At 38.2% G+C, this 57,671-nt stretch carries 48 protein-coding genes and 1 pseudogene (1 of these 49 running past the window's edge); 25 read left to right on the top strand and 24 right to left on the bottom strand.

The genetic code is table 11. The features are described 5' to 3' along the window. Positions 1 to 145: the beginning of a hypothetical protein gene (locus tag HXN26_RS02465; RefSeq protein ID WP_273158453.1), read on the bottom strand. Its footprint begins 404 nt before the window's first position; the window shows 145 of its 549 coding nt (coding positions 1-145); its start codon is at positions 143 to 145; the stop codon falls past the left edge of the window. Between the two features lie 569 nt (positions 146 to 714). Here HXN26_RS02465 and HXN26_RS02460 point away from each other — a divergent pair. The 4 genes from HXN26_RS02460 to HXN26_RS02445 all read left to right on the top strand — a co-directional run bounded on the left by HXN26_RS02460 (position 715) and on the right by HXN26_RS02445 (position 6,426). Beyond that, positions 715 to 2,643, top strand: a complete 1,929-nt coding sequence (locus tag HXN26_RS02460; protein ID WP_273158452.1) for an Omp28-related outer membrane protein — start codon at positions 715 to 717, stop codon at positions 2,641 to 2,643. 837 nt (positions 2,644 to 3,480) lie between these two features. Continuing rightward, positions 3,481 to 3,849 (top strand): BlaI/MecI/CopY family transcriptional regulator, encoded by a 369-nt coding sequence (locus HXN26_RS02455; protein ID WP_273158451.1) that lies wholly within the window; start codon positions 3,481 to 3,483, stop codon positions 3,847 to 3,849. A gap of 80 nt (positions 3,850 to 3,929) precedes the next feature. Beyond that, the gene (locus HXN26_RS02450; RefSeq protein WP_273158450.1) at positions 3,930 to 5,372 is read left to right on the top strand and encodes a M56 family metallopeptidase; all 1,443 of its coding nucleotides are present in this window, start codon (positions 3,930 to 3,932) and stop codon (positions 5,370 to 5,372) included. 112 nt (positions 5,373 to 5,484) lie between these two features. Then, complete coding sequence (locus HXN26_RS02445) at positions 5,485 to 6,426, top strand: tetratricopeptide repeat protein (protein ID WP_273158449.1); 942 nt, start codon at positions 5,485 to 5,487, stop codon at positions 6,424 to 6,426. Positions 6,427 to 6,575: 149 nt separating this feature from the next. Here HXN26_RS02445 and cdaA read toward each other — a convergent pair whose 3' ends face one another. From cdaA to HXN26_RS02430, 3 genes are read right to left on the bottom strand one after another with little or no spacing between them, the layout of a single operon-like run. Beyond that, complete coding sequence (gene cdaA, locus HXN26_RS02440) at positions 6,576 to 7,352, bottom strand: diadenylate cyclase CdaA (protein WP_273158448.1); 777 nt, start codon at positions 7,350 to 7,352, stop codon at positions 6,576 to 6,578. Positions 7,353 to 7,392: 40 nt separating this feature from the next. Further along, positions 7,393 to 8,238: a dihydropteroate synthase gene (gene folP / locus HXN26_RS02435; protein ID WP_273158447.1), complete on the bottom strand. Its 846-nt coding sequence runs from the start codon at positions 8,236 to 8,238 to the stop codon at positions 7,393 to 7,395. Between the two features lie 52 nt (positions 8,239 to 8,290). After that, positions 8,291 to 10,000, bottom strand: a complete 1,710-nt coding sequence (locus tag HXN26_RS02430; protein WP_273158446.1) for a Na/Pi cotransporter family protein — start codon at positions 9,998 to 10,000, stop codon at positions 8,291 to 8,293. 93 nt (positions 10,001 to 10,093) lie between these two features. On the opposite strand from HXN26_RS02430, the gene HXN26_RS02425 reads away from it, so the two are divergent. The 9 genes and pseudogenes from HXN26_RS02425 to HXN26_RS02385 all read left to right on the top strand — a co-directional run bounded on the left by HXN26_RS02425 (position 10,094) and on the right by HXN26_RS02385 (position 20,094). Further along, the gene (locus HXN26_RS02425; protein ID WP_273158445.1) at positions 10,094 to 11,755 is read left to right on the top strand and encodes a nucleoside kinase; all 1,662 of its coding nucleotides are present in this window, start codon (positions 10,094 to 10,096) and stop codon (positions 11,753 to 11,755) included. A 461-nt stretch (positions 11,756 to 12,216) separates the two neighbouring features. Beyond that, positions 12,217 to 12,687: a T9SS type A sorting domain-containing protein gene (locus HXN26_RS02420; protein WP_273158444.1), complete on the top strand. Its 471-nt coding sequence runs from the start codon at positions 12,217 to 12,219 to the stop codon at positions 12,685 to 12,687. After that, positions 12,684 to 14,114 carry a hypothetical protein gene (locus tag HXN26_RS02415; RefSeq protein ID WP_273158443.1) on the top strand — a complete coding sequence of 477 codons (1,431 nt, stop codon included), beginning with the start codon at positions 12,684 to 12,686 and terminating at the stop codon, positions 14,112 to 14,114. The genes HXN26_RS02420 and HXN26_RS02415 overlap by 4 nt, the downstream gene beginning before the upstream one ends. A 739-nt stretch (positions 14,115 to 14,853) precedes the next feature. Next, positions 14,854 to 15,336, top strand: coding sequence for a T9SS type A sorting domain-containing protein (locus HXN26_RS02410; protein WP_273158442.1), 483 nt, complete (start codon positions 14,854 to 14,856; stop codon positions 15,334 to 15,336). Continuing rightward, positions 15,333 to 16,634 carry a fibronectin type III domain-containing protein gene (locus HXN26_RS02405; protein ID WP_273158441.1) on the top strand — a complete coding sequence of 434 codons (1,302 nt, stop codon included), beginning with the start codon at positions 15,333 to 15,335 and terminating at the stop codon, positions 16,632 to 16,634. The genes HXN26_RS02410 and HXN26_RS02405 overlap by 4 nt, the downstream gene beginning before the upstream one ends. Before the next feature lie 163 nt (positions 16,635 to 16,797). After that, the gene (locus HXN26_RS02400) at positions 16,798 to 18,360 is read left to right on the top strand and encodes a hypothetical protein (protein ID WP_273158440.1); all 1,563 of its coding nucleotides are present in this window, start codon (positions 16,798 to 16,800) and stop codon (positions 18,358 to 18,360) included. Positions 18,361 to 18,654: 294 nt separating this feature from the next. Further along, a pseudogene (locus tag HXN26_RS02395) lies at positions 18,655 to 18,963 on the top strand (transposase); the annotation flags it as partial. 254 nt (positions 18,964 to 19,217) lie between these two features. Further along, positions 19,218 to 19,397 carry a hypothetical protein gene (locus HXN26_RS02390; RefSeq protein ID WP_273158439.1) on the top strand — a complete coding sequence of 60 codons (180 nt, stop codon included), beginning with the start codon at positions 19,218 to 19,220 and terminating at the stop codon, positions 19,395 to 19,397. A gap of 235 nt (positions 19,398 to 19,632) precedes the next feature. Next, positions 19,633 to 20,094 (top strand): hypothetical protein, encoded by a 462-nt coding sequence (locus HXN26_RS02385; protein WP_273158438.1) that lies wholly within the window; start codon positions 19,633 to 19,635, stop codon positions 20,092 to 20,094. Positions 20,095 to 20,956: 862 nt separating this feature from the next. Here the strand turns inward: HXN26_RS02385 and HXN26_RS02380 are convergent. The 3 genes from HXN26_RS02380 to dgt are packed head-to-tail and all read right to left on the bottom strand — an operon-like array spanning position 20,957 to position 26,660. After that, positions 20,957 to 24,316 (bottom strand): DEAD/DEAH box helicase, encoded by a 3,360-nt coding sequence (locus tag HXN26_RS02380; RefSeq protein ID WP_273158437.1) that lies wholly within the window; start codon positions 24,314 to 24,316, stop codon positions 20,957 to 20,959. After that, the gene (locus HXN26_RS02375; protein WP_273158436.1) at positions 24,313 to 25,308 is read right to left on the bottom strand and encodes a YqiA/YcfP family alpha/beta fold hydrolase; all 996 of its coding nucleotides are present in this window, start codon (positions 25,306 to 25,308) and stop codon (positions 24,313 to 24,315) included. The genes HXN26_RS02380 and HXN26_RS02375 overlap by 4 nt, the downstream gene beginning before the upstream one ends. A gap of 14 nt (positions 25,309 to 25,322) precedes the next feature. Beyond that, positions 25,323 to 26,660, bottom strand: a complete 1,338-nt coding sequence (dgt, locus tag HXN26_RS02370) for a dGTP triphosphohydrolase (protein WP_025000394.1) — start codon at positions 26,658 to 26,660, stop codon at positions 25,323 to 25,325. Positions 26,661 to 26,788: 128 nt separating this feature from the next. On the opposite strand from dgt, the gene dut reads away from it, so the two are divergent. Genes dut through HXN26_RS02350 form a run of 4 tightly spaced genes read left to right on the top strand, consistent with a single transcriptional unit; the run spans position 26,789 to position 31,890 of the window. After that, positions 26,789 to 27,226 carry a dUTP diphosphatase gene (gene dut / locus HXN26_RS02365; RefSeq protein ID WP_025000393.1) on the top strand — a complete coding sequence of 146 codons (438 nt, stop codon included), beginning with the start codon at positions 26,789 to 26,791 and terminating at the stop codon, positions 27,224 to 27,226. Between the two features lie 33 nt (positions 27,227 to 27,259). Next, positions 27,260 to 28,987: a tetratricopeptide repeat protein gene (locus HXN26_RS02360; RefSeq protein ID WP_420541265.1), complete on the top strand. Its 1,728-nt coding sequence runs from the start codon at positions 27,260 to 27,262 to the stop codon at positions 28,985 to 28,987. Then, entirely contained in the window at positions 28,984 to 29,883 is a 900-nt protein-coding gene (gene lolB1, locus HXN26_RS02355) for a lipoprotein insertase outer membrane protein LolB1 (protein ID WP_273158435.1), read from the top strand. The genes HXN26_RS02360 and lolB1 overlap by 4 nt, the downstream gene beginning before the upstream one ends. After that, positions 29,884 to 31,890, top strand: a complete 2,007-nt coding sequence (locus tag HXN26_RS02350; protein WP_273158434.1) for a peptidoglycan DD-metalloendopeptidase family protein — start codon at positions 29,884 to 29,886, stop codon at positions 31,888 to 31,890. It begins immediately after the preceding gene. Between the two features lie 439 nt (positions 31,891 to 32,329). Here the strand turns inward: HXN26_RS02350 and HXN26_RS02345 are convergent, their stop codons facing one another. From HXN26_RS02345 to prmC, 11 genes are all read right to left on the bottom strand, one after another. Beyond that, complete coding sequence (locus tag HXN26_RS02345; protein ID WP_273158433.1) at positions 32,330 to 33,082, bottom strand: SIMPL domain-containing protein; 753 nt, start codon at positions 33,080 to 33,082, stop codon at positions 32,330 to 32,332. Between the two features lie 37 nt (positions 33,083 to 33,119). Next, complete coding sequence (locus HXN26_RS02340; RefSeq protein WP_273158432.1) at positions 33,120 to 33,821, bottom strand: DUF4919 domain-containing protein; 702 nt, start codon at positions 33,819 to 33,821, stop codon at positions 33,120 to 33,122. A 355-nt stretch (positions 33,822 to 34,176) separates the two neighbouring features. Beyond that, on the bottom strand, positions 34,177 to 35,475 hold the full coding sequence (gene tyrS / locus HXN26_RS02335) for a tyrosine--tRNA ligase (protein ID WP_273158431.1): 1,299 nt from the start codon (positions 35,473 to 35,475) through the stop codon (positions 34,177 to 34,179). A gap of 71 nt (positions 35,476 to 35,546) precedes the next feature. Next, positions 35,547 to 35,795 (bottom strand): membrane protein insertion efficiency factor YidD, encoded by a 249-nt coding sequence (gene yidD, locus HXN26_RS02330; RefSeq protein ID WP_084472162.1) that lies wholly within the window; start codon positions 35,793 to 35,795, stop codon positions 35,547 to 35,549. Next, positions 35,792 to 36,235 (bottom strand): ribonuclease P protein component, encoded by a 444-nt coding sequence (locus HXN26_RS02325; protein ID WP_273158430.1) that lies wholly within the window; start codon positions 36,233 to 36,235, stop codon positions 35,792 to 35,794. The genes yidD and HXN26_RS02325 overlap by 4 nt, the downstream gene beginning before the upstream one ends. Positions 36,236 to 36,296: 61 nt before the next feature. Then, a complete protein-coding gene (locus HXN26_RS02320) occupies positions 36,297 to 37,046 on the bottom strand; it encodes a uroporphyrinogen-III synthase (protein ID WP_273158429.1) in 750 nt (249 codons plus the stop codon). 6 nt (positions 37,047 to 37,052) lie between these two features. Then, on the bottom strand, positions 37,053 to 38,009 hold the full coding sequence (locus HXN26_RS02315) for a DUF4271 domain-containing protein (protein ID WP_273158428.1): 957 nt from the start codon (positions 38,007 to 38,009) through the stop codon (positions 37,053 to 37,055). A gap of 6 nt (positions 38,010 to 38,015) precedes the next feature. Next, positions 38,016 to 39,308, bottom strand: a complete 1,293-nt coding sequence (metK, locus tag HXN26_RS02310) for a methionine adenosyltransferase (RefSeq protein WP_273158427.1) — start codon at positions 39,306 to 39,308, stop codon at positions 38,016 to 38,018. A 116-nt stretch (positions 39,309 to 39,424) separates the two neighbouring features. Next, a complete protein-coding gene (locus tag HXN26_RS02305; protein ID WP_025000385.1) occupies positions 39,425 to 40,129 on the bottom strand; it encodes a ComF family protein in 705 nt (234 codons plus the stop codon). Beyond that, a complete protein-coding gene (locus tag HXN26_RS02300; protein ID WP_273158426.1) occupies positions 40,116 to 40,619 on the bottom strand; it encodes a regulatory protein RecX in 504 nt (167 codons plus the stop codon). Before HXN26_RS02300 ends, HXN26_RS02305 begins: the two co-directional genes overlap by 14 nt. Then, the gene (gene prmC, locus HXN26_RS02295) at positions 40,616 to 41,479 is read right to left on the bottom strand and encodes a peptide chain release factor N(5)-glutamine methyltransferase (protein ID WP_273158425.1); all 864 of its coding nucleotides are present in this window, start codon (positions 41,477 to 41,479) and stop codon (positions 40,616 to 40,618) included. The genes HXN26_RS02300 and prmC overlap by 4 nt, the downstream gene beginning before the upstream one ends. A gap of 26 nt (positions 41,480 to 41,505) precedes the next feature. Here prmC and ribD point away from each other — a divergent pair, with 26 nt between their 5' ends. Beyond that, positions 41,506 to 42,507 (top strand): bifunctional diaminohydroxyphosphoribosylaminopyrimidine deaminase/5-amino-6-(5-phosphoribosylamino)uracil reductase RibD, encoded by a 1,002-nt coding sequence (gene ribD / locus HXN26_RS02290; protein ID WP_273158424.1) that lies wholly within the window; start codon positions 41,506 to 41,508, stop codon positions 42,505 to 42,507. Between the two features lie 103 nt (positions 42,508 to 42,610). On the opposite strand, the gene HXN26_RS02285 is transcribed toward ribD, so the two are convergent. Together HXN26_RS02285 and HXN26_RS02280 are read right to left on the bottom strand one after the other, a co-directional pair. Next, positions 42,611 to 43,954 (bottom strand): adenylyltransferase/cytidyltransferase family protein, encoded by a 1,344-nt coding sequence (locus HXN26_RS02285; RefSeq protein WP_273158423.1) that lies wholly within the window; start codon positions 43,952 to 43,954, stop codon positions 42,611 to 42,613. Between the two features lie 6 nt (positions 43,955 to 43,960). Then, entirely contained in the window at positions 43,961 to 45,040 is a 1,080-nt protein-coding gene (locus tag HXN26_RS02280; protein WP_273158422.1) for a pyridoxal-phosphate-dependent aminotransferase family protein, read from the bottom strand. A gap of 94 nt (positions 45,041 to 45,134) precedes the next feature. On the opposite strand from HXN26_RS02280, the gene HXN26_RS02275 reads away from it, so the two are divergent. The 5 genes from HXN26_RS02275 (at position 45,135) to HXN26_RS02255 (ending at position 50,233) form a co-directional block, all read left to right on the top strand. Next, positions 45,135 to 46,184: a CDP-glycerol glycerophosphotransferase family protein gene (locus tag HXN26_RS02275; protein WP_273158421.1), complete on the top strand. Its 1,050-nt coding sequence runs from the start codon at positions 45,135 to 45,137 to the stop codon at positions 46,182 to 46,184. Positions 46,185 to 46,370: 186 nt separating this feature from the next. Next, a complete protein-coding gene (locus tag HXN26_RS02270) occupies positions 46,371 to 46,946 on the top strand; it encodes a hypothetical protein (RefSeq protein ID WP_273158420.1) in 576 nt (191 codons plus the stop codon). A 210-nt stretch (positions 46,947 to 47,156) separates the two neighbouring features. Next, on the top strand, positions 47,157 to 48,104 hold the full coding sequence (locus HXN26_RS02265; RefSeq protein WP_273158419.1) for a lysophospholipid acyltransferase family protein: 948 nt from the start codon (positions 47,157 to 47,159) through the stop codon (positions 48,102 to 48,104). A 21-nt stretch (positions 48,105 to 48,125) separates the two neighbouring features. Further along, positions 48,126 to 48,983 carry a LicD family protein gene (locus HXN26_RS02260; protein WP_273158418.1) on the top strand — a complete coding sequence of 286 codons (858 nt, stop codon included), beginning with the start codon at positions 48,126 to 48,128 and terminating at the stop codon, positions 48,981 to 48,983. Between the two features lie 362 nt (positions 48,984 to 49,345). After that, entirely contained in the window at positions 49,346 to 50,233 is an 888-nt protein-coding gene (locus HXN26_RS02255; protein WP_273158417.1) for a DMT family transporter, read from the top strand. Between the two features lie 167 nt (positions 50,234 to 50,400). Here the strand turns inward: HXN26_RS02255 and HXN26_RS02250 are convergent, their stop codons facing one another. The 4 genes from HXN26_RS02250 to HXN26_RS02235 all read right to left on the bottom strand — a co-directional run bounded on the left by HXN26_RS02250 (position 50,401) and on the right by HXN26_RS02235 (position 56,144). Next, positions 50,401 to 52,374 (bottom strand): LTA synthase family protein, encoded by a 1,974-nt coding sequence (locus HXN26_RS02250; RefSeq protein WP_273158416.1) that lies wholly within the window; start codon positions 52,372 to 52,374, stop codon positions 50,401 to 50,403. 4 nt (positions 52,375 to 52,378) lie between these two features. Then, positions 52,379 to 54,238, bottom strand: a complete 1,860-nt coding sequence (locus tag HXN26_RS02245; RefSeq protein ID WP_273158415.1) for an ABC transporter ATP-binding protein — start codon at positions 54,236 to 54,238, stop codon at positions 52,379 to 52,381. A 39-nt stretch (positions 54,239 to 54,277) separates the two neighbouring features. Further along, positions 54,278 to 55,609, bottom strand: a complete 1,332-nt coding sequence (gene miaB, locus HXN26_RS02240) for a tRNA (N6-isopentenyl adenosine(37)-C2)-methylthiotransferase MiaB (RefSeq protein WP_273158414.1) — start codon at positions 55,607 to 55,609, stop codon at positions 54,278 to 54,280. 361 nt (positions 55,610 to 55,970) lie between these two features. Beyond that, positions 55,971 to 56,144 (bottom strand): hypothetical protein, encoded by a 174-nt coding sequence (locus HXN26_RS02235; RefSeq protein WP_337954473.1) that lies wholly within the window; start codon positions 56,142 to 56,144, stop codon positions 55,971 to 55,973. A 247-nt stretch (positions 56,145 to 56,391) separates the two neighbouring features. Between HXN26_RS02235 and HXN26_RS02230 the strand changes: the two genes are divergently transcribed. Together HXN26_RS02230 and HXN26_RS02225 are read left to right on the top strand one after the other, a co-directional pair. After that, positions 56,392 to 56,790: a hypothetical protein gene (locus tag HXN26_RS02230; protein ID WP_025000373.1), complete on the top strand. Its 399-nt coding sequence runs from the start codon at positions 56,392 to 56,394 to the stop codon at positions 56,788 to 56,790. After that, complete coding sequence (locus HXN26_RS02225) at positions 56,790 to 57,497, top strand: ABC transporter ATP-binding protein (RefSeq protein WP_025000372.1); 708 nt, start codon at positions 56,790 to 56,792, stop codon at positions 57,495 to 57,497. Before HXN26_RS02230 ends, HXN26_RS02225 begins: the two co-directional genes overlap by 1 nt. Positions 57,498 to 57,671: the final 174 nt, after the last annotated feature.

Genomic DNA, 57,671 nt, shown 5'->3' with positions numbered 1-57,671 from the left:
CCTTACTTGCCTCTACTTTTTCGGTTACTACTCCCGGCGTAGTTGTCGCATCGGAAGCTGTTGTAGACTTCTGTGTTGTACCACAACTTGCTAGTGTTAGAGCTATTGTCGCCATTACGGCAGTTATCCATTGTTTATGCTTCATACCTTTCTTATTTGTAGGTAACTACTGTTTCAGCAGTTACCACCTTATATATAATATGGTGCAAAGGTACGATATTTTTTTCTTCCTATGGCATAAAACTAAAAAACTAAGTAGCAGAAGCAATGTTGAAACATTTTCTAGCTTCATCAATAACGTTGATTGATATGAACTCTACAACTATTCTATTTAATAGATATAAGTTAAGAAGCAATATGGAAGATATGCCCTTATTTGTTGTAAAGTCCTCCTGTATAGTCTGTTTTCAGTTAGTTTAACCTAATATGGAATAGCAGTGTAAAGTCTATAGTTATACTCCTTTAATTGGCAAAATACACTATTGTAGTTGTTTTTTGAAAAAAAAGTTTCAAAAAAATAGTTATTTAATTTTTTATTTGTACTTTTGTCAAATCATCATATAATAATTATCTGTTATAACAATAGAAGGTTTTAATAGTTTTTATAATATGAAGACAAACAGAAGCAACTAAGCATTAGTCTATAAATTAGATGTGCTGAATGAAAAACCTAATAAGAAGTAATTAATCGAATATTAACTAAACCAAAAACAAATGAAAAAACTTCTATTATCTTGCTTTGCATTTGCAATGGCAATCGCAGCTACTGCACAGAATGGTAGCTTGAAAGTAACCGAGCAAGACTACAATCTTGTTCAACCAATCAGTTCTGTAAAATTCCACAACAACGTTAAGGCTACAAGAGCAAACTTGCCTGCTAACCAGCGTTACATGGGTAACTACAGCAGTGATAACTATAATGAGAAGGGTGTTGGCTTTACCCAAAACGAAGGCAAATTAACCCTTATGACTCCTATTTTCAAAGATATTGCTGCAGGATTCGATGGCGGTAAGGTTGTTGGTATGCGTGCTGCAATACCTGCTGATGGTGTTGGCGCTATCACATTAAAGCTTTTTACCTACAATACAGTAGATGGAAAGATGGACTTTAAGGTAGTTGCTGAACAAGAAGTTGCTAACTCTAAGAAAGGTTGGAACGATGTAACATTCACGACTCCTTATACTCTTGACTTCACAAAGGCTGAAGGTGTGATGTTAGGATTTACTTATACACAGAAGAAAGGTTCTACTCCTGAGTGCTATGCTATCTCATTGCAGAAAGAAGGAACTGTTGTTCCAACATACGTTACTATGGAAGGTAGCAATGAATTGTACGCTTTCTCTTCTGAGAAATACGGAAACCTTGCAGTGCAAGCGATAGTAGAAAAAGATTATCCAGCTAAGGATATCATGCTTCATAGCGTTAAATTCAACAAGTTTACAAAGACTTCAATCAACACAAAGTTCGTTGTAAACGTTAGCAACTTAGGTACATCAGACATCAATGCTTATACTTTAGTAGCATCAATTGATGGTAAGCAAATCAAAGAACAAACTATTACAGGTGTCGTTAATGGTACTATCAAGGCTGATGTAGTTGAAATTCCTACTACAGATGTAGAACTTGGCGCACACAAAATTAAGTTTGCTATCACTAAGGTAGATGGTGCTGAGCCAACAGGCAACACTAAGAACGACGTTTACGAATCAGATATCAACTTCTACGAAACAGCTCTTAAGAGACAAAAGCAGCTCATTGAGCAGTTTACAGCTGTTACTTGTACATGGTGTCCTACTGGTTCAAGACTCTTAAAGCAATTGCAAGATAATCGTCATGACTTGGCTTGGGTGGCTCTTCACGGCCCAATGGGTAGCCCAGACCCATATCAGACAAACCAAAGTATTGCTATTATGAAGGCGCTTGGTGCAAGTGGTTATCCAATGGCAGCATTCAACAGAACAGCAATAGAAGGTGCTCTTACAACAGCAATTGCTTTCAAAGAAGAAGCATTTAGCCAAGCAGTTCAAATGTTTAACCAAATGTTTGAACAAACAGATGCTAATCTTCCTGCATTCGTAAACCTTGAAATTGCTGCTAAGGTAGACAAGGTTACTAACGAAAACAACGACCAATTGGTTGTAGATGTAAAGGGTTTGGGTGTTAAGAGCGCAGCAAGCTTCCTTAAAGACTATGTTCTTTACGTTTATGTAACAGAAGATGGACTCGTTAGTCCACAGATTGATAAGGGTCAAAGAATTAAGAACTATGTTCACAATGGCACATTCCGTCAGTGCTTAACAAACATCAACGGTGACAACATTACATGGTCTGGCGACAACTTTGATAAGCAATTCACTTACACTATCCCTGCTGGTTACAACGCAGACAAGATGCATGTAATTGCATTTGTGGCTCCTAAGTTGGGCGATAGCTCTATTGCTGTAGACGAACACGTAGTAAACCAAACCAATATTGCAGACGTTGTTGTTCTAACTGCAGGCATTGAAAATGCAAGTATAGACGCTGACAACGAGATAGTAGCACGTTACAACCTTGCTGGTCAGAAGATTGACAAGGCTCAGAAGGGTGTAAACATTGTGAAGTACAAGAACGGTAAGGTTGTTAGAGTAGTTGTAAAGTAATTTAAAACTGCTATAGAATATAAGAATTATTATTGTTGCTTGACAACAATCCCTACTTTTGCTGACGCTGAAAACGTTTAGTAGCTGAAGCAAAAGCGTTATAAAGGCTGGATTCCGACATAGGACTCCAGCCTCTTTTTATATGCTATTGTTCAGTGCTGACAACTTGAAGGTAGTGTCAGAATACTGAATCTGTAGAGTAGTATAGTCATTTTTTTATCTCCCTTTTGCAATTTATAGCAGATGCGAAAAATATTTATGGATTGTAAGAAGCCATTGTTTACATATAAAAGTTGCTTCCATTACTGTAGCAAAATGGCTGATTGGCTATATCGCACAGCATATATTTTTCCGCTATTGAGTAGAGAATGTTTATATAGAATATCTCTTTAGTTTGTAAAGAAAAATACAACGCAAAAGCTGTGTATATGCTTTTGCGTTGCAATAGTGCCTGTTTTGTGCAGCAATAGTGCCTGTTTTGCAAGGTAAAAGAGCCGCTTTTGCAATGCAAAACAACCCCTATAATAAAGTCTTGATAATTAAACGGTTACGCAATACAAGATATTCTGTAAAATCTTTACATTTATATTGTTCTCATTTCATCTATATATGAAGATGTTCAGAGCCAATTATTGAGAAGAGAGAGAAGTGCTTTCTATTCGCAATCGACGTATTTTAAGTATGGTTTATTTTAGTTTTTATCTCTCCTAACTTTTCGTATTGATTTGATAAACAATGACAAATGTTTGATATTTAGTGTTTATTAACATTATAGATTTGTTTTCATTACGAATTTATCGTAAGTTTGTAGCAGAAACAAATAAACCAAATTCGAATATGGAGAAGTTAACAAAGCAAGAAGAAGAAGTAATGTTGCAAGTATGGCGCTTAGGAAGCTGTACGACGAAAGAGGTTTTACAGCATTTGGAAGAGCCTAAACCACCTTACACAACAGTGGCTTCGGTGATGAATAATCTAAAGCGCAAGGGATACGTAAAGGCGAAACAGCATCGTGCGATTTATCATTTTACGCCGCAAATAGCGCAAACTGAATATAAATCAGACTTTATGAGCAGTTTCGTAGGCAACTATTTTAAGAACTCATTTCGTGAAATGGTGTCGTTCTTTGCTAAGGAAGACAAGATATCACCAGAGGATTTGAAAGATATTATCAGTGAAATTGAAAAAGGAAAAGACACAAAATAGAAGCTGAATGCCCACAAAGACATTTAGCATCTGCCTTCAAACATATTTTTAAACAATAATCGATTGAAAACGAAATAGCTATGATGATGTATTTATTGAAACTCAACATTGCCCTTATCGTGCTCTTCGGCTTTTATAAGTTGATGTTTTCGAGCGACACATTCTTCTCGTGGCGCAGAGCATCTCTTATTGGAATGTATTTCGTTGCGATATTGGTGCCAGGGCTAAACTTCTCCTATTGGATTAACAAGAGCGTAGGAATGTTGTCAATAGCTAACGAATATGCAACCATTATACTGCCCACCGTAAGCATAACACCTGGTAAAGGAGGTTCGTTAAACTGGGAATCTACGGCAACAACACTATATATCATGATGGTAAGCCTACTGTTTTTGCGCTTTTTATGGCAGCTGTTTTCCATCGTAAGACTAAAGAATAAATGCAAAACAGCCGAAATAGATGGCAAAAAGGTGTATCTATTGGAAATCGAAGATGGACCTTTCTCATTCTTCAATTGGATTTTTATCAATCAATCGAAGCATAACCAAAAGGAAATAACCGAAATAATGACGCACGAACTGACGCATTGCAGACAGCAACACACTTTGGATATTCTTCTTTCAGAACTATTCTCCATTGTTTTTTGGGCAAATCCGTTTGTGTGGTTGCTAAAGCGTGAAGTGCGATTGAACCTTGAATATCTTGCCGACCACAATGTTTTGGCAAGTGGAACAAATAGTAAGGAATACCAATACCATTTGTTGGGATTGGCATTTAGAAAGAATGTAGCTACTATATCAAATAATTTTAATGTTTTACCTCTTAAGAAACGTATTAACATGATGAACAAAAAACGAACAAAAGGAATTGCGAAAGCAAAGTATGCCCTTTATATTCCGTTAGCAGTAGCATTGCTCATTGTTAGTAATATAGAGACAGTTGCACACAATATAGCAAAGGTTTCTAAGGCTATATCAACGGATAAGGCGAGCGTTGAACAACAAAAGAAGGTGGCTTTGCCATCTGAAAGCAAAACAACTACATTGCAGGAAAGTCAGAAGAACGTGCTGTCTACCGAAGCAATTGAAAGCACAAGCAATAAGGTGGAAGCATTGACGGACAGCCGAAATGCTGAAATAGCCACTCAAGAAGTAGGAATTACGACTGAAATTGCAAACGAAGAACCAACTGAACAGAAGCCAAAGAAAGCTCCGAGGAAAGTGTTTACCGTTATTGAAGAAATGCCTACTTTCAATGGAAATCTTAACCAATGGCTTGCAGAAAATATGAAATATCCATCGGAGGCAGTTAAAAATAAGGAACAAGGACGTGTTATCGTGCAGTTTATCGTATCAAAAGAAGGCGAAGTAATGGAACCTAAGATTATACGTTCCGTTTCTCCATTGTTGGATAAGGAAGCACTTCGTGTGGTATTATCAATGCCGAAATGGAAGCCGGGCAAGGCAAACGGAAAACCTGTTGCCGTGCGTTACACGCTACCTATATACTTCAAATTAAGCTGAAAATAAGTAGTATATTGGCAAAGAATTAGTTTCCGTGGGGCTATAGTCATTTAAAAGCCCCACAGAAATTTATGTTAGAACTTCTCATTTATCTTTTAACCGATTTGTTTATATGCGAAAACAATTTCTGCTCTTTGTAGTTTTATTTTGTTTCTCTCTGTTTGCGATTGCGCAACATCGCCGACAGCTCGTTGAAAAAGGAGATAGTTGCATGAAGGCATATAACTATTTTCACGCTATTTCGCACTATAAGCAAGCGCAGATGTTGGACGACAATAACGCTATAAGAATGAAACTGGCGTCGTGTTATTATCTTCGTACAGCATATAAACAATGTGTTGATGTGCTGAAAACCATTCCAGAAGACAGCCTTACCCACGATGCACTGCGCGAAATGTACTATGCGCAAGGTGCAATGCGCAATGTAACGCTGCAAACATATTGGGGAATGACGCTCTTAGAAAGGTTTCCGATGGACGGACATATCGTTGCTGACCTCATGAAAGTATTCTTATCTGAAGAAGATAGTCAGCCTAATATGGCAATATTGTACGGAGAACGCTATTGTAAACAGGATTCTGACAATGTAGAAGTAAACCGAATGCTGGGCGAAGCCTATTTCTTGGACCGCAAATACAACCAATGCATTGCTATATATAATAAGGTGATGGTAGCAGGCGACACCACTTACAATGCACTTTACTATACTGCTGGTGCGTACGAATATCTGAATAAGCTCGATTTAGCAGCCTTTTACTTTGCAAAAGCCGTGGGATACGACCCTAAAATAGCTGTTGGGAACTATCGGTTAGGCATTGTTGAAAATCAATTGGGACATTACGATGCAGCAATAGAACATCTAAGAGTTGCAGCGGAGCTATATGAACCGAGCAAATCCATCATGTTTATAATATATAAGAATATGGGTGATGCAAAGAATAGCCTTAAATCGTTCAAAGAGGCTTACCTTTATTGGGGATATGCACTAGCCTATGTTGACGATAAAGAACTTAAGGAGAAACGTCTAGAACTGAAAAAACAAGTTGGCTTGTAGTATTGGCGCATGGCTATTCAGCAAAAATACAATCTGATAAGACCATCGAAGAAGCGCCCTTTCGGTATGTTATAAAAGCAATAAACCTACTTTATGTCCAGCTGTAATGACTTAAAGTAGGTTTATTGTATATGTGTTTACCTTTGTTTTTATAAGTTTTCGAGTTCCTTCGTAAGGATACTTTCAAGTTGTTCTGCCGAAAGTCGCACTTGAAATTCACCGCGAATGGCTACCGAAATCTTACCCGTCTCTTCTGAAACCACAATAGCGAGAGCGTCAGAAGCCTGCGAAATACCCATTGCAGCACGGTGGCGAAGTCCGAATTCCTTTGGAATATCTTGGTTGTGGCTAACCGGAAGAATACAGCCAGCAGCCTTAATACGCTTCTTCGATATTACCATTGCGCCATCGTGGAGAGGTGAATTCTTAAAGAAAATATTTTCTATGAGTCGTTGATTGATGCGTGCATCAATGTAATCGCCCGTTTCTACTATGTCTTGCAAAATAACTCCGCGCTCTATAACAATCAGTGCGCCTACCTTACCCTTGCCCATATTCATGCAAGCCATAACGATAGGAAGAATCGTTTCACGGTCTACACCCTTCTTATTCTTGTCGCTTCGGAAGATTTTTAGTATGTTTCTTGCTTTCTGATGCGCACCAAGATTGTAGAGGAAGTAGCGTATTTCTTCCTGGAAAAGCACGATAATGCCGATAACTCCTACAGAAACAAGCTTGTCCATAATGCTTCCTAAGAGGCGCATCTCCAATACTTGGCTGACAATAAGCCAGACAACAATGAATATCATAATACCTGCGAACACGTTAAGCGAACGCGATTCTTTCATGATACGATAGAGGTAGTAGAGCATAAGCGCTACCAACACTATGTCAATGATGTCTTTTAAGCCAAAATCAAAAAACATATTTCTTCCTTTCTGCTATTTCTTTTACGCAACAATCAGCCTATTCTGCCTTTGTAGTAGCTATCAATCGCTCGTAAATGCGCACAGTTTCTACTGCTTCTTTCACATCGTGAACACGCAAGATGCTTGCCCCTTTCATGAGAGAAATCATGTTAAGAGCCGTTGTTCCATTCAGACTCTCTTGTGCTGTAATACCCAATAGTTGATGAATCATGCGCTTTCTGCTAATACCAACAAGTATAGGAAGCTCTAAAGCGTGTAGTTGTTCCATGACGCCCATTAGTGCAAAGTTACCATCAATAGGGTCTTTACCGAAGCCAAAGCCTGGATCTAAGATGATATCTTTCTGCCCAAGAGCACGCAATTCCTGCACTTCGCGCGATAAGTTGATAAGCATATCGTGCATATTAGCAGCCTTAGACATCAGTATATAAGGTGTTCCCAGTTCGGCAACAGTACGAAACATGTCTGGATCGCTGCCTTCTTCAACATCATTTATAATATCTGCATTAAACTCTTCAACCATGCGTCGGGCGATAGAAGCACGAAAAGTGTCGATAGAAATAATAGCATTTGGCTGTGCTTTACGAATAATTGGCAGTGCCATAGTAAGACGACGCATTTCTTCTTTTTCGTCTACAAACTCTCCTCCTGGGCGTGTAGAACATGCACCTACGTCGATAATCTTTGCCCCTTCTGCTATAATCTGATTAGTACGCTTGTATATTTCCGCTTCCGTTTGCATACGGCTGTCTGCGTAAAACGAATCGGGAGTAACGTTTAAGATGCCCATTACACAAGGCTTCGAAAGGTCGAACAATTCTCCTCTTATGTTGATGGTATAGCTAACTGGGCTAAGTTGTTGTGCAAAACTATTTTTTTCCATATTAGGCAAAGTTACTAAAAGCTCTTTAAACTTTAATATAAGCGTTGCAAAATTAAATACTTTGTTTTACACCCATACGTGCTTCAACCACATTTACAACATAGTCGCCGAGCTTTTCGCACTCTTGAATAATGTCCATATACATTGTTCCAATCGCGTAAGTGTACTTATGTTCGTTCACATCGCGAATATTCTGCGTGCTTAACTGGTCGCGGTAGTTGTTCATTTCGTTCTCAATGTTGAACGAATGATTTATATCATTTTCGTGTTTATGGCCTACCAGCAAGTTGTTCATCTGTGTTAGAGCATCATCGGTTAGTTCAAACATCTGTTCAATATGGTTGTATTGACTTTCAGTAAAGTCTTCTTTTGCCGACATACGGCGGTTCATTGTACGTGCAATGTTAAAGCATGAGTCGCCAATACTTTCAAGTTCAGATATCTCACGAAGCATAGAACGAACCTTTTCCTTTGTTTCATCACTAAGGTGAGCATTGCTAACTTGATCTAAGTACTTAGCTATTTCAATCTCCATGTTATCCGAAATGCTTTCATATTTCTCTATGCGAGAGTATAGTTTCACAAATTTCGAATCTTCAGTAGTATGCAATAACTCTCTAACCATGCTAAACATACGCTGCAAACGTTCAGCAAACGACTGAATCTCCTTGCTTGCTTCAAGCACAGAAAGTTCTGGAGTCTTCATGATACCAGCTTGAATGAAACGCAAACGGAAATCTTCTTCGGTTTCGCTCTTGCGGGTTTTAATAAGCATACGAACCAATTTTTCGATCTGAGGAATAAACCAAATTAGCAAAAATGTATTTGTAACATTAAATGTTGTGTGGAATGCTGCTAAAACAATAGGTAATTTTACTTTAATATTGGCATTAACTGCGCCTGCAGTAGGGTCATAATCAACAAATCCGCACACCATATTTACGAAAGGATAGAATACTGCAAGCACCCAAACAACACCGATAACGTTAAACAAAAGGTGTGCTAAAGCTGCTCGTCGAGCCTGTGTGTTAGCAGCTAACGCTGCTAAATTGGCTGTAACAGTAGTTCCAATGTTTTCGCCCATGACCAAAGCAATACCAAGATAGATAGGTAAAACACCCGTAGAGCATAGCAAAATGGTGATAGCCATAACGGCAGCAGACGACTGAACAATACAAGTGATAACGGAACCGATGACAAGGAAAACCAAAATAGTAAAGTAACTGTTTACGTCGAACGACTTAAAGAACTCTATTACCGCAGGTGTTGTGTCTAAATGTAATGCTTTTCCAGCGTCGCTCAGTAGCACAAGGCTGAAGAACATAAAGGAAAGACCAAATAAGAAATCGCCTACATAGCGCATCTTTCGAGTGTAAATCAGCACAATACCTACAAGAAAGGCAGGAAAAACAAAGCTTGTAAGGTCTACCGAATATCCTAACGACATAATCCAAGCTGTGAGTGTGGTTCCAATATTGGCACCCATAATCACGGAAATAGCTTGTGCGAGTGTTAGCAATCCGGCGTTTACGAAAGAAACAGTCATTACCGTTGTCGCTGAAGAAGACTGAACGGCACAGGTAATAAACGTTCCTGTAAGCATACCTGTGAATCTGTTAGTGGTCATTGCGCCCAAAATGTGGCGTAATTGTGAACCTGCCATTTTCTGTAATGCCTCGCTCATTACTTTCATGCCATAAATAAGCAATGCCAATGAGCCTACAATCTTAAAAAGAATGGCTAAATAAACACCTGTTGTCATAATTAATTGTATTCTAATGCAATTTTGTTTTGCTCTTTAAAAGGAACTTGTTAACTTTATACCCTGATTTAAATCGTTAAACGTTCTTACAAGATGAAACAAGTAATACAAATCCGTTGCAAAAATAATAAAAAAACTTTAGAAGTCCCAATTGGTAGCACACTTTATGAAGTTTATCGTGCATTTAATTTGAAAATGGACTTCGGACCTGTTAGCGCAAAGGTGAATAATAAAGTGCAAGGATTGGAATATCGGGTCTTTCATAATAAAGATGTAGAATTTCTCGACCTTTATTCTGCTTCTGGAATGCGCACTTATACACGTTCATTGTTTATTGTTTTATGTAAAGCTGTTCACGACCTTTATCCAAAAAGCAAGGTTGTGATAGATATTCCTGTGTCAAATGGTTATTATTGTAACATTAACATTGGAAGACCCCTCACCGATGATGATGTTGCAGACATACGAGAGCAGATGCAAACCATTATTAATAAAGCTTTACCCATACAACATTATGAAACAACCACCGAAGAAGCTATCAGCATGTTTCGTAAATTGGGCGATGAGGCCAAAGTAAAACTGCTTGAGAGCATGGGTTCGCTTTATACCACTTATTTTAAGTTGGACGATTATGTAGACTACTACTATGGTTCAATGCTAACCAATACATCGCAGATTAAATTATTTGGTGTAGAGAAATTCTTTGATGGATTGCTGGTGCGTGTTCCTTCAGTAGAAGACCCTTCAAAACTTGGCGAATTGATAGCGCAAGATAAAATGTTTGAAGTATTTAGACTTCACCATCGTTGGCAACAAATCTTGGGTGTACGAACAGTAGGCGATTTTAACGAAGCTGTGAAGCAAGGATATTCCAACGACCTTATAAATGTTAGCGAAGCATTGCAGGAAAAGAAGATTTCGCAAATGGCAGAAACCATCGCAAATAAAGAAGGAGTACGCGTTGTTCTGATTGCTGGACCATCATCAAGTGGTAAAACAACATTCTGTAAACGCCTTTCGGTGCAATTACTGACGTGTGGAATAAAACCTGTACAAATATCTTTGGACGATTATTTTGTAAATCGCGTAGATACACCTAAAGACGAAACAGGCGATTATGACTATGAAAGTTTGTATGCACTGAATATTCCACTTATCAACGAGCAGTTTACAACTTTGTTTAAAGGAGAAGAAGTACAGCTGCCAAGTTACAATTTCCAAACGGGTATAAGCGAAATGAAAGGTAAGAAATTGCGTTTAGAACCCAATAATGTTTTAATTGTGGAAGGCATTCACGCTCTCAATCCAATCCTTACAAAGGATATTGACGATGATAAGAAATTCCGCATCTATGCTTCAGCACTGACAACTATTCTGTTAGACGACCATAATTACATACCTACAACCGACAACAGACTTATTCGTCGTATTGTGCGCGATTATAAATATCGTGGTTGTTCGGCACAAGAAACCATACGTCGTTGGCCAAGTGTACGTGCAGGAGAAAAGAAATGGATATTCCCTTATCAAGAAAATGCCGATGTAATGTTTAATACAGCTATGCTTTACGAAGTAGCAGTATTGAAAGCACAAGCAGAAGCTGTATTGGAACAAGTGCCAGAAAATTGCGATGAGTATGCAGAGGCTTACCGATTGCGCAAATTTTTATCTTATTTTGCATCGTTGCCTTTCCGCAGTTTGCCACCAACATCGTTACTTCGAGAATTCTTAGGAGGCTCATCGTTCAAATATTAAACATATAAAAAAGGTATAATGGACATTTGGTAGGCTACCAACCTACCAAATGTCCATTTCTCTTTTATAAATCTTGCTTTTTTTCATAACTTCCGATAGTTGTAGTTGTATTTTTATCTACAAACGTTTTTTCGTCCAATGAGAGAATCTACACTTGTTTGCGCCTGTTATGCCGAAAAATATGCGTTTTTTACGGAAAGAAAAAAGAACATTTTATTGTTTTTAGATAGATAGAAATTTATTTTTGCTATAAAATTATTAGGTTTTAAAAATTTATTACTACATTTGCAGCGAAAGCCTAACAACTTTTAATTATAAAACTAAACGAGAGAGAACTTCTTACTATCAACAAAAATTATGTGAGAATATTCATATCCTTTATTTAATAGGATAAATTAGAATATGAGTTGGGAAGGCTTGCTAAATGATGAATGAGAATAACCTAATTTAAAATTTTTAATATGAAGAGAATCTATTTTTTACAACTACTTCTTGTGGTAGCACTTGCCGTGCACGCACAACCTACGAAAATATTCGTATGGCTTGCAACGGGCGAACAAGTGACGTACAATCTTGCCGACCGTCCTAAGATGGTTGTTAAGGACGATAATGTACATCTAACCACAAAAACGGCAGATATTATTTACGCTGCCAAAGACATTAAAAAGGTTACCTTTGATGGAGAAACCGATGGTATTGAACAAGCAACAACGACAGGTAAAACTGGAGAAGCTACGCTTACACAGGAGTTTATGACACTTACTGGATTTAAAGCTGGCGAAACAGTACGTGTTTTTGATGCTTCTGGCCGTCTGACTTTGAGCGAAAAAATTAATTCTGATGGAACCTTAACCATTGCGCTCAGCGCACTTAAACAAGGAGTTTATATCGTTAAAACACAATACAGATCATTTAAGTTTATAAAGAAATGAGAAAGAATTTTATCTCTACAGCCCTCACCTTAGCTTTTCTTTTATGTGCCTCAATGGCTTCTGCACAAGGTGTATATATTTATAAGAATGGTAAGAAACAAGTATTTAAGTCAGAAGAAGTAGACAGTTTGGTTTTCTTCTCGGCTGCCGATAACACCACACCAAGTGTTACAGACGAGAATTTTGAACTTCCTTCTGTTGATTTTGCAAAAACACTTACCGACCTTAAAGCTGCTGAAAAAGCAAGAGGATTTAGCATTAATGAACCAAATAGCAGTAAACTTATCTTAGAGAAAACTGTTGATGGAGAAAAAGTTCATTGGGAATACAATGGTAACGGACAAGGAGTTTACATGTATGCTAAATGTTTGCTTAAATCAGAAAAGGTTGATGCTTTCAAAGCTTTCCTACGCAAGCAAGGCTACGAACTTGAAGCAGATGCGTCTTTGAACGATGAAGTAAAGGTATATGTAAACAAAACTGCTAAAGTTGTTGTATATATCAATAAGGTAGAAAACGGCGCTGAATATTACTTTGGAGCTTATGATGAAAGTTATAGTTCTTGGACACGTGTATCTCTCCTAAAAGATAATGCTTCAGGTACATGGTTGCCATACTATGGACGTGGCGGATCTGTAGAACTTATGCAGCTTTTTGAAAAGCGTATGAACCACAAATTGAATGCAGAAAGATCTAAACCAGCAAGTGGTATCTACGTTTATGATACTGGCGATGCACGCTGGCCAAGTGTAAAATACTGGTTTGATGTTTATACAAAAAATAGTCTTGAAGAAACTTCTCTCTTTGTAAATCCAAGCAACCTTCCTACTCCAGAGCAAGTGACAACTTATCTGAAATCTCTTAACCATATCTACACAGGTATGAACGATTCAGAAGGAGATATTATCTACTACAACTACGATGATAAGGCTGCTTGCTTTGTAAAGATGCAGGACAAGACTGAAGGAAAAACCGAATTCATGCCACAAATGCACTACGCATATGCCGACCTCAGCAAGCAAGTTCCACCACTTAAAGTCGATTTCCCTATGCCAATAGTAACATTTGGCAAAAATACTGTTGCAGAAATTGCAGCAGAATATCGTAAACAATCTTATTATAAGAGCGAAGAAACTATCGACTTAGGTATTGTTATCAACACTACTTCTGAAGATTTCCCTAAGATACTTCTTCTCGAAGATGGTGGCAAGTATGTTGCAGCTATGGTTATTACCTTTAGCAACTTAACAGCTCGTTCGCCTTATATCGTAGAACTTCTCCAAAAGAATGGTTACGAAAACAGAGTTGGTGTGAGCGCATTGCCTACATTTATCAATAAGGAAAATAATGTTATGGTTCAGTTTGACTTGGTTGACCTTCTCCAAATGGGTTGGTTTACAATATCATTCCAACCAAACGAATTCTAATCGAGCCAACATGAGATAAAATACTATCGTTTTCCTGAATGGAATAATTGATAGTAGGTAGAATTTATAAAGAACAATGCTCCTGTCAGCAAAGATGAAAATCATACGCCGACAGGAGCATTTTTTTATTATAAATGGAATGAACAACAACGCTTTTTAGGGCTAAAATTTCTGATGAAGAAATTATAATTATAAACCATCGAATTTATAATAACAAATTTATTTTTTGTAATTATAAATTTTTATTTTGTTATTATATTTTTTCTGCTTCATAATTACGTTTTATTTTTAAATCATTTGGGCAAGGAAAAAACATCGTAGTTTATTATTCTTTGCGCATAACTTTTTCTTTGTATCTTTTTAAATACTGCATTATTATAATACAAATATGCAATTGAAATAGCTATCTCAATTCATATTTTGACAGCCTTTTTTATCTACTTTTCATTTAGCATATTCTTGTAATTAAAGTTAATTTATTGAATAGCTTCGTCATTTATAGCTCATTTCTATAAAGAGTCTGTAATATTGTTAATTTAATACAAAAATTTTAATGGAAATTAAGTATTTCCGAATTTACTTGTACCTTTACAAAAATTTCAAAATTCCCTTAATATGACAAGTATATACATACTTTCTATACCAAGGATTTTAATAGAAATCAAGAAAATCACAGAACTAAGGATTGAAGAAATCTGAAATTATATAATTTAAATATTAACTTAAACACCAAATCATTATGAAGAAAAGACTTTTTTTAGTTGTCTTAACAGCCATAATGACAATGAGTTTCTCGCAAGTTCATGCGCAGACAGAGCTCGTGGTTACACCTAAATCGGGTGATGTAGGCAAGTATGCCATTACAGACATCCAGAAGATAACCTTTGCAGCTGATGGCATGCACGTTATGGGAAGTAAATTCTCAGTAGAACCTGTGTGGAAATTATCTGCCATTAAAGACATTAGGTTTGTTAAATCAACTGCTGGAATCGGCAATGTAAGCAATCAGACAGAGGGAATTAAAATTTCTCAACGTGAAGACATGCTTTACATTAGCGGATTAAATTCGGAAAAAGCCGATGTAGCTATCTACGATCTGAAAGGCCAGACATTGTTACGCACTAAAGTTGCTGACAAAGAAGGAATCGATGTATCGAACTTACATCATGGCGTATTTATTATCAAAGTTAAAAACACAACCTTTAAATTCGTAAAACAATGAAAAAAAGCATATTACTTAGCCTAATGGCAATTTTTAGTTTGGCAACATTTGCACAAACAGAACCAAACCGTGTGATAGTTATGGAGAAAACCAACTCTCACAAGGCATTTATGGTGGATAGAATCGATAACATCTTCTTCGCAAACGTTGAAGGTAGAGTTGCAGCTGATGTTACATATAAAGACTATAAGAGTGGATCTACTGGTGATACACTTTGGGTTGCAGTAAAAAAGACTCCAGACTGTAAGTCTTATAAAATCACTTGTGTCCCACAATCACTTTCAAACAAGATAACTTCTGATGAAATCGCAGTTTCTTACTTTGAAAGAATCAATGCAAGCATGATGCAAGACGATTTCACAAATGCACAAATGACAGGTTTCGACGATTCGTTCAAAGATAACACACCTTATACTATCATTACACTTGGTTACGATATGTATGGTGTTCCTTGCAGTATGTCAAAGGCAGAATTTACAACTCCTAAGAAACCTCTTATCGGAACACCTAAGGTTACAGGAGAAGTTGTAGAAGCAGCAGCAACAAGTATAAAAGCTAAGTTCTCTGCTAATGCAGATGTTCAGGGATATGCTATCTGTATTTTCCAAGAAGGTAAGGCAAAAGAACAATTCGAACAGTTTGGTCCAATGATGGGACTAAGCAATATGGGCGATATGATTAAGCAATGGGGTGTTAAATGTACTGGCGAATACTCATACGAATGGACTGGTTTAACACCAAACACTAAATATGAAATCTATGTACAAGCATGGGACGCAGCTGGAACTTATGCAGATATGGTTGTTATTCCTGTTACAACTAAGAAATTGGGTGGCACTGGTGTTGCTAAAGTAAATATCGAAATTAAAGAATTTGCAAAGAGTGGCGATTCTTATTACCAGCGTGTTATCTATACACCAAATGCTGAATGTTCAGTTCACAGAGATATTATCATCACAAAGAGTGCATTTGATAAGGCTGATATGGGCGAAGCTGGTGTAATAAAATTGTTGCAAGAAGACCATGAACAAGATCCATATTGGAATCAGTTTGGTGTTGATAACGCAACCTGGAGCGCAGACCCATCAACAACTTATTATGCTTGCTCATTAGCAAAGAATATTAACGATGAATGGGGCCCACTTGTAAAGATAGAATTTACTACACCTGCAGGTGAATCTGGAAGCAAACCTACAGCTCCAGTTCGTATTGCACAAGGAACATCACATGGAGTTACAATGATGCCACTTGTAAATATGAAGAAGGGACAACCAAAGTTTCAAATGATTCAAAAGTAATTTTTAAATAAAATAAACGAGCGTATATAGTAAATACTAACTGGCAAACTATTTTAAGAGTTGGCTTAACCCGTTTTACTTTATACGCTCGTATTTATTTCTATTATTAGGTGTGTTCAATCACATAATGACTTTTTAAATAACTTTTAAACCACAATTACTTATGAAGAGACTTTGTACATTATTTATTTTTTCAGTGCTATCAGCAGTAATAGCAATGGCACAAGACAATCCTACAATTATTACGAAACCAGCAGAAGGTGATACAATTAACCTATATCGCACTACTACAGGTTTTGAGTCGGTTTACTATTACGGAGTACCACACAAAAGTACAGGCGATTGGCAACGTATAGTTTTTGGTAAGGATGGTGCAGTTTATCTTGAGAATCCTCTCAATTCGCTTTATACAAAGACTTGGATTAAAGGCGCAAGTACTGTAGGAGATACCATTGCTTTCCAACTTCCACAAGCAATTTTTTCAGAGGAAGACTTTTCAACAGGAGAACCTAAGTATGGATACTTGTATCGAATCCATGTTGGAACAAAAAATGGTAAGGAAACATATGTACCCATTGAAGGTAAAGAAAACCAAGTTCTAAAATATGTATGGCGCAACGATTCGCTTCTGATGGTTGAAAAAGAAGGAGAGGTGATTGGTATGTGTCGTGATAATGGTGCTTGGACAAGCTATTCAGAGGCTACTTACAAAAGTGCACGCATGGACGAAAATAAAATAGCACCATCTGCATCGGCAAAAGTTTGGGACGGACTTGTACTTTATATGGATATGGAAGGAAAGTCGCAGTTATATCCAGTGAAATATGCTTTTGACGGCGATGATGTTTATTTAGGCGACTTAACAGCAAATGTAAAAGGTTATTGGATAAAAGGAACCAAGAACGGTACAACAGTAACTTTCCCTGCAACATCTTATCTTGGTATTGACCGCACAACTGCTTGCTACGTATTTGTATCTTCTGCAGTAATGGGAAAAGGTCAGGACGAAATGGGCAACGAATATGAGAAACCGTGCTTGAGTCATCAACCGCTTGTATTTACTTATGACGCAGAGAAAAATGCATTAAGCACAAAAGGCATTTTAATGGTACATAAGAGTATGGACGACGATAGAAGTACTTATATTTTCGATTCTTATCGTTACGCACTTATTAACCAATGGGATAAAAAAGCAGCAGCTCCAATGCCACCGAAACTTACTGCATACCAGCCTTTTGATCCAAATCCATGGGGAGGTCCTGGTGGATTACAATTTACATTGAGCTACTATTCAGCTGATTTCAATTATCTTGACCCAGCCCATCTTTATTACAATCTTTATATTGATGGTGAAAAGCAGACCTTCACTCCCGAAACTTATAAGAATTTAAAGTCAAACATGACAGACGTTCCTTATTCTTTCTCTGACCAATACCAATTCTATAAGTATGATGAAAACTCGCGTGCAATCTATTTCTACAAGGAAGCAAAAGATAAAGTAGGCTTAGAAGCAGTTTATATTGATGGCGACCAGCGTCTTAGCTCTGGTATATCAGAGTATTTCTTGTCAAGCACTGGTATAAATGTCAATACAGCAAAACAAGTTGAAAAAGTAGAATACCACGATCTCTCAGGCCGCAGTGTTAATCGTCCAGAAAAAGGTATCTACGTGCAAACCACAATCTACTCTGATGGTTCTCGCATTTCACAAAAGATAGTACGATAATGATATAGTAAGGTGCTATCATCATGCTAATGACGATAACCCAAATAAAAACAAAAGCCTGTCCTTAAGATTATGATTTTAAATCATTCTTTTAATGGCAGGCTTCTTTATTTTTACTCTTTGCTTAGTGCAGCTTATCCTCTTGTTTATTGCACAGCATTATGTTTGAGAAATGTTATTTAGTCCTCCCTTATAAACCTAATATTCCTCTGATTCATAGTATATTATCCTGTAAATTATTTGTTTATATCTGCAAGTTTTTGTACCTTTACATTATAAATCTTGCAGATATTTATGCTTAAACGTACATCTAAACAGCTCTCTATGTTCTCTTCTTTAGAGGACATGCTTAGCCATGAACATCCCCTTTTCCAACTTAGTAATAAGATTAATTGGGAATGTTTTGAAAATGCTTTCTCTCCTTTGTATTGCAGCAATAATGGTCGCCCTGCTCATCCTATTCGCTTGATGTGTGGTCTTTTAATTTTAAAACATTTGCGTAATGTGTCAGATGAAATGGTGGTTTCTCAATGGAGCGAGAATGCTTACTACCAATATTTCTGTGGTGGACTTGAATTTATGCCCAAACAACCCTGTGACGCCCTCAAAAAGTATTTTCCATTAAAATAAGGATTAAGACTGCCCCTTATGAGGTAATGGACGATTCGTTACAACTCAAAAAGTATTTTCCATTAAAAATAAGGATTAAGACACAATTCATTAGTCATTGAGCCTGTTGGGTAAATACTCAAAAAGTATTTTCCATTAAAATAAGGATTAAGACTTTAAATGTTAATTGTTAAACGTAAATGGAAGAATTATTAAGTATATTCCATTACAACAAGGATTAAGACTTTGTGATACTTCTGATAGTTTGGTCGCCAATGTCATCATTAAGTATATTCCATTATAACAAGGTATGGGAGCAGGAACTCGACAGCTTCGGTAGAAAGAGAAGGAAGGACAACAATAATTCCTCCTTCATTCCGTTTAAGTATCAAGGTCAGTATGAGGACGTTGAGACGGGAATGTATTAACTGTTTCCGCTACTATGACTCTTGTGCAGGTAATTACATTAGTCAGAATCCAATTTGGTTATCGGGGGAGATAATTTATATTCTTATGTATAAAATCTAACAATATGTATAGATACGTTTGTATTATCTGGGCAAAGATGGATGGGGAAAACAAAAAATAGACACTCATTAATTGCTTATGTCTTATATAAATGTTATTATGCCTTTGGTTGAGTTTGTGCCATATATTAACGATATGGTAGTGAAGTATGATTGTGTTGTATATTTAAGGAAAAAGAACACAAAAGATGTTTTTTATACAGCAATCAATATGGCAAATTATAGAAGTGTTATTGGCAATGGTATAGAGGACAAGTTGTTTTTCTTTGTCTCTTTAAAAGATTACAACAAAGCAGGTATTTCTTTTTATGATGATGAAGTATGCAAGGGAACTATTGAAGGAATAGGAGGAAGGGCAAATGAAAACGAAGTTGAGTTGATTTCATTGCGGTTGATTTCTAAAGAACCTAAAGAAGGGATTAAAAGATTATTTAATGCCATAAGGAATAAACTAAAGAAAGATTCAACAATAGGCGTTGGTGTTCAAAGTGGCTCATCGAGATATCCTAAATTCTTTTATCAGAAGTCGCTGACAGACAATAAGGTCTTTAAGTTTGACTTCAATAATGACAAATTGCCTGTTATCAAGCCATTATAGGAGATGTTAAAGCCAAATCTATAGAGAATTTGGAAAGAAAAGCGTTATGAGTTACTATCAGTTATTGGAGAAAATATAATTATAAAGTATATTCCATTACAACAAGGATTAAGACAAATTAAATTCTGACATAATTCTTATGTTTTAAATTATTAAGTATATTCCATTACAACAAGGATTAAGACCTCTCGAAAGACACCTTTTCGTCCGCCTCTCCAACTCAAAAAGTATTTTCCATTAAAATAAGGATTAAGACGTCCCAAGTATAAAGACTACTATCACGTATATAACTCAAAAAGTATTTTCCATTAAAATAAGGATTAAGACTTCGGTTCTTTCTCCAAAACTTAGAAGTTTAAGTACGTATCTCTCTCTCAAAATACTTTTTGTTGAAGAAAGTTAGATGTAAGAAAGTTTTGAAAAAGTTGAAGATGCAGTATGCTAAAAGTAGAGCAAAAAAATAGTTCTTATGTTGGGTTTGTATCTCTTTTTTAAAACAAGATTACGTGCTATTTTTTGAAAGAGAGGATAGGATTTGGGAGATGAAATTATTGGTTAGAAAAATTATAATAAAAAACGACGAAGTTTATTATTATAAAAATAAAATTTATAATTATGTTTTTTTATTTTTTAATTATAAATTTCTTAACTGCTTATTATGCCTTTTTTTTCTTCAATTATGGTAAGGATTAGAATGCGGTTAAGACTGCTTTTTTATTTGCTTTTCAATGATAGATGAAATATGTGGAGAAGTTACATAAAACTATAACCATTCCTTTCTAATATGTTTTTTTCTTATCTATCTAAAAAGCTAAAGTTTCGCGCGTTTTATTATACAGAAGGAAGGCGCTTGTGTAAAGTTTTAAATCATTGTTCTTCCACCTTTTTCATCGATATAATCAATTAGTTTGCCGAAGAGAAAGTTTTGACGCAAGGTGGCTTCGTTTCCTGTAAGTATGAGTTGTTGGCGAGCTCGGGTAATGGCAACATTTAGTTTGCGATCAATCGGATTGCCGTCTTCTATGAATGTATTGGCAGTGAGAAACTCTAATTGGAAACGGTTTTGAATGGTGAACGAGTAGATGATTACATCTCGCTGGCTACCTTGATAGCGTTCCACAGTGTCGATACTAATATTGCCGATATCGGGTAAATGGAGTTGCTCCAATTCTTTTCGAATCATCGCAATTTGATTACGATAAGGTACAATAATACCAATTGACTTTTGTGCATCGAATGTTTCTCCCATCTGACGATATAAACGGCGAACAAGATTGGCTACTATTCGTGCCTCTTCTGTATTTACCTTTTCTGAAAAATTAGGTTGTCGGCACAACTTGGAAGGAATAAATATCATTCGATGCGCCTTTAAAAAGTCGTCTATTTTATCTTCACTTGGTTTGTTATAAGGCAGATTAAGTTTTGTCTGATGAGCTAAAGGAACACATTCCAACTGTTCGCGAACATAAAAATAAGTGTTGGGGAAGGTTGCAATATCTGGGTGCATACGACCTTGTTTACGAAGTGTGCCAACAAAGTTATTACGTTCTGCTGCCCGCTCGGTAAGAATAAGGCGTTCGAATAGCGAGTTGGCACAATTTGGAAGATGTATTTCTTCGAGTAAAGGCGAGTCGGCAGCCGATTCGTTATTATCTTGTTGCACAACAGCAGGCAATTGTTTGTGGTCGCCAATCAGAATAAATTTGTCGATAACCTGTTTTCCTCCATTATGTGCAGCAAGTAAGCCAACAATATTCGGTTCAAGAATCTGACTTGCTTCGTCGATAATAGCAAGTTCGAAATGTTTAATGCTAAAGATAGCCGTATGGATTGCAAGACTTGCCGTTGTGCTGACGATGATGCGCGATGACTCGATAGTTTGTCGGATATGTTCGAGCGTGGGATTTGTTTTAACAGCATTCGTAAGCAAATTATCAGTAAAGCGGGAATCGCACGAATATTCTTTCGAAAGTCTAAGAAAAGCGATGTTGTTATCGGCAAGCATTCCGCAAATTTCGTCTACGGCACGATTGGTATAAGAAAGCAACAAAATGTTTTTCCCTTCGTGTTCTCTTACGAGATATTGCAATGCCATTGACGTTTTACCCGTTCCAGGAGGACCAATTAAAAGAAAATAATCAGTAGCCTGCTTGGCGCGCAAAATTATATCGTCGTATGTAGGATTGTAAGTTTTAGAAAGTTGTATTTCTGTATTTCGCTCAGGAGAACGTTGCCCCAAAAGCAAATCTTTGCGTTCTTTACTGGCCGTAATAAAAGTATGTAAGCCTTGAATAGCAGTTGTGCAACCAATATCGCTACCGCTATGTTCGATGGCAAATTGGTCGCCAACAAGTAAATTAGGGTTTTGCTGTCCATCGTTTAAACGTACCATCACAGTGTTGGTATGAATTTCCTGCAATGTGCCCCGAAAAAGAAAAGCTTTTCGAATGTCAGGCATTTCGTTTTTGCGATACGCATAAAGATATACCATATCGCCACGACGGAAGTTAGGCAAAAAATCTTCGCTTTGTTTCGGTACAGCAAGCGTAATGCTATCGTAACCATTATAAGCTGTACTTTGTTCTTTTCGCGTAATGGTTAAGCCCGTGTAAATATTGCCCGATTCAATCTTACCCGCTAAAGGCATATTCCAAAGATCGGCATTGCTGCTACCTACACCTTCTTGATAACCCACCTTCGATATAATTTGTTCCTTTACAACAAAGCGCATCATTCTGCTGAAGTAAGCTGTTTCCAACGGAGAAAGCTTATGCAGCGGTGCTAAAGTTTCGGTTAGGCGTGGTAAAATCCACTGTTGGAAAAAACTTTCGTTTCCACGAGTTAGCTGTAAAGTATTGGGAGTAAAGTGCGGAATAATTTTTGCGAAATCGTTGTTGCCTATCCAATATTCGGTAGCAACCACCTGGTTGCGAAACTTAATCGCTTCCATCATCAGCGATTGCAGTGATTCAACTTCTAAAAGACCATTGGGTAGCGGATATTTAGAATAAAGTAAATGAATGTTTGTATTTCGTGTGCTTCGGTTAAAATTATATTGCAGAATTCCGAAATAGAGCAAAACCTGTACGTAATGTTTCTCTAAATATTTTGAACCATGGTTGTTGAGGCGGTTACTTGCAATATAGAAATTCTTTCCCGACTTCTGTTCCACGAGTAAACGGAAATCAGTCGTCATTAAATCGACCCGTCCTTGAATACCTAAACTTTCGCAAACGAACGATGGTTCAAGAATAGCCTTGTTACGGTCGTAATTTTTAAAAAGTTCTTCCACAATGTCTTGAATATTCTTTGCTTGCTCTGTGCCGTCCTTTTTAAATACATCAGAATTAAAGTCGATACAGGTAGCAAAGTCTAAAGCCTTGTTTCGGAAGTTCGATTTTAAGGTTTCGTTAATGTTGTAATTAGGATTGTTAATGATGTCGTCGAGTGCTTTTCCTGCAAAATTACCCAAAAGAGTGGCAGCAGTAGCTTTTTTGGATTGCAAACGATTAACGGTAAAGAGCAAAGGATGGTGTCCGTAGTCTTCAAAACAATTGGCAATCGAGGAAATATCGACAAGAAAGTCGGGTTCAACCACAATAATGCGTGGTACAATGCGCTTGCGAGTAACATTGCAATCTAAGAGATTAAGCTGCATACCTTCGCATAAAATCTTGCGGATATAGCTTAAATCAATATGTTCAGGGGTGTTAAAATAGTCTATTAAAACCTCTTCTTCGCTACATTCCTGGTTCAGTACATTTACTTTTATATATTTATCGTCCCACGATTGCACTGTGCAACGGATATATTTGTAGTTGGCTATCTGTATATTTGCTGTGCGGCGGCCTTCCGTCGGGATTTTCCCAACAAGAAAAGACGGAATAGATGTGTTGAAAACAGCAGAGATAAAAAGCGCCAATGCCCTACAATCATACAGTAAATCGTTATGAAGAATAGGAGCAATAGAGTTGCTATGGCGACGCATTAGGTGAATAGCAACTATGTCTTGTGGTTTTATATGGAATTGTTTGCAAAGCGAATCCACTTGAGAAGACAAGTTACCAAATCCATGTCGTGTACCTTTCAGTCCTTCATGGCAAGCCAACACAAGAGTTTCGTGCATTAAACGGTTTTGCATATCAGAGCGGTTATCGGGAAATTCGATAACTTCTAAAATTCGAGCGAATAGTTCTTGTGCCTTTGAAGAATCTTGTGTCATTGTCCACCCAATCGTTCAAAGAAGGTAATAACCTCTTCCCATGTTTTAAACTCGTCGCTGCCAAAAGGCAATACCGTTCCCATAAAATCTTCGTTGTTCTGTGTACTGATGAGGTAATCGCCAAGAAGAAATTGAGGTTGATTGACGAAGAGAATGCGATTCCATGCAGGTGCGCTGAAGACATCTTTAATCCAAGTTTGCATTTCTGTCAAAGCAGTTGGATTATTGGTAGGTGCTGGCGCGGTGAAATAAACATTGTAATGGTCGAGGAGAAACTCGTAAGCTTTGTGCAACGACGATTTAGGTTTGCCGTAACTATCTCTAAGCGTTTCCCAATTAATGAAAACAATTTTGCGTTCGCGCCCTTTCTGTTTGTCATCAATCCATCTAATGATAGGCATAATATAGTGGAAAATGGCCTTTTCGATAAGGCGGTGCTCGCCATGAAAGTAAATAGCTTGCGGATAATGCTGGTGGAATAAATCGAAAGTATGCACAATTGGGTCGGCATCACCAAACAGACCATACACCCTTTCTTGCTCTTCAGGCGTTACAGAAGCAAAACAACGTTCCGTAATTTCCTTATATTCCTTTTGCAAAGCCTTTGTAACAATAACTTCCTGTACGCCATCTTTGCGCGGATTTTGATATATTTGCTTGCCAAGCATATTGCTTTCGCTTATGGTTGAACCCATTTGGAAAGCAGGATTTACGCAAATGCGGTCAGTGCCATATAGCATTTCGGTGTACATTCCACCCATTGACGTGCCAATAATGATATCAGGACGTTCGTTGGTCTGTATTTTCCGCAACAATTCCATTGCTTCTTCAGGGTGAATGGGTAAGTCGGGAGCGATAACCGTACATTGTGGCATATATTCTTGCAATATTTTAGCAGTGTGTGTTGCCCCTGACGACATGAAACCATGTACATAAACAAGTTTCTTGTTCACCATTAAATCAGAAAAAGTCTTCCTGTATTGATTTTCCATATTCAACAGAATGTTTAAATTATAGGCAAGCTAATGCCGTTAATTTTCTGATAAATGTCGAGCGCATATATATCTGTCATACCGCTGATGTAGTCTATTACCGCCATAATACGGTCTTCAAGATGAGGGTTTTGTATATCGTACTGACTTGAAAAGCGACGGATAAGTTGTTTGCTATGAAATTTTTCAGGTTCAACAGCAGCACCAATGAGTGCTTCCATTAGTGTTTCCATAATTTTATAACCAGACAATTCAACGTCAAGTACAGTTTTGCTACTGTATATTTTCTCAACAGAAACCTTTGAACAATGTTTATAGTTATTGCGCTGAAGTGTAGGAATATGGTCGATTAACGAACCTTCAAATGTTCCGTTGAGTATGGCTTCCTCGTTCTCAACGAATACATCTACACATAAAGCTTCGAGTAATCCAACGGCACAAGCGCGGAAATAGACAACTTGTTCGTTCTTATCAGTAACCCCTTCTTCAACAATACGATTACGAATACTCTTCTTTGTTTCTTCATCGAAGAAGCCTAATAATAGTTCGGCAGTTTCTTCAAACGACAAAAGTTTAAGTTTGTGCGAATCTTCGATGTCCATTATCTCGTAACAAATGTCGTCAGCCGCTTCCACTAAATAAACCAATGGGTGGCGAGCGTAAGCTGTTCCGTTATCAGAAACTTGCTTACTGATAATTCCGAGTTCTTTGGCTATCTTCTTGTAAATATCTTCTTCCGATGCAAAAAACCCAAATTTACCATGTTTTCCTGCTAAAGACGAAGATAGAGGATATTTTACAATGCTTGCTAAAGTAGAATAAGTCATTACAAAACCACCTTCACGGCGTCCTAAGAATCTATGAGTGAGCAAGCGGAAAGCATTGGCATTTCCCTCAAAATGGGTGATATCGTCCCAAAAACGTGGACTGACTTTATCTTTTAAATATGCACCAGAGCCTTCTGTAAAGAAAGTTTGTATGGCTTTTTCTCCACTATGACCAAACGGAGGATTACCCATATCGTGAGCATAGCATGCTGTTTGTACGATTGTACCGATTTCTTCAAAAAGCGTTCCTTGTAGTTCTGGGTGCTTTTTTATGAGTTTTCGTGCTACATCATCGCCCAAAGATTTTCCCAATGATGCAACTTCCAACGAGTGGGTGAGACGATTATGAACGAAAACACTACCAGGTAGAGGAAACACTTGAGTCTTATTTTGCAGTCGTCTAAAAGGCGCTGAATAAATAAGTCTGTCGCTATCGCGTTTAAATTCTGACCTATCGTCGTGTCGTAAAGCATGTCGGTCTTCCTGCCCGAGTCGTTTGTTGGAGATAAGATTTTGCCAATTCATCGTAATTATCTAAAAGATTCGCTTACGCAAAAGTACTTAAATTTGGCAAATTTCAGCCTTTTTAGGCCTTAAAATTCATCTATATGCGTATAATTCATTATTTTTGCACATTATTATATAATAACATCATGGTTCAAGTAAAAGTAATAAATAAGGGAAATCAACCCTTACCAACATACGCAACAACGCAGAGCGCTGGCATGGATTTGCGTGCAAATATAGATAATCCCATTACTTTAAAGCCAATGGAACGTCGTCTTGTTCCTACAGGTCTGTATATTGCACTTCCTCAAGGCTATGAAGCACAGGTACGTCCACGTAGCGGTTTGGCATTAAAACATGGAATTACAGTGCTCAATACACCAGGAACAATAGATGCAGACTATCGTGGTGAGTTGATGGTACTGCTTGTTAATTTCTCTACTGAGGATTTTATTATCAATGCTGGCGAGCGTATTGCACAGATGGTAATAGCTCGTCATGAGCAAGCATCGTTTGTTGAAGTAGAAGTACTCGACGAAACAGAACGTGGTGCAGGAGGTTATGGCCACACAGGAGTAAAATAAGAATGGTCTAAAAAATACAGGAGGGATAATAGATTGATATTTTCTTTTAAACAAATCATTGTAAGAGCAACGCTCGTAACAGTGCTTATTGCTATAGCTTTTCAAGCAAAAGCACAAACAGATAATCAGATAACACGCTATAATTATTTCTTTCTGGAGGCGATTCGACAGCAGGAAATGGGTAACTTATCTGCTGCTTTCGACTTGTTACGCCATGCTCGCGACATCAATCCTAAGGCTCCTGAGGTCTATTATGAGATTGCAGGATATTACATTGATATGCAAAATAGCAAGGCTGCACGCTATAACTTCGAGAAAGCGGCAGAACTTGCACCCGACAACGCTTCCTATTTAGAAAAGTTAGGGCAGTTCTATATCTCACAGAATAACTACGAACAGGCATTGGCTGCATACGAAAGACTCTATGCAAACAATAAGACTCGCGAGGACGTTTTGCAGATTCTCTATCAGCTTTATGGTTCACAGAACAACTATAAGAAGATGATTGAGGTTATTGAACGCATGGAATTGCTTTTAGGAACCAGCGAACAGCTCTCTCTTACAAAGATGCAGATATTCGAACAAATGGGTGATAAGCGCAAAGCACAGGCTGAATTGATGTGCCTTGTACAGAAAAACCCATTGGAATTAAGCTATCGAATTATGTTAGGAAACTGGCTTTTCCAAAACGACAAGAAGAAAGAAGCCTTTAAGGAATATCAGTCTGTACTGAAAGAAGACCCTAATAACGCAGCCGCACAACTTTCTTTGCTGGATTATTATAGAGATGCGAAGAACGAAAAGGTGGTGGAGGAACTCACTAAAAAACTGTTAGAGTCGAAGAAAACAGAGAAGGAAACTAAAATGGCACTGCTCCGTCAAGTTATCATAGATAACCAGGCAAACACAACCAAAGACAGCCTTGAAGTAATAAAGCTTTTCGATCGTGTGCTTTCTTATCCTCAAGAAGATGCTGATATTATCATGATGAAGGCGGCTTATCTTAGCTTAAAGAAAGCTCCTATAGATAGTTTGAACAAGGTTTATGAGCAAGCTATCGCCATAGAACCCGACAATTCGCGTGCTCGTATAGCCCTTATACAAAACATTTGGAACGAAGAACAATTCGATAAGGTGATTTCTATTGCACGTCCTGCCCACGAATACAATCCAGAAGAAATGGTTTTCTATTACTTCGAAGGCTTTGCGCAATACATGAAGAAGGAAAACGAGGCTGCATTACAAACGTTTAAGAAGGGAGTAGCACAGATAAAACCAGACAGCGACCCCAATATTGTTTCCGATTTCTACGCTATTATGGGCGATATCCTACACGAAAAGGGACTCGATAAGGAGGCTTTTGAGGCTTACGACAGCTGTTTACACTGGCGATCTGAAAATATTGCAGCACTAAATAATTATGCTTACTATCTGAGTTTGAAGAAAACCGACCTTAAAAAGGCGGAACAGATGAGCTATAAAACAATAAAGAAGGAACCTACAAACCCTACTTTCCTCGATACTTACGCCTGGATTCTCTTCTTGCAAGAACGATATGAAGAGGCCAATATCTATATAGACCAAGCCATTAAGAACGATTCTACCCCCAGTGGTGTGTTGTTTGAGCATGCTGGAGACATCTATTATCATGTCGGAAAACCTGCCGAAGCATTGGTGGCGTGGCAAAAAGCGTTGGAGTTGGGCAATAAAAGCGCAACACTTAAAAAGAAAATAGAATTGAAAAAATACATAGCAGAATGAAAATAAAGAATATATATATTGCCATACTCGCAGCTTTTCTCACGTTAAGCTGTGGAGCACAGAAGTCGGCAGTAAGAGCATCAGGTACGTCTGGTGTGCCTTCTGCATCGTCATCATCGTCTACGCAACAGCAGAAAATGCAGTTTATTCAACGAGTTTCAGATGGAGCGCTTTATCAAAAGAATCTCGTTTCAGAATTAACTTTCACTGTAAATACTGGTAAGAAAGATATTACGGTGCCTGGTCTTCTTCACATGCGTAAGGACGAAGTTATTCGAATACAACTCCTTATCCCCCTTATTCGCAGCGAAGTAGGGCGTATCGAGTTTACGAAAGATTATGTTTTGTTCATCGACAGAATGCATAAGCAGTATGTACAGGCCAAATATACCGATGTCGCTTTCCTTAGAAACAATGGTATTAACTTCTATTCGCTACAGGCTTTATTTTGGAACCAACTCTTTATTCCAGGACAACAGCGTGTGAGCGAGCGCAGTTTATCGCAGTTTAATGTAGACTTTAATGTTGCTCAATCGGGTAACCAACCAGGTATTCCTATCACATTGAACGATGGAAAGATGGCGTATAAATGGATGGCTGAATCGTTAACAGGCTTTATTCGTGGCGCTGAAGCTAAGTATAGCAGTGCAGAACATGGTGTATCTACACTGAATTGGGACTATTCAAACTTCCAAAAGTTCGGTTCGAAAATGTTCCCTTGCTACCACAACGTGGTGATTAAAACGCCTGTTACAAAGGCTCAGAAGGTTATAACAGCAACCTTTGAACTTGACAAACTCAGCGATACAGCTGATTGGGAGAGCTTTACAACCCCATCGTCGAAGTACGAACAGGTAAGCGTAGAAGAAATTTTAGGTAAACTAATGCAACTTTAAATGAAGCGTATATTATTTGTATTGTTGATGCTGACGGCTTGCCTTCTAAGTCCGTATGCACAAAAGCATAAGCGGAAACCAGCAAGAAAGGAAGTAGCAAAGCATCAAATTATAAACAAACAAGCTACAACAAACGAAACTTCCAAGTCGAAGTATGGAAAGAAACAGGCTGAAAAACAATTGGAAGACAAGCACCAGCCTGCAACAAAAAAAGGCAAAAAGCAGCAAGAAGATAAGTATCAGCCAGTGGCAAAGCAAGGAAAGCACCAGGCTGATAAGCACCAACCAGCTGCAAAACAAGGTAAGGGGAAGCAACAGGAACCAAAGCTTACAGCACAACAAAAAAAGGCTGCGGCAGCGTTATCCAAGAAAGGACAGAAGGGTGGTAAGCAACAAATAAAGTATGTTACTACCGAAGAAATAAAAGGATTGCAGCAGCAGAACAAGCAAATACAGAAAGAAATTACAGAGAACGAACACGAACTGAAAGAGAAGCAGAAAGACGTTGACAATAGACTTCAGAAGATTTTGACGCTCGATACCGAGATAGGGCATCAGCAGAAAACCATTGATACCATTGCAACCGATATTAAAAACATCGATGGCAATATTGGTATTTTGAAAGGACAGCTAAAGTCTCTTGAAACGCAATTGGGCGAACGTCGCTCTCGTTTCATTCGTTCTATGCGCTACATGGCACGCCATCGTAGTATTCAAGATAAGCTAATGTTTATCTTTTCAGCCAAAACGCTCACGCAAATGTACCGTCGTCTTCGCTTCGTCCGCGAGTATGCGGCTTATCAAAGAGCGCAAGGAGAACTCTTAAAGCAGAAACAAGCGCAGGTAGACGAAAAGCATGAGCAGTTAGAACATGTACGTGGACACAAGAGTAACCTCTTAGTGAAAGGACGACAAGTACACGCTCAGATGGAAAATAAGAAGGTTGAACAGCAGAAAGTAGTCGCTTCGCTGCAGAACGACCAAAAGGTTTTGCAAACGGTTATATCTGACCGACAAAAGAAACAGCAGGCGATAAACGCACAAATCGACCGACTTATCGCTATCGAAATACAGAAAGCGCGTGAACGTGCAATGGAAGAAGCACGTGCACAAGCAGCAGCTCGTGCTGCAGCAGCCAAACAACGTGCAGAAGAATTGGCTCGAAAGAGAGAAGAGGCACGCCGTGCTGCTGAAGAGAATGCACGACGAATAGCCGAAGCTAAAGCACGAGAAGCAAAGGCAAAGGCCGAAGCTGCGGCCAGAGCTGCACAGTTAGAACGTGAACGTAGGGCTGCTCAAGAAAGAGCAGCACAAGCCCGTCGTGAGGCAGAAGAGGCTCGCCGTGCTGCTGAAGCTGAGGCTTCGGCAAGGAAAGCACGTGAATTGAAGCGTGCAGAAGAGCGTGCGGCAGCGGCTAAACGTGCCGAAGACCAAGCACGTGCAAAGGAAAATTATGAACGTGAACGTGCCGACCAGCAGGCTCGCGAGGCCGAAGCTAATCGTGTAGCAGCCGAGCGTAAGGCAGCAGCCGATAGAGAACGTGCCGACAGAGAGCAGGCTGCAGCCAACAGAGCCAACGAGAATAACTCGCTACTTTCGTCTGCCGACCGTGCTATGACGGGTAGTTTTGCTAATAATAAGGGACGTTTGCCAATGCCTGTTTCAGGACCAATTGTTAAGCGTTTTGGTACTTACAACGTGTCAGGACTATCGCATGTTAAGCTAAGCAGCAATGGTATAGCCATTAAGGCTTCGCCAGGCGCACCTGTTCGAAGTGTCTTCAAGGGCGAAGTAACCAGCGTTTCGCATGTTGGTGGTTCTACTCTTGTGATGGTACGACATGGTGCTTACATCTCTGTTTACCTTAACTTAGGAAGTGTTAGCGTAAGTAAGGGACAACAAGTGGGAACTGGTCAGACGCTTGGAACGGTAGATTCGAGCGGTATCTTCCAATTCCAGCTTCATAAGGAAACTCAAAAGCTGAATCCAGAGCAATGGCTTCGCTAAGCTATACCTTATAGAATAGTATATAAAAACTATAAAGCTAGATAATCGAAAAGGTTGTCTGGCTTTTTTTGTATGTCTCAAATATACGCTCTGAATAATAATTTCGTAAGGGCAGAAGGTGTTTTGGCGTTGACGAATAGATGGGGAATGTAATTTATAATCTAAACTTACTAAATCTTTTTGTTAGATGGAACTTTTAGTGCAGAGGCTCTGCAGTAAGAGTGTTCCTATATGACAGTAATGCTGCAATCGTATAGCAGTAGTGCTGCGGAGCCCTTGCAGTAGCCTTGCAAGACATGTTGGAACTTGCGGTTTAAATCTTTTGTCAGTGGAAAAAGTAATATAAAAAGCGGATATATCCGTTTTGATATATCCGCTTTTCGTGTGTTAAGAATTAAATGTGCGTCTGTTTCGTTCTTCTAACAATCGGGTTTAACTATTAGCGAGGAGAGTAAGTAGCACGTATTGTAATACTTGCTTTCTTCTCTTTGTCAGTTGTATTGAAGGTGCCACCCCAACTATAGTCCTCGCTACTATTTAGACCTACAATCTGGAACACACCCATTGATGACGTCTGAAGACTACCAACAGATGCGTTACAGCCCTTAGCAATGGTTTCAGCACGCTTGTATGCGTCGATGCTGGCATTGTTCAACAATTCCATTTTTAGGTCGTTTAGCTTCGTATAATAGTAGAGTAGGTCGTTGCTATTGAAGTCTACGCCACGTTCATATAGTGAAGATATTTTCTGATACGCCTTTTCTACGATAGGTAAATCGTGTGAACTAATCGTAATATTCTGCGTTACGGCATAGCCTTCGTCAATCTCTATATATCGTTCTTCCTTTGAACTGTATTCGCTGCGAGTCTGTTTGTTAATACTCACACTACTCATTTCTAAGCACGAATCGGGGATATTATTGTTGATGAAAAACTGTTTTACCTGTTTAATCGAATTATTAAACTCGTTATAAGCCTCGGTTTTGGAGAATGAACTACCTTTAACGGTAAGGTTCCACACAATGAGGTCGCTTGTTATTTGCTTTTCTGCCATACCTGTTACTTGGATTTTGTTCTCTCCACGGCGAAAGTTTTGCAGTCCACGACCAACTTGCCAGCAAGATGCAACAGCTGCAGCACCAATGATAATGCCCAGTGCTACCTTTACAATTTCTTTTTGTTCAATCTTCATAATCTATGTATTTATGTTAGTTATTAACTTCAAATGTTTAACGTTCTAATTCGAGTACACGTGTAATATCGAAATAAATCTTTTCTTTATCCCAGTTTTGGCTTTTCTCTCCTAAATGTAATAAATCGCAAGGCAACTTATTTTCGCCAGTCATAATAAGCGACTGACCTTCTATATTCTCTATTTCGAGGTAGTAGTGAATGAAGTTATATTCGTCGCTTACGTAGAGAACACGGAATGGTTGCTCGGCTGTGCCGTTGCCAGTAGCGTTGATGATGTTGTAAATTTGAATCGTGGTGATCAAACAATGGCGTGCTTTCGCTCTGAGTTCTTCCGAGTTTGCAGAAGTAGTTTTGGCATTGTTTAGTAGGATTATAGCCTTAACTATGAGTGCTTCAATGTTCAGTGGGTTTGTTGCAAGCACCTTTTCTGCCAGCTTGAGTGCAGCTGAAGGATTGTCTTTTGACAACTCATTCATCTTCATGACATCTGCCATTTCGCTTCCTTTGCTGATATACGACTGTCCAAAATAGGCGAGAATACCCTCTGGTTTTGTCATTGTTGTATCAATTTCAGGCTGAGTAAGGCGGGTAACAAGTGCTTTTACACTATCCGGGTAAGTCTTTACAGTATGCTCAATCTGCTTCCAATCTACTGGGAAAATAGAGGTGTTATCTTGTGCCATACCACAAAGTGGACACAATAAAAGTAAGAGTTGTAAGATGTATCTTTTGTACATAGTTAAGTATTACTATAAGTTTGGGAGCAAATATACAGTTTTTTCTGCAATGTAATCATACATTTGCAACTTTTTTGAGCTTTCTTTGAAAAATAAATAGCACTTTGAATATCAAACGGGTATGGGGAATAAGTAAATGTGGAGTATGGATCTGTTAAGGGAGTGATAGTGTTTTCGTAGATTGAAATTTTGGGCAAAACAGAATGAAAAGAAGGTTGCTGTGTTGAAGAAGAAGCTCTAAAGGTCTTATATATTAGTAGAAAAACAAGAGAAAACAAAAAGGGGAACGACAAAGAAGCTTGTTCAGCTTGCATTATCGGTCCCCTTTTTGTTTACTATTATTTGCTTTTTATCTTTACTTCACAATTACAAGGAAGTAGTTTTTCTTGCCCTTCTGAACTAGTAAATACTTACCATCGATAAGGTCTTCGGCAGTAATTACCTGGTCAAAGGCTTGCAATTTCTCTTTATTAAGCGATACACCACCACCCTTAACAAGCTTGCGCATCTCGCTCTTGCTTGGGAATATCTGCATACCTTCCTGGTTGAAGATGTCTACTGCAGGCTGTCCGAGTAAGTCTTTAGATACTTCGTAGTGTGGAACATCTTTGAAAACGTCGTTGAAAGTCTGCTCATCAAGTTGCAAAAGGTTCTCTTTGGTAGCTTTACCGAAGAGAATGTTCGAAGCAGCCATCGCCATATCAAGGTCTTCTTGTGAGTGAACCATGCGTGTAACCTCTTCTGCTAAGCGGCGTTGGAGGCTGCGACGGCCTGGATCTTGGCGATGTTCGTCTACAAGAGCATCGATAGTAGGCTTATCAAGCGACGTAAATATCTTTATATACTTCTCTGCATCGTCGTCGCTTACATTGAGCCAGAACTGATAGAATACGTATGGTGTGGTGCGATTGCGGTCGAGCCAGATGTTACCACTCTCTGTTTTACCGAACTTTTTGCCGTCTGCCTTAGTTATCAGTGGACAAGTTAGGCAGTAAGCCTCGGCTTCTTGTCCGAGAGTACGGCGGATTAGCTCTGTACCAGTAGTCATATTGCCCCATTGATCGTTACCTCCGAGCTGCAGTTTTACACCAAATTTCTCATATTGATAGAGGAAATCGTAGCCTTGCAATAGCTGATAGGTAAACTCTGTGAACGAAAGACCATCGCTTGCTTCGCCATTTAAGCGACGTTTCACGCTGTCCTTGGCCATCATATAGTTTACGGTGATGTGCTTTCCAACTGTTCTTGCAAAGTCAAGGAAGGTGAATTCCTTCATCCAATCATAGTTATTAACTAACTCTGCCTTATTGGGGGCATCGCCATCAAAGTCGAGGAACTTGCTAACTTGCTTCTTTATCGCCTCTTGATTATGGTAAAGGGTTGCTGCATCAAGCAAATTGCGCTCTTGACTCTTACCCGATGGGTCGCCAATCATACCTGTTGCGCCACCAATAAGCAGATACGGCTTGTGGCCACATAGCTGTAAATGGCGGAGCATCATAATTCCGCAGAGGTGTCCAATGTGCAAAGAGTCGGCGGTAGGGTCTGTTCCGAGGTATGCAGATACCATTTCTTTCTGTAGAAACTCCTCTGTACCGGGCATGATTTGGGCCAACATACCACGCCATTTTAGTTCTTCAACAAAGTTTTTCATCTATTATTGTGTTTAAAGCCCGCATGGGCTGTATTATTTATATTGTTTAAATGGGGTAAACTTATATTTGTTTAGGGAACTGGGTCGTACCCGCTTCCGCCCCATGGGTTGCATCTTAGTATGCGCCAAATAGCCAATCCTAGTCCTTTAATAGGCCCATGCTTTATGAGCGCTTGCCTTGCATACTCCGAACAAGTAGGTGTAAATCTGCAAGAAGGAGGAGTAAAAGGCGTGATAAACCGTTGGTAAAACAGAATTGGAAGTATCAGTAGCCACGATAACAAGCGCGAAACAGCGTGTAAAACCTTCTTATGAATCATTCTAGAGTAATCTCCTTTCTGTCTGTTTCAATCTTTTCTCCAATGCGTTGAAGTAGGTTACACACTTTGTTTTCTACATCAACAGATGTGTGAAGTATGTTATCAAGCCATATAAAAGCCACTAACATCTCCTGTTCAGGCATTGGTTGCAACTTGTCAAGCAGCATATACTTGTTCTTTCGATATGATTCTCTCACCTGCCGTTTTACTCTGTTACGCTTTACAGCACGTTTAAAGTGCTTCTTCGGTACGCTTATGAGTATCTTAACCTGTGGTGATGTTGGGCATTGCGCGTCGGTACGTTCCTTTATTAGATATACTGCTCGTAAAGGAAAAGCAACCATAGAATGACTATTTCCCCCATTGAAGAGTTGATCAATGAGCAATTTGCTGCATATTCGCTCCTCTTTACACAATGTAAATCTATGGGTAATAGACATTGGTTATTAGCTTTTTATGTTTTAAAAGATTATCCGAGGTAGGAAAATCTTCTATGTATTTTTACTTCTTTTGCTCTTCTAAGAAAGCACGTAATGCACCTGTCATAGAAGGAAACTTTGCTGATGGTGCTTCCAAATCAAGGCGAAGACCTTGGTCTTTAACCTCTTTGGCTGTTGCTGGTCCAAAAGCCGCAATCTTAATATTGCCCTGCTCAAAGTCTGGCAAGTTCTCTTTTAAGGCACGAACACCTGTAGGGCTGAAGAAAACAAGCATGTCGTAATCGAAAGATTGCTTTTCCTCTTCTGTAAGATCATTGCTTACCGTTCGATACATCACACATTCTTTATGTTTCAACTTATTGCTTGTAAGCAGCGATTCAATGGAATCGGTGTGCACAGAGCTTAATGGTACAAGAAATTTCTCGTCCTTGTGCTTTACCATTGTGGGAATCAAACTGTCTATTTTACCAGAAGTTCCAAAGAAGATCTTGCGTTTTCTATATTGTGTATACTTCTGAATGTAGAGCGCAATGGTTTCTATTACACAGAAATACTTCATCGTTTCAGGAATGGTGATACGCATTTCCTGTGCCAACTTGAAGTAATTGTCAATAGCGTGGCGTGATGTGAATACCACAGCAGTATAATCAAGCAAGTTAATTTTCTGCTGACGAAACTCTTTTGAAGACAAGCCTTCTACCTTAAAGAATGGGCGAAACACCATCTCTACACCCAAATCCTTGGCTATTTCATAATAAGGAGACTTATCGCTCCCAGGCTTAGGCTGTGATATTAATATCTTTTTAATCATCGTGTCCTAAAAAATTATAGTCAAATAGTAACTGGTATATACCAAAATTCCGACTAATGCCATCAGCGGCATCAGTTCTAGGGTGCAAAAGTACAAAATTATTTGCAGACTGGCAGCTGTTCTTTTAAAAAAGATAACATATCCTTGGTAAAAGAGAAGCAATTTGGTTAAACCGATAATAGTGGCGACATAGATGAGCGTATATTGCACTGACAGACCGAAATAAATCATCAATAGTACTGCAGGGAAAATGAGAACGCCTTCTGTTGATACAAGAAATAAAGTTAGTTGCGACCATTTCTGATTGCTATTGCGGTCAAAATACACCCAATTAACAATCGAATAAAGAATCTTTTTAAGCAAAAAATAGCCTAAGAAGATGCCTAAGAAGATGCCTACGGCAAGCAGTGGAGAATCAATAATGTAGTTGCTACTCTTTGCAGGTCGTGTAAATAGATAATAGGTAATGCTTAGAAGCAATGCTGTTTGTACTACTAAGAACGTCTGGAAACGTATTTCGTGGCTTGTTTCTCCGACATTATTACTTCGATAAGGGCGATGGAAGAGGCTCTTAATCTGTCTTACAATAAAGTTACTTGACATCGATGAGGCTATCATCGCTAAAGCAAAACAAACTAATAGAGTTCCTGCGACAACATTATCGTTGCTAACGCTGTAAGGAACAGGGTCGCCAAGTACACCGCTATGCGTCATTCCCAGTTCGGGACGATAGTAAGGACTGTTCTTGAAATAGCTTTCTTTTGCAAACTTGATATCTTTCAGGTTGAAAGGTTTAGGAGCCTTCCATTTCAGCAAACTCTTATTTTCTCGACTCTTAATAGAATCTGTTTGTCCAACGCCAGTTTCCTCACGCTCCGTTTTTGCTGCCTTTTCAGACTGCTGAGGTGAGGTTTGTGTCCGCCTAAAAATTAGCGGTGTAGCGATGGAATCGGTTATTGGCATATAGTCTTATAGTCCGAATGCTTTTTTAATCTCTTCTACTTTATCAAGCTTCTCCCATGTAAATAGTTCCACTTCGATTTCTTTTCTTTCGTGATACAGACTAGTGAACGTTTTCTTAACAATCTCGTTCTTACGTCCCATGTGTCCATATGCAGCTGTTTCGACGTACATGGGCTGGCGTAACTTTAGCATTCGCTCTATCGCCTTAGGACGAAGGTCGAACATTTGCTTAACTTTTTCAGCTATTTCGCCATCTGTTAGGGCTACATTGGCACGTCCATAGGTGTTCACATAAACACTAACAGGTTGCGCAACGCCAATAGCATAAGCCAATTGAACCAGTATTTCATCACTAATGCCAGCTGCTATCATGTTCTTTGCAATGTAGCGAGCTGCGTATGCTGCAGAACGGTCTACCTTTGATGAGTCTTTTCCAGAGAAGGCACCGCCTCCGTGTGCACCTTTTCCACCATAAGTATCTACAATAATCTTTCGACCAGTAAGCCCAGTATCACCGTGAGGACCACCGATAACAAATTTACCAGTAGGATTTACAAGGTATTTTATATTGTCGTTGAACAATGCCAATACCTTCTCTGAATTTATTTGAGATTTTACACGTGGCATCAATATCTTCAGAACGTCCTCTCTAATTTTTTCCAACATCTCCTCATCAGCTTTTAATTGTGCCTCAACAGAGTCGTCAGTAGGTTTTATAAAGTCGTCGTGCTGAGTAGAGACAACAATGGTATCAATGCGTTGTGGAATATTATCGTCGCTGTATTCAACAGTAACTTGACTTTTTGAGTCGGGGCGAAGATAGGTCATTTCTTTTCCTTCCTTGCGTATATCCGCTAAAGTAGTCATTAACAAGTGAGCTAAATCCAGCGTTACAGGCATATAATTTGCCGTTTCGTTGCAGGCATAACCAAACATCATGCCTTGATCTCCTGCACCTTGATTATCCTCATCGGTGCGGTCTACTCCACGATTGATATCTGAACTTTGTTCATGAATGGCTGAAAGAATACCACAACTATTGCCGTCAAACTGATATTCTGCCTTTGTATAGCCAATTTTATTGATAGTCTTGCGAGTGATGGCAGGAATATCAATGTATTCTTTTGAGCGTACTTCTCCCATGATAACTACTTGACCAGTAGTGTTGAAAGTTTCTATTGCACAACGAGAAGTTTCATCGTAAGCAAGGAATTGGTCAAGAAGAGCATCGCTAATTTGGTCAGCAACCTTGTCAGGATGACCCTCTGAAACTGATTCTGAAGAAAATAAATATGCCATTTGTATATCTTTTTACGTTTACCTATTATTATAAGAATGCAAAGTTACGGCAACATATCCGTATAACAAAATAAAAGCAAAAGTTTTAGAATTTATTAGAACCTGAAACCGTAAAACTATTTGTCGCTTGCAAAGCATAGGGATAGGACGCTAATCTTTATGTTTGGAACCTTAATAAGTTCTTTGCCAATTGCTGTTATCGTTGCTCCTGAAGTAATTACATCGTCAATTAAGAGAACATGCTGATTGTTCAGTTTGGCAGCATCGTTGAGTTCAAAAGTGTTTTCCACGTTTTTATTGCGTTCCCATAGGTCTTTGTGAGTCTGACTTTCTATAAACGTTTTTCGACGAATAGCTTTTGTAATTATAGGTAACCCAGTAACAGAACTTATTCCACGTGCTATTTCTATACTTTGGTTATAACCACGCTGAATGGTACGACGGTATGTAAGAGGCACGGGCAATAAGGCAGTAATTTCATCGAAGAAGTTTTCGGATTCATATTCGGTTGCAACAAGTTGTCCAAGCTGTTCTCCTATTTCGGGATGATCGAAATATTTAAGTTTGTAAATAAGATAACTTGAAGTCGAATTAGGTTTGTAGAGGAAGAATGCCGCACACTTTTCTACGGGTATTCTTCCCCAGAATAGACGTGCCATTTCATTTTCAAAGGGTTGAAGATGGTGCATAGTACGAGGCAAACTCATATTGCATGCAGCGCAAAGTGGACCTTCTGTAATAGCAAGTCGCCTTTCACAAGATGGACAAGCACGTGGTACAATGAGATCAAGCACTCTGGAAAAGAAGCTAATCTGTGTCATTTTCGTTTAAATCTTCTATTATTGAGACATCGTCTATGCACTGTCGAATGATATCAAGCGTGAATCCACGTCCCACTGCATATTTTATTAACTTCATGGAACGCTCGTAATCAGTTTCTGCCTTGATGGTGGAATACTTACTTTTCAATAGTTGGTGTAGCACATTTAAGTATTCTTCTGGTTCAATTTCATCGAGAATGGGTTGTGAAATGTATTGTGGAATTCGCTTTTGCCACAATGCTTGCTCTATTTTTCGACGTCCCCACTTGTTAAAAACGATTTTGTCGCGTACAAACGAGCGAGTAAATCGTTCGTCATCAATATATTTATAATCTATGAGCTTATCAATAATACGTTCTTGTGCATCAGTTGCAATGCCCCATTTGCGCAATTTTTCTGCCATTTCGCCCGAACAATGCTCGCCACGCGCACATAGATCTCCAAGTTTACGTAATGCTTCTGCTTCGCTTATTTGTTTCTTTTGTATCATGGATGTATGGCTTTTACAAATCGTTGTTTGCCGAATTGGTCTTCGCGCACCTCTATTTTCGCATAATCCAAAGCGTTTAGCATGTCTGAAACCTTGTCAGCAAAGCAAGAATTGATTTCAAAATAGAGTTCTCCACCATGTGAAAGAGCAGAACTTCCATATTCTGCTATAGCACGATAGAAGAGTAATGGATCGTTGTCAGGTACGAAAAGCGCAGTTGTAGGTTCGAAATTGAGCACATTTTGCATCATTTCTGTGCGCTCGTTGTCGCAGATATATGGTGGATTGCTAAGAATTACGTCGAAGGTTTCATCGGTTTTTGTAAGCTGTAAAGCATCTTTTAGTTGGAAATTTATTGTTGCTCCCAATCTGATGGCGTTATCGCGCGCTATCAAAAGTGCATCCGCAGAAATATCATAAGCTGTAACAACGGAGTTTGGCATATTTAATGAAAGTGTAATAGCAATACATCCGCTACCCGTTCCTACGTCTAAAATACGCAAAGGAGCAGGAGGTTGTAAACCACAGAAAGGACAACTATGAGCATTAATTACCCAATCACATAATAATTCAGTTTCAGGACGAGGAATAAGTACTCCTGGTGCTACTCTAAATTGCCGTCCACAAAATGCAGCAAAGCCAAGAACATACTGTACTGGTTCGCCCTTTTCTAACCGAATCATTATTTTTTCGAGTTCGTTAACATCGTCTGCTGATAATTGCGTAACTTTGTCGGTGTAAATATCGGCAAGCGTTAGACCAAAATATTCTTCTAAAACCATACGAACAATGGCTTTCGCTTCGCTTATCGGATATACATTCGTAAGCCGTTGGTATAAATTTTGGTAGCTTGTAAACATATTGCAAAGATAAAAAATAAATGTAAATGGAGCAAAAAGATATAGACGAAATATATATGCGACGTTGTTTGCAGTTGGCAAAGAATGGTCAACTATTAGCAAAACCTAATCCCATGGTGGGAGCAGTTATTGTAAGCCATGAGGGAAAAATTATTGGTGAAGGTTATCATGTGCGCTGTGGAGAAGGTCATGCTGAAGTAAATGCATTTCAATCGGTGCGTAGTGAAGACGAATATCTACTTTCAAAAGCTACCATTTATGTAAGTCTTGAACCATGTTCGCACTATGGTAAAACTCCGCCTTGTGCCGATTTAATTGTACGGAAAGGAGTTCGTAGAGTAGTTTGTGGTTGTATAGATCCATTTTCAGCCGTGCAAGGTCGTGGTATTGAACGTATTCGCAAATCGGGAATAGACGTTACAGTAGGTGTGTTAGAACAGGAATGTTTAATGTTAAATTGCGAATTTATTGTGCGAAATATGGAAAATCGTCCTTATATTTTGCTAAAATGGGCGCAGACGGCCAATGGTTTCATAGGCTATTCGCAATCTGTTGGCAGTGGAAAGCCAGTACTTCAGATTTCCAATGCTTTTACTAAAATGCTTGTGCATAAACTTCGTGCAGAGAACGATGCAATTCTTGTTGGGCGTAATACAGAAGAAATGGAGCATCCACGTCTTACAGTGAGAGAATGGAGCGGTAGAAATCCACAGAAAATAATTATGTCTTCAACATATAAAACCGATAGTTTGGTAGACGGAACTTTGTGTGTAAAAAGTTTACAACACCTTATAGAAACTATAAAGCGACAAAACGAAAAAGAACAGAAAATATGTTCTCTTATTGTAGAAGGAGGCACACATACATTGCAAACATTTATAAATGCAGGATTATGGGACGAAATTCGTGTAGAAACAGCACCCTTTAAAATAGATAATGGTGTTGCAGCTCCGCAACTTCCCCATAATGTTGAGGTTGTAAAAAAAGAGATTTACGGAAATACTATAGTTACTTATAAACGCTTGTAAATAATTCTTTTTGATAGTTATAGTAGCATTTTTCTATGAGAAATGCTACTATAGCTGAAATAGTAAGCAAGTTGCTGCTTCTATATGGAACTCCAATGGGCAATTATATCAGCACTGTATCCTTGCGCTGATAGAAATCGGCAGTGATATGAACAATGGCTTCCGAAACATCTTTGCTGACATAAGAAAGGTTGCGCAGATTTTGAATAGACTTAATGAAGGTGAGCAATTCGTAACGAATGCCTTCGCCATCAAGTTGATAGAAGTACCGTTTATTGTCGCTTGGATTTTCTCGACGTACCTCGAAATAGTCAGTTTTCCACCACGGAGCAGGTACGTAGATATAGCCTTCTGTACCAGAAATAACGAGTTCGCCTTCCGATTTTATACCTTGTCCTACTTTTAAAGAAGCTACAGCGTGGGGATAAATAAACGATATTTTTGTGAAAGTATCGAAGTTTGGCACATCATTAATAAGGTGTGTGCAAATGGTTTTATGCGTATAGTCTGTTCCTAATAGTTGGAAGATAGGTAAAAGTGCAGTTGGTGCCCATGCGCAGAAACTATTCCATGTGTATGGTAGTTCCTCTTTATCTTTTGTATTATAGTGAGAAAGACTTGTGCAGGTGGCATCGACAGAATAAATCTTACCTATTTTTCCACTTTTTGCAAGTAGACATAAACGGTCGTATGCCATAGAATAAGCCGTTTTTATAGAGTCCATCAAGATGAGTCCTTGTTCATCTGCAATGCCGTTTAATTCTTCCCACTCTTCGTTTTTCAGCGAAATGGGCGACTCGCATAGCACGTGCTTCCCTAATAGCAATGCTTTCTTTATGTGTGCATAATGTTTTTCTGGATGCGAAATGATGTAAACGGCATCTGAAACTTCGAGCAATTCAGTGTAAGTACGGGTAAACAGTTGTACTACATTGCGCAGATTGCCTAATTTTCGGTCGCTTTCGGTGTAGATACCGCTGATGTTTATGCCGTTTACAAACTTGCTTTCGTGTACGAATTTGTTGATAATGGGCGATTCGCCAACCAGTCCGATGTGTATTTCGCATAAGTCTGAACGCAGTTCGGTGCTGGAAATGCCTTTTGTTCTTTCAAGATAAACCACTTCACAGTATTCAGAAAGATAATCAAACTTACCCCGCCAGTCAGAACCCACAGTGAAAATATCGACGTTCATACGTTTTATGTCGTCTATTTTCTGACCTTCGTATTCCTCAATCACAATTTCATCAGCCAAACCTGTAGCTCTAACATTTTCTATTCGTTCTACAAGCGATTGTTGAACGTTAATCTTTCCACGTTCACGGTCGAATGTATCGGCTGTTACGCCCACTATCAAGTAATCGCCTAAAGATTTTGCACGTTCCAATAAACGCACATGTCCTTTGTGCAATAAATCGTAAGTTCCGTAGGTAATAACCTTTTTCATAGCTGTTTATAGTTTGCCAATTTTATGTAGTTCATCGAAGGCTGCTACAAGTGTAGAGTTATCAGCAGGTGTTAATGCTCCAATATGACCTACACGGAATATAGTATCACGCATATCTCCACCGTTCGGACAAATCCAAATTCCGTACTCGTCTTTTAGTGTTTCAAAAATGCTGAATGCAGAATTGTTTAACGGATGCAATGAAGTTACTGCATTTGAAGGCGATTGTGTGATAAGTTCCAAAGGAAGATGAGCTATTTTTTGACGGAAATCCATCGCCAAATTGCGAGTTCGTTCTATTTCCGCTGCTACACCTCCATTGCGCTCTATCTCTTTTAAACGGCAATGAATTTGTAATAAAATACCCACAGCAGGAGTGAAAGGAGTTTGTCCACGTTCACCATTTCGCAACGCATCTTTAAGATTTAAATACATACAACGGATGTCGTTACGCTCAATTCGTTCAATTGCTCTTGGCGAAAGAACAATAATAGAGATACCTGGCGGACAAGCCAAAGCTTTTTGTGAACCTGTTATCATAACATCGGCACCTAATTGTTTCATATCAAACTCATCGGCAAGGAAAGAGCTGATAGCATCGACAAGTAAGAAAATGTTGTTCCGACGGCAGAAATTACTAATTAAGTCTATATCATAACGTACACCCGTAGATGTTTCACCTACATTTACAAGAAACGCAGTATAATTTTGTCCATCGTATTGTTCAAGCATTTCAGCAGTAATTTGCTGTCCTACTTCCATTTTGATAACAGTATGAGGAATTGCGTACAGTTCGCATAAATCTACAAATCGTTGTCCGAAACTACCACCATTCACAACCAATACTTTATCTTTGACAGTGAGAAGGTTCATAACAGAAGCTTCCATAGAGGCAGTTCCAGAGCCAGTTATGAATACTACGCGGGCGTCGTTATCGGCTTTTGCAAACTCTTTCATAAGTTGTTCGTTCTCTTTCATTATCTCAGAGAACTCAGAAGTGCGGAAATATGGCACTTGTTCTGCACCTATTTCTCTTACTGCGTCGGCCGACATTACGGGCCCTATTGTGAAATTCAGCATATTCATAACTGTGTTGTTGTCGTATATAAATTGCAAAGTTACAGTTTTTTTTTCGCTTTGTCGTTGAATTAAAGTATCTTTGCACAAAAATATAACAGCAATGCGCATTTTACTATTTTGCGAGAACAAATATGCCGTAGATATTCTACAGCCTATTCAGACAGAAGCCGATAACGAAGGTGGAAACGATGTCTTGTGGTATGTTCACAAAGAAAAAATTCCCGATTTCCCACTAAAGGATAGTGTGAAGTGGACTAACAGTATACAAGAAAGTTTCGACTTCAGTCCTGAAGCTATCTACGTTCCAGGAAATATTGTTCCATATTATTTGCCAGGAGTAAAAATTCAGATATTCCACGGCTATGCAGCCGAAAAGAAAGACCATTGGGTAATACGCCGATATTTCGACATTTACTGTACACAAGGTCCTTACTTTACAAGTCATTTTTCGGCATTAGCAAAGAAGTATGGCGATTTTTCTGTAGTAGAAACAGGCTGGACTCGTCAAGATTATATCTATGCGCATCGCCATGATTTCGACAAGGAGAAGGCAGAATTGTTGCAAAAACATGCTTGTGAGCACATAGTAGTTTATGCACCAACATTCTCTCCCAAATTAACATCAATACCTTTTATTCTTGACGACCTGCGTAAACTTGCTGATACACGCCGTGTATTGGTTATCATAAAGTTGCACCCTTTGACCAAATCTGAATGGGTAGAAGCTTGCCGAACACTTGCCGATGGTAATAAAAACATTATAATGGTAGGCGAATTTTCCCTTACGCAATTCCTTTTGATGTCTGATTTGGTAGTAAGCGATACATCATCGGCTATTTACGAGGCGTTGTTAATGGACAAACCAGTTATTACTCTCAATGCTATATCGAAAGATTTGTATTGGAAAAATATTACCGATGCTTCCCAACTTTGTGAAGCTTACGATGATATTTTTACGAATAAAGAGATTGCTGCACTTCGCAAATGGGTGATAGATAACTACGACCCTTATCTTGACGGACAATGTGCGCACAGAATGCTAAACGCTGCACGTGAATTTATTGACCGCTATGGTGTGCCCCGACAGCGCAAACTTAATCTTTGGAGAAAGTACACGAGTATTAAAACTTTTGGAATAGTAAAACGCTGATTATTAAATCCTTATACAATAAACTCTTTTTTTATGTCGTCAAAGTGCAACGACTACTTTTTTTGCTGTAATTATGCCCCAAAAAAATTATAATTAAAAACTTGAAGTTTTATAATTACAAATTCAAAATTTATAATTATAATTTTTTATTTTTTAATTATAAAAAAAGTGGAAGAAAATAAATAGATGAATATGATAATGGAAACCTCAAATTTTAATATTCAGGAAAGGATAAATTTAAACTCATATACAGATAGTAAAGGCTGGAAAGGATATTGCAAAAGAAATAAGCCCTTTACCATTTTTCGTGCAAATAAAATAGTTGATAATTTTATATCCTTCTTCAGAGAATATTCAAATAATGTAACCATTGTTTCTAATGTTTTTAAAGTAAAAGAACATACACTAATTTCCAGCAATGTAAGCAATTACATAAGATTTATAGAAAAGTATCTGATTGATTTTAAGTATATAAAAGTAACGAATGCCTCTGTTTACGATAATCCTAATTGTTTAACTTTAGGTTTTAAGAGTTTTCAAAGCTCCGATTATGATATTGTTTCTATGCTATCTTTGTTGGTGATGATGGACGACGAAATTGACGGACATTGTTTCTTTTTTTTTGATAAATTAGGACTAATTGTCTATCCTCATGATGATACAGGCTTTGGATTCATACGTTTTAAAGAAACGAACGTTCACTATGAGGATATTTTTCTTAAAAAAGTATCTCAACTTTCCGTTTTTATAGGTACTTGGTAATTATTTTTATCTAAACAAGCAACGCGGTATTTAAGAGAGAAATAAAAAGATGAACAAAATTGGACTTTGAAGAACGACTTATTATAGAATTTATGATGATAAAATAATGGCATTTCAAAGTAAATAGCTACATTTGCAGTTGTATACTTTTGTTTGACAACGTACAAGCTTAGTACCTCCTATGCATACGTATTAACAAACAGAAAACAGATGAATATCAAAAATAAAATACTTTACGGAATGGCATATAGCGCTTGGTTTATACTCTCGCTGTTACCATTTAGTTTGCTTTTTCTACTTTCCGACTGTCTTTACTTCCTTGTTGCTAAGGTGGTAAAATATCGTCGTAAGGTTATTCGGAAGAACCTTAAAGAAAGCTTTCCTGATAAAACAAAAGCCGAACTACTCAATATTGAAAAAGGATTTTACCATTGGTTTTGCGACTATATCGTTGAAACCATTAAGCTAATGTCTATGTCTCCCGATGAGTTGCGTAAGCGTATGAAGTTTACGGGTATGGAGAAATTCAACGAAGTGCTGAATAATGGTGGTTCGTGTGCAGTATATCTCGGTCACTATTGCAACTGGGAATGGATAACATCTATACCTTATTGGATTCCAGAACATGTGCAATGTTGCGAACTTTATCACCCTTTAGAGAATGAGCCATTAGACCATTTGTTCAAAGAAGTTCGCGAACGACAAAATGCTCTCTGTATTCCTATGCAGGAATCGCTACGAAAAATTATCGGCTTTAAGCGTAATAGCAAGTCGCTTGTTGTAGGTTATATTGCAGACCAAACACCTCTTTGGTGGAATATACATCATTGGGTAGATTTTCTTCACCACGATACACCTGTGCTTACAGGTGCCGAACGTATAATTCGACATACTAATCAGGTAAGTTTCTACGGATATATGCGTAGACCTAAACGCGGATATTATGAATGCGAAATGAAACTTATGACCGATTGTCTAACCAAAACTTCAGAATTTGAAATAACAGATATATACTTCCGAATGCTCGAAGAAAATATTAAAAATGCTCCTTGCTACTATCTGTGGAGTCATAACAGATGGAAGCGAACACGAGAAGAATTTAACGAAAAGTGGGAAGTTGTAGATGGAAAAGTACTAAGAAAGAAACATACAAACTAATTCAACAGTTTTATAACAAGTATGAATATGCCAAAAATGAAAGACGAAAAACGCATAAGTCCTGAGGAAACAAAAGAAATGCAACACATTATATTGGGCATTTTAAAAGCCATAGATAAGGTTTGCAGAGAGCATAATTTGCAATATTTTATGATTGCTGGCACAATGTTAGGTGCTGTACGTCATCAAGGTTTTATTCCATGGGACGACGATGCAGATGTTGCATTGCCACGTCCAGACTATGAAATTCTGTTGAAACACGCTAATGAATGGTTGCCTAAAGAGTATGAACTTGTAGATTATGAGAAGAATTGCCATTATCCATACCAATTTGCACGCATACAAGACAAACGAACTACTTATATTTTACGCCGTAGTTTCAATTTCTTAGGTGGTATTCCTGTAGATGTATTTCCTATTGATGGAATTACAGAAAACAAACTTGCCTGTAAGTTCCATTATATGCGCTATAACTTTGTAAACAAACTGCTTTATTATTCGCAGCGCGACCCCTACAAACACGGTAAAGGCATAGGTTGCTTGTTTTATAAAACACTACAAAAAATATTTTCGCCACAAAAAATACATCGTGTTCTCACTAAAATTCAGTCGCAATATTCTTATATAAATAGTAAATTAGTAGCCGACCATGACAATAGTCCTAAACGAGGAATACTTCCAAAAGAAGTATATGGTACGCCAACACCTATTGTGTTCGAAGGAATAGAACTAATGGGAGTGGCAAAACCCGATATTTATCTTTCTTGTTGTTATGGCAATTATATGGAATTACCCAAAAACATACCGCCTCAGAATTTTTGTTATATGGATATGAAGTCGCCTTACAAAGACTATAAAGGTTCTGTTCTGAAGAGATAGGTGTAAGTCTTTTCAACTTGTGTTGTTTCTTAAAGTAAGTGTACGTTATCAAACAAAAGTACATAACTGCAACTATAGTTACTTTGTTTGATAGGACTTTATAATTTCATCTTGTTCTATCACTTTGCCGTTAATAATATCAAAATCAATGAGCTTTTTCAGACTTATTGCAAAACATCTTTATAACTTTGTACTCGCAAAGTGTTACAAAGATACAATTTATAAGCTCGTTTTGGCTTAATATATAGACACAAAAATAACATTTCATACCAATATAATAAGGAGTAAAGGAAATTAGTGCGCCCCACAAAATAAAAGCACTATGGCAAAATGCCTGTATCTCCATCATAACAAATTATTAGATGTCACCTACAATAAAAGGTTTTTTCAATGCCAGTATTTCAGGCATTACATTCGGACTAATTCCTCTTTTTGCCGTTCCTGTGCTTGCTACAGGTATGCATTCAACATCTGTTTTAATTTATCGTTATGCCTTTGGCTGTCTTGCCATGTTAGGTATGCTTATGTTTCACCGCACTCGTATGTGGATTGCTTTTGGCGATTTCTTACGAAAATTGTTTCTTTCTGCTGTTTATGCAGTGTCGTCTATTACTCTTATCGAAGGCTATAACTATATGGCCAGCGGAATTGCAACCACGTTGCTTTTTTCTTATCCTGTATGGACTTGTCTGCTATCGGTAGTTTTTCTGCACGAAAAATTATCGGCAACTACAGCAATCTCTATTGCCATCGCTTTTATTGGTGTGTTCTTTCTTTCTGGAATTCTTGATGGGGGCAGCAGTATGAAAGGGTTAACTGGATTGTTTTTACTTCTTGCTTCAGGTTTTCTTTATGCTGTTTATATGGTTGCTTTTCCACGAATGCGTATTCGTAAAATGCCATCGCTAAAGCTTACTTTCTTCATCTTTTTCTTTGCGATGCTCATTTTAACTCTCTATGGAACCTTTACTCAAGGTCGTATCGATCCGATAGAAACAAATAGTCAGCTTATCAATTTATTTTTATTGGGTTTGCTTCCTACTGCTATTAGCAACGTAACACTTATAATCTCGCTAAAGCAGATAAGTAGTACGATGGCTGCTGTGCTTGGAGTATTTGAACCTATGACAGCAATGTGTGTGGGTATTCTTCTTTTTGGCGAACCGCTGACACTTCCTATCGTTGTTGGTTTTGTGCTTATCATTGCTGCAGTACTTATATTGGTGCTCAGCAAACGTAAAACGGGTTAAAGATATTAAGAAAATCAAGTCCTAATGCTAATCTACTAAGAATAGGAAATAAAAATAAAGCTGATAAAGGTTTCTTTATCAGCTTATATATTTCATAAAAACTTAGTGTTGTCTCTTTATTACAATAAGACATGTTGTTTGTGGAATTTCTAGATCAAATACAGCACTTATCTGAGTTCGTTATTTACCATGCGGTACATATATTGGTAAATAATAGCCTTTAGTTCTTTTTCCATCTGTGCTTGTTCGGGTACTTTACCCATAAGGTTGTGCTGCATCAGTAAGTCTTTCAAACTATAAATGCCTGTCACTTGGTTACCATCAAACTGCATTGTGTAACCGTTCTTTGTATATTGATATACTCCGTTGATATAGTTGAGTGCATAAGTTTTTTGAGGTGGCGTATTGAGAAGGTCGCAACCAAACGAGAGATAGGACTTGTTATAGCCTAAGATGCCGAAGATAGTCGGCATAATATCAGTTTGTTGTGCGATTCCATTACGCATCCCTGGTTTTATTTCGCCCGATGGATCGTAGAGAATAAAAGGTGCACTAAATTCACCAATGTCAGTTTTGTATTGTTGGTGGTTACTTTGATTTGTGTGATCGCTTACCAATATAAAGATAGTATTTTTGAACCAAGGTTGCTTGCGGGCACTTTCAAAGAAACGACCAATGGCCATATCGGTATAACGAATGCATTTATGAATAGGCAACTGTTCTTCTTTTAAACTATCTTTATACTTATCTGGCACTACAAATGGGTGATGGCTCGAAACAGTAAAGAGAGCAGTCATAAAGGGTTGTTTCATTTCGCCCATCTTTGCACAATAATATTGCAAGAAAGGTTCGTCCCAGATGCCCCAGTTTCCATCGAAATCGGCATCTCCTCCGAAACGTTTGTCCTGCGCATAATCCTGTCTGCCATAGTATTTTTGGAAACCTATCTTATTGGCAAAGGCAAGGAAGCCCATAGAACCGCGGTTGGCTCCATGGAAAAAGGCTGTTTGATAGCCCCATTTTGAAAGATGTCCTGGAATTCCGGTGTAATCGTTCATGGATGCAGGAGTTAGGATAAAAGGTTCTATGAACATTGGAATACCGCATAAGGAAGATGGCATTCCGTCAATACTTTTATGTCCGTTAGCGAACGAATATTCAAATACAGTACTTTCTTTGATAAGCTTATCTACGTTGGGGGTATAACCTTTGTAGCGTCCGCCTTCGAGTTGTGTATTGTATGCGCCAATATATTCGCGTCCAAAACTTTCAATAATCAGTATGACAATATTCTTTTTGTTGGCTTTTGCTTTCGCATCGGGCGTATGAATAGGAGTGAAAACCTTTGCAGCTTCGTCAAGAGATGCAAAAGTTGTGGGTACTTTAAAAATGCTTTTACCGATGGTTCGCATCAGTGCGAAAGGTGTATTTAGTACTAAAGCACACTCAATAGGACGTTTTACATATTCGTTGGCATTACTAATTGTAATAGGACGCACTCCACTTTGTAATCCACCACGTGCTCCGCCAACACATAAAACTGCAGCAAGTGCTAAGGAAAGAAAATTGATTCCAGCAAATTGCCTTTTCGTTTTTGGAGTATTGAAGTCGGGAACTTTACTTTTAGGCATTCTATAAAGTTTATACATTCCCCACACAACAACTGCGAAAAACAATACAAAATACCAATGGTTAAGAAGTTCTGTGGCGAAGATACTTCCTAAATTATTTTCGTTATTAAATTCACGGAATATACTGGTTGTGGTTCTGCGTAATGTAAAAGGGAAATAAACGGCATCACAAAGATTTAAGAATAAGCCAATTGAATTTACAATAACAAACAACCACCGACAAAAACGATGATAAGCATTTGTTTCTTTTAACCAAAGAGGGAACAGCATTAGTAGAATATAGAGTGCATTGCTATAAACAAGTGCTGTAGTATCGAACATTAAACCACCTTGGAATATTCTCATTAAATGTCCAAAATTTAATCCCTCTTTAAAGAAAGAATAGTTTTCAAGCAGATAAGCTAAGCGAGCAAAAAAGTAAATGAAGTATGCTAATACAACATTTGCAACCAATGAAAACATGGGTTGCAAAGTTTTAAATAATAAATCTTTCTTGCTTGAAACTATCATAGGATTAAATTTCTTGCATATCGTGCAGTTTCTTATAATATCCACCAATCTTCATTAAATCGTCGTGTGTTCCTCTTTCTACGATTTTTCCTTCGTGCATAACACAAATTTCATCTGAATTTTTAATCGTTGAAAGACGATGTGCCACTGCAATTGTAGTACGAGTCTTCATTAGCTTGTAGAGTGCTTCTTGCACTAAACGTTCGCTTTCAGTATCCAGTGCTGAAGTTGCTTCGTCAAGAATAAGAATAGGAGGGTTTTTTAAAATGGCACGGGCAATGCTAACACGTTGGCGTTGTCCACCAGAAAGTCTACTTCCACGGTCGCCAATATTTGTTTCGTAACCTTCTTCTGTCTGCGAGATAAAGTCATGAGCATTGGCAATCTTAGCAGCTTCAGCAATTTTGTTATCATCAGCCGACACCCCAAACGAAATGTTATTCTTGAATGTATCGTTAAAAAGAATGGCTTCTTGGTTTACATTGCCAATAAGGTGGCGCAAATCGTGTAGTCCGAGTTCTTTGATATTGATACCATCAATCAGTATTTCGCCTTCTTGTACATCGTAATAACGAGGAATCAGATCGAGTAATGTAGATTTTCCGCTACCACTTTGTCCTACAAGTGCAATAGTTTTGCCTTTTGGTATATTCAGGTTGATGTTACGCAAAACCCATTTTGGCTCTGTTGTACCATCTTCTTTTATAATCGTATCGTATGCAAAACTGACGTTGCGGAACTCTATTTGGTGGTTGAAAGCCTCAATATGCTTGGGTTGTTCCACTTCTTTAATGCTGTTTTCTGCCATCAATATCTTGTCTATTCGCTCCATTGAGGCCAAACCTTTTGCAATGTTGTAGCCCGCTTTTGATATTTCTTTTAATGGGTTAAGAATGCTATATAAAATGACTAAATAATAAATAAAGGTAGGACCACTGATGACAGGAGACTCTCCTAATACAAGTGTACCGCCAAACCACAAGACAACAATAATCATAATTGTGCCCAGGAACTCGCTCATAGGATGAGCCATCTGTTGTCGAATGTTTACGCGCATAATGTCGCTGCGATACATTGAGTTTACTTTATGAAACCTATCGTTCATCATACCTTCAGCACAAAAAGCCTTGATGATGCGTAGTCCACCCAAAGTTTCTTCTACTTGACTCATGGTATCGCTCCAAAGGGCTTGTGCAGTAATACTATTTTGCTTTAATTTCCTTCCTACAATGCCCATAAACCAAGCAAAAATTGGAACAAAAAGTAGGGTGAAAACAGTCAGTTCCCACGATATAACCATCAAGGTAATGAAGTAAATCAATACAAGGATTGGGTTTTTGAATAGCAAATCAAGCGAAGACATTACGGAAGTATCTACTTCTTGCACATCACCGCTCATTCTGGCAATAATATCTCCCTTTCGCTCTTCACTGAAAAAACCAAGCGAAAGTGATGTGATCTTTTGGTAAAGCTGATTGCGAATATCGCGAACAACGCCTGTTCTTACTGGGATAATAGAAGCTGAAGACAGGAAATAGGCACCTGTTTTCATGAATGTCATAAAGCCCATCATTAAACCAATAATAAGTAAAGTTGTTGTTGGTCCCCAGTCTGTGATAAACATCTGTGTGTAATAGTCGGCATTGTTTGCCAACACTTCTTTAAAAGAACCATCGCTCCACGCCACTAAATGAGTTGCTTTTATACCCGTATTTACTTTAAAAAGTATTTGGAGTAAAGGAATGAGTGCTGCAAAAGAGAAGATATTTAGTAATGCAGACAGGATATTGAAGATTACCGACCCTACAAGAAACTTTTTATAAGGTGGAACAAACCTTCGCAATATTTGGAGAAATTCTTTCATTACTTACAAAGTTATATGTTTAAATGAAGAGCTGTAATCTTATTCCACTACCTCTCCGATGAGTGTAGCTGAACTTGAATCTGTTATGCGGACACGCACAGTTTCACCAATATGATGGTTGCCGCGTGGAATGATAACGGCTTTGTTTTGATCGGTGCGGCCCATAAGTTGCTCTCGGCTACGTTTGCTGAAACGTTCTATCAGTACATCAAATTCCTTGCCTACGTCTTTCTTGTTTTGAATTGCAGAAATCTCGGTTTGAAGTTTGATAAGTTCATTCAGACGGCGTACCTTTTCCTCTTCCGAAATGTTATCGGGTAAATGCTTTGCTGCATAAGTTCCAGGACGTTCAGAATATTTGAACATAAAAGCAGAATCGAATTGACATTCACGAACCAAAGAGAGCGTAAGTTCTTGGTCTTCTAATGTCTCGTTATGGTAGCCCACAAAGATGTCGGTTGTAAGTCCGCAGTTCGGAATAATTCGGCGAATAGCTGCGACTTTTTCCAAATAATCTTCGCGGGTGTATTTGCGGTTCATATTCTTCAGTACGGTATTACTTCCACTTTGTGCTGGGAAGTGAATGTGGTTGCAAAGGTTTGGCTCGTCGGCTACTGCATGCAGAATATCCTCTGTCATATCTTCTGGATTGGAAGTTGAAAAACGTACACGCATATCGGGTACGCTTTGTGCAACTAAACGTAATAATTCAGCAAAGGAAGTTCCGTTTTCTGGGCGCTTTCCATTTGCTAATAATCCGTATGAGTTTACGTTCTGACCTAATAGCGTAACCTCTTTGAAACCTCTATCGTGCAAGTCTTTAACCTCACGCAAAATACTTTCTACATCGCGAGAACGTTCTCTTCCTCGTGTAAATGGTACGATGCAATAGTGGCAGAAATTATTACAACCACGCATAATACTTACAAAGCCCGATACGCGATTACCGCCAATACGTTGTGGAACTATGTCACGATAAGTTTCCGTAGTAGAAAGATCTACGTCCATTGCATTATGTCCATTTTCGCAGCGTGCTATCATTTCAGGTAAATTTAGATACGAGTCTGGTCCGCAAACAAGATTAGCGTGATGATTTTCTATTAAATCTTTGCGTACACGCTCTGCCATACAACCTAACACACCGAGAATAACCTCTCTACCTTTTTTCTTTTCGGCATAAAGAGTTTCCAAGCGGTTATAAATCTTATTTTCTGCATTCTCTCGTATGGAACAAGTATTGAGGAAAATAGCGTCAGCCTCATCTTCGTTCTCACACACATCGTATCCTGCCATCTTCATAACGGAAGCAACAACTTCCGAGTCTGCCACATTCATTTGGCAGCCGTATGTCTCTATATAGAGTTTTTTCATTAAATTTTCTTTTGTTTTGTCAGCGTGCAAAGGTACGCATTTGTTATCAGAATAGCAAGCATTTACACCTTACTTATAAATTATGAACCTTAAAAAAGGTAGTGCTGAATAGATGCTAAAATAAATAAGACGTCATTTTTCGCAAAATATGACGTCATATTTTGGCGAATATGACGTCATATTTGAAAAGAAAGGATATTAGTATTCTCAATATCTTCTTCTTCTGGATATATTTCTCGAAGTAATCAAGAAATTCTTACGATGGCTTATCAAACAGCAAGTAGAACCATCAATCCGCCGATTGAAATGATAATGAGAATTAGAAACACAGCTTTCAATACGTCTTCCACGACAGCCCAGCTCACACCAATAAGCGTAAAGCTTTCTGGTACAAAATCATAGCAGGCGCGATGAATAATGCTATTGCAATGGTAACGAGCAACGTAATAAAAGCACTCTTGTGTCCTGATATCTTCAAACCTAACATAAGAATGAAGAGTAAGACAATCGGAATAATAGCAATAAACGCACTCATAATTTATATTTTAAAAGTCTAACTTATGTGTTGATATTTATTTAAATTAGCACAAAGATAACTTTTTACCGACAAATAGTATCAAACGAATGTTAAATAATATACAACTTACTTGTTTCCCCTTCTCAACGATGCTTTAAGTATCGTAGTAAACTATCTTTGTTGCTACAAAATAAATAGGAACTACTTTCTGTTCTTAAAAGTTTTATTACCTTTGTCGTAGTTTTATGATTATACATATAAAGTTATGATACAACAAGATTATTTCCTTAGATTGGTAGAAGAATTTGCAACTGCGCTTGCCGTTATGATGAAAAAGAAAGAAGACGAGCGCGACGATATTCTGAAAGATATGTATCGTCAGTATATTGGAGATTACACTCTGTTGCGTAACATGAGCGTGGAAGAGTTAATCTGCTATGCTAATAACGAATGGGACGACAAGGAAAGAATCGATCGTTTAGAGATGTTAGCTGAACTTTTATATGCAGAAGGCAGCTACAAAACAAACCCTTTGCGCAGTATGTTACTTAATAAAGCGTATCTTTTATTTGCGTACGTAGACGAAAAGCAAAGCGTTTACTCTGTTGAAAGAAAGAAGAAAATTGCTAACTTGCACGGCATATTAAATCAGCAAGCGAACTAATGAAAATATCGCTCGAACAACTATCGGTGGGCTATAAGGGATTTGCGCCTGTTGTAACCGACATAAATGTAGAAATAAAGAGTGGAGAACTTACTTGCTTGATAGGCTCAAATGGTATAGGAAAGTCTACTTTACTGAAAACCTTGACAGGATTTCTGCCGAAACTTAGCGGCCGACTTCTGCTGGATGGTCGCGATATTGACTTGCTTTCGCAGCGCGAACGTGCGAAGTACATCAGTATTGTTCTCACCTATAAAACCGATGTGCAAAACCTTAATGTTACCGAAATGGTAGGCATGGGACGTATGCCTTATACAGGCTTTTGGGGAAAGCTCAGCGATAACGACCAAAAAATAGTGGCTGAAGCTATCAATATGGTGGGAATCAATCACTTGAAAAACAGGATGGTACAGACATTATCCGATGGCGAACGTCAGAAAGTAATGATAGCAAAAGCATTGGCACAACAAACACCCATTATCTTATTAGACGAACCCACATCGTTTTTAGACTTTCCATCGAAGGTTGAAATGCTGCAACTTCTCCATCGTTTGGCAAAAGAAACTGATAAGGTGGTGTTCCTTTCCACCCACGATTTGGAATTAGCACTGCGCATTGCCGACCGATTGGTAGAATTAGACAAGAGTGGTTTGCATGTTGTACCTGCTGAGAAAGTTCAAGAGCAAATAACAAAACTATTGGAATAGCATCATAGTAGAGCCAACACAGCATTATTAAAACCATGAAAAACGAATCCTTTAAATTGCTAACGTATTACAAAAGAAATATCACTTGTTAGAATTTTTGCTGCGATATGTGATAAGTTTTAAATAGTCGTTCCTTAAAAACAATATTTCAGCATAAAGCTTGTATTGACAAGC

The sequence above is a fragment of the Prevotella aurantiaca genome (assembly GCF_015262605.1).
GTDB lineage: Bacteria > Bacteroidota > Bacteroidia > Bacteroidales > Bacteroidaceae > Prevotella > Prevotella aurantiaca.
The sequence above is the reverse complement of the archived record's forward strand: the minus strand, read 5'-3'. Positions and strand labels throughout refer to the sequence as shown.

Coding starts and splice junctions, on each gene's coding strand:
- HXN26_RS02380 (WP_273158437.1), bottom strand. CDS start 24,316: ATGACACAAGATTCTTCAAAGGCACAAGAACTATTCGCTCGAATTTTA.
- HXN26_RS02325 (WP_273158430.1), bottom strand. CDS start 36,235: ATGTCTATTACCCATAGATTTACATTGTGTAAAGAGGAGCGAATATGC.
- cdaA (WP_273158448.1), bottom strand. CDS start 7,352: ATGTTTTTTGATTTTGGCTTAAAAGACATCATTGACATAGTGTTGGTA.
- HXN26_RS02230 (WP_025000373.1), top strand. CDS start 56,392: ATGATACAACAAGATTATTTCCTTAGATTGGTAGAAGAATTTGCAACT.
- HXN26_RS02425 (WP_273158445.1), top strand. CDS start 10,094: ATGAAACAAGTAATACAAATCCGTTGCAAAAATAATAAAAAAACTTTA.
- HXN26_RS02430 (WP_273158446.1), bottom strand. CDS start 10,000: ATGACAACAGGTGTTTATTTAGCCATTCTTTTTAAGATTGTAGGCTCA.
- HXN26_RS02285 (WP_273158423.1), bottom strand. CDS start 43,954: ATGAAAAAGGTTATTACCTACGGAACTTACGATTTATTGCACAAAGGA.
- HXN26_RS02265 (WP_273158419.1), top strand. CDS start 47,157: ATGAATATCAAAAATAAAATACTTTACGGAATGGCATATAGCGCTTGG.
- HXN26_RS02225 (WP_025000372.1), top strand. CDS start 56,790: ATGAAAATATCGCTCGAACAACTATCGGTGGGCTATAAGGGATTTGCG.
- HXN26_RS02300 (WP_273158426.1), bottom strand. CDS start 40,619: ATGATACAAAAGAAACAAATAAGCGAAGCAGAAGCATTACGTAAACTT.
- HXN26_RS02385 (WP_273158438.1), top strand. CDS start 19,633: ATGGTAGTGAAGTATGATTGTGTTGTATATTTAAGGAAAAAGAACACA.
- HXN26_RS02415 (WP_273158443.1), top strand. CDS start 12,684: ATGAGAAAGAATTTTATCTCTACAGCCCTCACCTTAGCTTTTCTTTTA.
- HXN26_RS02460 (WP_273158452.1), top strand. CDS start 715: ATGAAAAAACTTCTATTATCTTGCTTTGCATTTGCAATGGCAATCGCA.
- dgt (WP_025000394.1), bottom strand. CDS start 26,660: ATGAATTGGCAAAATCTTATCTCCAACAAACGACTCGGGCAGGAAGAC.
- HXN26_RS02305 (WP_025000385.1), bottom strand. CDS start 40,129: ATGACACAGATTAGCTTCTTTTCCAGAGTGCTTGATCTCATTGTACCA.
- prmC (WP_273158425.1), bottom strand. CDS start 41,479: ATGTTTACAAGCTACCAAAATTTATACCAACGGCTTACGAATGTATAT.
- HXN26_RS02235 (WP_337954473.1), bottom strand. CDS start 56,144: ATGAGTGCGTTTATTGCTATTATTCCGATTGTCTTACTCTTCATTCTT.
- HXN26_RS02445 (WP_273158449.1), top strand. CDS start 5,485: ATGCGAAAACAATTTCTGCTCTTTGTAGTTTTATTTTGTTTCTCTCTG.
- HXN26_RS02275 (WP_273158421.1), top strand. CDS start 45,135: ATGCGCATTTTACTATTTTGCGAGAACAAATATGCCGTAGATATTCTA.
- HXN26_RS02455 (WP_273158451.1), top strand. CDS start 3,481: ATGGAGAAGTTAACAAAGCAAGAAGAAGAAGTAATGTTGCAAGTATGG.
- HXN26_RS02340 (WP_273158432.1), bottom strand. CDS start 33,821: ATGTACAAAAGATACATCTTACAACTCTTACTTTTATTGTGTCCACTT.
- HXN26_RS02375 (WP_273158436.1), bottom strand. CDS start 25,308: ATGGAAAATCAATACAGGAAGACTTTTTCTGATTTAATGGTGAACAAG.
- HXN26_RS02400 (WP_273158440.1), top strand. CDS start 16,798: ATGAAGAGACTTTGTACATTATTTATTTTTTCAGTGCTATCAGCAGTA.
- lolB1 (WP_273158435.1), top strand. CDS start 28,984: ATGAAAATAAAGAATATATATATTGCCATACTCGCAGCTTTTCTCACG.
- metK (WP_273158427.1), bottom strand. CDS start 39,308: ATGGCATATTTATTTTCTTCAGAATCAGTTTCAGAGGGTCATCCTGAC.
- HXN26_RS02255 (WP_273158417.1), top strand. CDS start 49,346: ATGTCACCTACAATAAAAGGTTTTTTCAATGCCAGTATTTCAGGCATT.
- HXN26_RS02450 (WP_273158450.1), top strand. CDS start 3,930: ATGATGATGTATTTATTGAAACTCAACATTGCCCTTATCGTGCTCTTC.
- HXN26_RS02350 (WP_273158434.1), top strand. CDS start 29,884: ATGAAGCGTATATTATTTGTATTGTTGATGCTGACGGCTTGCCTTCTA.
- HXN26_RS02420 (WP_273158444.1), top strand. CDS start 12,217: ATGAAGAGAATCTATTTTTTACAACTACTTCTTGTGGTAGCACTTGCC.
- dut (WP_025000393.1), top strand. CDS start 26,789: ATGGTTCAAGTAAAAGTAATAAATAAGGGAAATCAACCCTTACCAACA.
- HXN26_RS02250 (WP_273158416.1), bottom strand. CDS start 52,374: ATGATAGTTTCAAGCAAGAAAGATTTATTATTTAAAACTTTGCAACCC.
- miaB (WP_273158414.1), bottom strand. CDS start 55,609: ATGAAAAAACTCTATATAGAGACATACGGCTGCCAAATGAATGTGGCA.
- yidD (WP_084472162.1), bottom strand. CDS start 35,795: ATGATTCATAAGAAGGTTTTACACGCTGTTTCGCGCTTGTTATCGTGG.
- HXN26_RS02245 (WP_273158415.1), bottom strand. CDS start 54,238: ATGAAAGAATTTCTCCAAATATTGCGAAGGTTTGTTCCACCTTATAAA.
- HXN26_RS02315 (WP_273158428.1), bottom strand. CDS start 38,009: ATGCCAATAACCGATTCCATCGCTACACCGCTAATTTTTAGGCGGACA.
- HXN26_RS02280 (WP_273158422.1), bottom strand. CDS start 45,040: ATGAATATGCTGAATTTCACAATAGGGCCCGTAATGTCGGCCGACGCA.
- tyrS (WP_273158431.1), bottom strand. CDS start 35,475: ATGAAAAACTTTGTTGAAGAACTAAAATGGCGTGGTATGTTGGCCCAA.
- HXN26_RS02345 (WP_273158433.1), bottom strand. CDS start 33,082: ATGAAGATTGAACAAAAAGAAATTGTAAAGGTAGCACTGGGCATTATC.
- HXN26_RS02405 (WP_273158441.1), top strand. CDS start 15,333: ATGAAAAAAAGCATATTACTTAGCCTAATGGCAATTTTTAGTTTGGCA.
- folP (WP_273158447.1), bottom strand. CDS start 8,238: ATGGAAAAAAATAGTTTTGCACAACAACTTAGCCCAGTTAGCTATACC.
- HXN26_RS02270 (WP_273158420.1), top strand. CDS start 46,371: ATGAATATGATAATGGAAACCTCAAATTTTAATATTCAGGAAAGGATA.
- HXN26_RS02410 (WP_273158442.1), top strand. CDS start 14,854: ATGAAGAAAAGACTTTTTTTAGTTGTCTTAACAGCCATAATGACAATG.
- HXN26_RS02320 (WP_273158429.1), bottom strand. CDS start 37,046: ATGATTAAAAAGATATTAATATCACAGCCTAAGCCTGGGAGCGATAAG.
- HXN26_RS02260 (WP_273158418.1), top strand. CDS start 48,126: ATGAATATGCCAAAAATGAAAGACGAAAAACGCATAAGTCCTGAGGAA.
- ribD (WP_273158424.1), top strand. CDS start 41,506: ATGGAGCAAAAAGATATAGACGAAATATATATGCGACGTTGTTTGCAG.